The organism is Saccharopolyspora spinosa NRRL 18395 (genome assembly GCF_000194155.1).
Taxonomy (GTDB): domain Bacteria; phylum Actinomycetota; class Actinomycetes; order Mycobacteriales; family Pseudonocardiaceae; genus Saccharopolyspora; species Saccharopolyspora spinosa.
Map to the genome: position 1 here is coordinate 322,975 of NZ_GL877880.1, position 57,671 is coordinate 380,645.

Here is a 57,671-nt window from a genome sequence, read left to right on the forward strand (position 1 = left end):
ACTGCTGGAGCTGTTCGGCGTCGGCCCCGAAACCGCCGGCCAGCTGCTGACCTCCGCCGGGGACAACCCCGAACGCATGCGCTCCGAAGCAGCGTTCGCGCACCTGACCGCGGCCGCACCGATCCCCGCGTCCTCCGGCCGCACCCACCGCCACCGCCTCAACCGCGGCGGCGACCGCGCCGCCAACAACGCCCTGCACACCATCGTCCTGGTCCGCATGCGCCACGACGAACGCACCCGCGCCTACGTCCAACGCCGCACCAAGGAAGGACTCTCGAAGAAAGAGATCATGCGCTGCCTCAAACGATTCGTCGCCCGCGAGGTCTACCCCGCCCTGGCCCCCACACAAGTCACCCAAAACGACCTTGCACCCGCCGCTTGACATCTATAGGAGCATCCGTTCGCGCCTTCTACCAACGTGAACAGGCCGTTCGCCGCACACCAACAACCCACGGCCAACGTCAGGAGAATGAAGCGAACGGACCGTTCGCGCCTTCAACCGACGTGAACAGGCCGTTCGCCGCACACCGATCGGCGCGGAAGCAGACCGCTCCCGCCCGCTGGGGCCGCCACGGGGAACCGCCCGGCAGAACGAGTTCCCAAACAGCCTCTACCGCGCCGAAAATTGCTCATTAAGCCTCCTCGTGGATCCCGGCTGGCGTGGAACAGACCAGTGCGCAAGAGCGTCCCCTGCGGACGACCTGACGGCGCGCCTCCCAAGGCGGCACGATCCGGCAGAGGCTGGTAATGGGCGTCGGCGACCGGTTACCGTTGGGTGAACACCGTTTACTGACTGTCGCCGACGTGGCGAATTCGGCCTCGCTCGCCCGATGGAAACAGAGCGGCTGGATGGGCCACAATCACGGGCGGCCGATCGGGGAGGCAGGGTCGTCCACGGAAACACTGGAGTGGCACATGACCGAGGTGACTCGGCGCGAGCGGCTTCGCGCGGCCACCGAACTGGAGATCCGCCAGCATGCGCGGGCGCTGCTCGTCGGGCATGGGCGCGACGCGGTGACGCTGCGGGCGATCGCGCGGGAACTGGGCATCACCGCGCCCGCGCTGTACCGGTACTACGAGTCCCGCGAAGACCTGCTCCGCCAGCTCTGCGACGACATCTGCGCCGACCTGGCGACCGAGCTGCACACGGCGCTGGAACCGGCGGGCGGCGAGTTCCTGGAAAAGATCTTCGCGGTCTGCCACCGGTTCCGGCGCTGGGCGCTGGCGCACCCGGAGGAGTTCGCGCTGGTATTCGCCACCCCGCAGGGCGAGGAGGGGAAGCGTCAGCAGGACCAGTTCGCCGGGGTCTTCCTGGGCATCGTCGGGCCGTTCCTGGTCGAAGGCGCGATGAAGATCAACTCCGAACCGGCGCTGCCGTTCGAGTTGCCGGACCTGTCGGAGCAGCAGGAAGCGCTGGCGGCGGCCTTGTCCACCGAGGGCATCGAGGTCCCGCCGGGAGCCCTGCGCCCTGACGCGGTGTACTTCCTGCTGCGCTGGTGGGTCCGCCTGTACGGCTACGTGGCGCTGGAGGTCTTCGGCCGCTTCCCGTTCAACCTGAAGTACGCCGACCGGCTGTTCGACTCGATGCTCAACGAGCTGACCCACGAGCTCGGCCTCGCCTGAACCTGGCTTCCGGACGGCGCATCCACCTGAGTCCGATCAGAGCAAAGTCGATCTGTTCGCGCAGTCCCGATCAACCCGGGGTGCTTTCGGGTCGCGGACGGATCATCGTGTCGGGGCCCAGCGCCCCGTTCGGCGTCGTGGGTTCCGCGATCGGGTCGAATCCGCGCAGGTTGACGTTGCAGTTCGCCGTCCGGGAACCGGTCCCGCATCCGGTGCGCCCAGTGCACCGCGAGCGTCGACTTGCCGCCGGCGGTGCCATCGATGGTCGACAACAAGACCACGCCGTCGCCCGCGCCTCGCGCCGAGCCAGGCCTAACCCGGCGGTCTGGCATGCTCGTCCGAGCTAGCTCGGGGCTTCGCCCGCCTGGAACTCAGCCCGTACAACAGCTTTTTCATGCTGGCCGCGTTTGTGCACGCCACCGGCCTGGCCCGTTCGCTGCCGCTGACCAACCGCGATCGGCAAACGCACTGCCAGGGGCGGGAAAGTCCGAGGTGTCATCAACTCGCAGTAGCGCGTCGTCGACGTGACCGAAGTGCGGCGCGCGACGCCGCTGAACGCCCAGGCCGTCACTTTGCCCGGCTGCGGCGGAAACCCGGGGAGCAGAAACGGCGGCTCGTCTGAGACAGTCCACCGTTTCGCTGGCCCGGGATCAGAAACCGGTGATGGCGGAGATGTTGCCCTTGTGCAGGTTCTCGATCACGTTGCGGGCGTCGCGGTACTTGTAGGAGCCCGACTCGAACAGCAGGTAGGCGTCGCCCTTGTACTCAGTGATGCCCTCGGCCATGCTCGGCGCGCGGAAGCACTTGGTGGACGGCTTGTCGATGTCGGTCGCGCCCTTGTCCACCACGAAGATGTTGCTGCGCTTGTCGCGGCCGTAGGACGTGCTGAAGATGAACTTGTCCTTCGTGACCATCAGGCCCTGAGTCTTGGTGGGCACCTCGTAGCCGTGCTCAGTGGTCAGCGAGCCGTTCGCGTTGATCTTGTATGAGAACATCTTGCCGCGGCCGCCGTCGTTGAACTTGCCCGCGTACAGGGTGTCGCCGTAGCTGGAGATGAACGACGCCGCATACACCCGGCGCGCCTCGCCGTCCTGCTTGACGTACGGGACGCCGCCCTTCTTCATCGCGGCCCGGAGGTCGGCCAGCTTGTACTTGCGGATCGTGTCCCATTTGCCGGAGTCGCGGCCCTGCACGAACGCCCAGCCCCGGCTAACCGTGATGCCACCGACGTGCGCCTCGGCGATGGCGACCGTGCCGGCGTGCTTGCCGGTCTTCGGGTCGATGCCGACGATGTGCGCGTCCTGGCCCTTCTCCCCGTACTCCGTCACGAGCAGCAGGTCGTTGTTGGGGCCGTCCCAGTTGTACCAGGGCGAAATGCCCTGCGGCGTCAGCTTGTCGAGACCCGGGACCGCCGGCCCCTTGGCGAAGGCCTTGTCGTAGACGTGCGACGCGGACGGGCCGCTGTAGAACGGGCCGTCGCCGCTGGCGTCCGACTCGCACTTGATGCCCTGGTCGGTGACGCCTTCTTCGGGCGCAGCGACACCCGTCGCCGCGGTACCGACGAAGAACGCACCGCTGAGAACGGTGATCGCAGCTTTCCGGAGCAGGCTGTTCATCGTGCCTCTCAACATCTCGGCATCAGGTCGTACACCGGTGAGACGCACCTCGGCCGCATCGGTTCCAACCGAGATCCACTTATCGTTCACCGTCTGGTCACGCAGTCACGGACGCCGGTCGAGGACTTCGGTCGAACACCCCAACGCCGCATAGGCCATCCCGTGCAAGGCGCATATCCGCCAGTTCTGCGGGGCGAAATATGGTGGACTGCGGACATGACGATCCCTCAGCAGGACAAGGCAAAGACTTTCCACTCACTGCACGCCGAACGGGCGCCGCTGGTCCTGCCCAACGCCTGGGACTCGGCCAGCGCACGGCTCATCGAGGACGCCGGGGCGACGGCGGTGGCGACCACGAGCGCGGGCGTCGCGTGGAGCCTCGGTGCCGCCGACGGCAACGCGCTCGACCGACGGCTCGCCATCGAGCTGATCGCACGCGTCGCCGCCACCGTCGACCTGCCGGTCACCGCCGACATCGAGAGCGGTTTCGCCGAAGACCCCGCCGGTGTCGGGGAAACCATCCGCCTGGTGCTGGACGCCGGCGCGATCGGCGTCAACATCGAAGACGGTGTCGGACCGTCGCTTCGCCCGGTCGAAGAGCAGGTCGCGCGCATCGCAGCTGCTCGCGCGGCGGCCGACGCCGCGCAAATCCCGCTGTTCATCAACGCACGCACCGATCCCTTCCTCCGTCCCGTGCACGACGATCCGGCAGAGCGGTTGCGCGATGCCATCGCCCGCGCGGCCGCCTATGCGGAGGCCGGCGCGGACGGGATCTTCGTTCCCGGAACGACCGATGTCGCGGTGATCTCCGAGCTGGCGACGAACATCGAACGGCCGTTGAACGTCCTGGCCAGTCCTGGCGCGCCCACCGTCGCGGAACTGGCCGAGGCCGGAGCCGCTCGCATCAGCCTCGGCGCAGCAGTCGCGCAGGCCGCATATGCCGTGGCGCGCCGGGGGATTCGGGAAGCGCTGGAGCACGGCAGCTACGACACGATCGCCGACACCGTGGACTTCTCGGACTTCAACGCCCTGTTTCGCAATTGACCTGTCCGGGCAGGGCACTGGCACGTTCGACGCAAACCTACCGCCGACGCGAATTTTCGCGCGGTTCGAGTGAACCTAGGCCGCCGACAGGCGTCCAATGAACAAGCGGACGTTGCACTAGTGTCCTGCGCTGGAAGTTCGTTGGTTAGTTTGATATGGTCCGTGAATGGCGGATTCTGATGTCGAGTTCGTTTTGAGTGATGACGAGCGTGATCCGAGATCCTCAACTCCCTGCACAAATATATCTCACGAATTTCTGGCGCAGGACACTAGGAGGTCAAGTCGTGTTGCACAGGTCGGTGCGAGTGCTCGGTTCGGCGGTGGCGATCGGCGCCGCGCTGCTGCTTTCGGCTTGCGGTCAGCAACCACCGCCGCCGAACCTGGCCCAAACCGGTGACATCGGCCACCGTCCCATCGTGATGGACAGCCCGCCCCCGTCCGCCATCGCGTCCACAGTGGAGCCATCCGCACCGGAAACCAAGATCGCGACCACGACGAAGACCACCGAAAGACAACCGGCGCCCCAGCAGCCGGCACCTGAGAAGCAGTTCTACGCGGCCACGTACGTTGACGGCACCAACCAGAAGCTGGTGCAGCAGCCGAGTGAATTCATCCACCCCAACGTCACCGGCGAGCACGCCAGCGAAGTGAAGCTGATGAACCTCGACTGGTCGAAGTGGGGCGAGAACGGCGCCGTGGGCTACGGCAGCGCGTACATCACCGGCGGTGGCGGCCCACCCGAAACCGTGAACGGCGTGCAGTTGATCCTGGACAACCCGAAGATGCACAACGGGAAGATGCAGTACACGCACTACCTGGTCGTCTGGCCGCAACAAGACGCCCCTGACGAAGGCCAACTCCACACCCTCTGAGCCCGTTGCACGACAGGTGGAGGGCGCCTCCGAGCGAGTTGCTCGAAGGCGCCCTCCATCCAGTTCGAACCGCCGGGGCGGTCACGATGTTTCGTGGGCATGCTGGGCATGCTGGGCTTCCTGCCGACGGGCCTCGGCGCCGGTGGCGATCGGGGCTGTGAGCCACTGGCGGGGCAGGCCGAAGGCCGTCACCAGGTCCACCGCGTGCGGGCGGAGCTGGCCGCACAGCGCGTTGATCGCCTCGGTGATCGCCTTCGAGCGACGCGGCGTGATCCGCTCGTGCTCCAGGAACCAGCCGCTATCAGCCTCGATGTTGGACAGCACGTACAGGTCGCACAACTTGTTCAGCAACGCAGCGGTGCGCCGGTCGCGGCAACGTTCGATCGCCGCTACGAACGCCTCCAGCACGATGCGGTCCACGTGCACGCGGGCCGCGCGCAGCACGTGGTCCTGCGCGTTGTTGAAGACCTCGAAGGCGTTTTCGCGGTTGGCCTTCCGCAGCCGGCGGCCGAGCCCGTCGAGGACGTGCCGCTCGCGGTCGTCGAACAGCTTCAGCTGCCAGCCGCGGTCGAGGATGTCGTCCTTGCCCGAGCCGTCGATGATCCGCTGCACCAGGGAACGCGTCGCGGTCCGCTCGATCACCGCACCGACGAACTGGTCGGCGACGAACTTCGCCATGCCCAGCGTGCCAAGGTCGTCAAACTGGTCCTTGTAATTCGTCAGCAGGCCCTTGGCGACCAGCTGCAGCAGCACCGTGTTGTCGCCCTCGAACGTGGTGAAGACGTCGGTGTCGGCTTTGAGCTGGGCCAGCTGGTTCTCCGCTAGGTAACCCGCGCCGCCGCAGGCCTCGCGGCAGGTCTGGATGGTCTGCGTCGCGTGCCAGGTCGACATCGCCTTCAGGCCCGCGGCGCGGGATTCCAGCTCGCGCTGCTCCCGCTCGCCGCCCGGCGCATCGTGCAAAGTGGACACCAGCTCTTCCTGCGCGAAGTGCAGGGCGAAGGTCTTCGCCAGCGCGGGCAGGAGCTTCCGCTGGTGCGCCAGGTAATCCAGTACCACGGTCTCCCGGCCGGTGCCGGGGCGCTCGAACTGGCGGCGGGCGTCGCCGTAGCGCAGGGCAATCTCCAGCGCCAGCTTCGTCGCGCTGCCGGCGGTGCCGGCGACCGAGATCCGGCCGCGGATCAGGGTGCCGAGCATGGTGAAGAACCGTTTGCTCTGGCTGGCGATCGGGCTGCGGTAGGTGCCGTCCGGATCGACGTCGGCGTAGCGGTTGAGCAGCGCCTCGCGCGGGATCCGCACCTGGTCGAAGGTGAGCCGGCCGTTGTCGACGCCGTTGAGCCCGGCCTTGCGCCCGCAGTCCTCGATCCGCACGCCCGGCAGGGCCTGCCCGGCCTCGTCGCGGATCGGCACCAGCAGCGCGTGCACGCCGTGGCTCTTGTCGCCGGTGATCAGCTGGGCGAACACGACCGCCAGCCGGCCGTCCCGGGCGGCGTTGCCGATGTACTCCTTGCGGGCCGCTTCGTGCGGCGTATGCACCACGAACTCCTGCGTCGCCGCGTCGTACGTCGCGGTGGTGCGCAGGTGCTGGACGTCGGAGCCGTGGCCGGTCTCGGTCATCGCGAAGCAGCCCGGCAGGTCCAGGCTGATGATGTCGCGCAGGTAGCGCTCGTGGTGGCGCTCGGTGCCCAGCGCGACGACCGCGCCGCCGAACAGTCCCCATTGGACGCCGGCCTTGACCATCAGGGACAGGTTGCCAGCCAGCATCTCCAGCGAGACCACCGCACCGCCGGTGTCGCCGCGGCCGCCGTAGGCGACCGGGAAGCCGAGGTCGGTGATGCCGGACTTGGCCAGCAGGCGCAGCTGTTCGAGGGTCTGCGCGCGGTGGCTCTCGGTGTCGAGGTCGTCGCCCGGCTGGAGCGGGACACCATCGAGTGCGTCGCGGACTTGCTTGCGGATGCCGGCCCAGCGGCCGTCCAGCAGGGTAGCGAGCTCGCCTGCGTCGAATCCGGTGGTTCCCATCGCGGCCTCCACTCGTCGGTACCGGCCACTCCGAGCTTAGTTACCGACGAGTAACACCGCCATGTGACCTACCTCGCCGGGCCCCGTCATACGGCTCTTGCCGTCCTGGTCATGCACCGGACACACCTGGCGACGCTGATCGGCGCGGCCCGGCCCGAGCTCGACGCGGAGTACCTGGCCAACGCGCTGCTTGCGGCCACCGGCGTCAAGCTCGTCGTCCACCAGCTGCGAGACCTCAGTATGGCTCGCGACCGAATCCTGGCGGGCATCGACACCCTCGTCACCGGCCTCGGCCTCTGACCCCGCAAGCTCCCCCTCGAAACGAGCGAGGCGTGACCTCGGCCGAAATGCCCGGTCAGGGGCGCCACCACGCGCTCGACCTGCTGAAGAGCGAAGGGCGCCGCTGACCGGCTATGCCGGGTCAGCGGCGCCCTTCGCCCGAAACTCGCCAGGGTCAGGCGACGACGTTGACCAGGCGACCCGGGACGACGATGACCTTGCGCGGGTCCTTGCCGTCCAGCGCCGCGACGATCTTCTCGTCCGCCAGCGCCGCCGCCTTCACCGCGTCCTGGTCCGCCGAGGCCGACACCACGACCCGGGACCGCACCTTGCCGTTGACCTGGATCGGGTACTCCGCGGTGTCCTCGACCAGGTACTCCTCCTCGGCCTCCGGGAACGGGCCGTGCGCCAGGCTCCCGCCGTGGCCCAGCCGGGCCCACAGCTCCTCGGCCAGATGCGGCGTCAGCGGCGCGACCATCAGCACCAGCTGCTCCACCAGCGACCGCGGAGTGCCCGCCGCCGAAGAATAGGTCTTGGTCAGCCGGTTGTTGAACTCGATCAGCTTCGCCACCGCGGTGTTGAACCGCAGCTCCGCGTAGTCCTCCCGAACCCCGGCGATGGTCTTGTGCAGCGCCCGCAGCGCCTCGACGTCCGGCTGTTCATCGGTTACCCGCAGCTCACCGGTGTTCTCGTCGACGACGTTGCGCCACAGCCGCTGCAGGAACCGGTGCGAGCCCACGACGTCCTTGGTCGACCACGGACGCGAAGCCTCCAGCGGCCCCATCGACATCTCGTACAGCCGCAAGGTGTCCGCGCCGTAGGCGTCTGCCATCTCGTCCGGGGAAACGGAGTTCTTCAGGCTCTTGCCCATCTTCCCGTACTCGCGGTTGACCTCCTGGCCCTGGAAGTAGAACTTCCCCTCCCGCTCCTCCACTTCCTCGGCGGGGACGTAGACCCCGCGCGAGTCGGTGAAGGCATAGGCCTGGATGTAGCCCTGGTTGAACAGCCGCCGGTACGGCTCCTCCGACTCCAGGTAGCCCAAATCGTGCAGCACCTTGTGCCAGAACCGGGAGTACAGCAGGTGCAGCACCGCGTGCTCCACGCCGCCGACGTACAGGTCCACGCCGCCCGGGTCGTTCGCGCCGTGCAGCTCCGGGTGCTTGCCCATCCAGTAGCGCTCGTTGGCCGGGTCGACGAACCGCTCGGAGTTGTCCGGGTCGATGTAGCGCAGCTGGTACCAGCAGGAACCGGCCCACTGCGGCATCACGTTGGTGTCGCGCTTGTAGTGCTTCAGCCCGTCGCCCAGGTCCAGCTCCACCTCGGCCCAGTCGGTGGCCTTGGCCAGCGGCGGCTCGGGCTTGCTGTCGGCGTCCTCCGGCTCGAAGGTGCGCGGCGAGTAGTCCTCCACCTCGGGAAGCTCGACCGGCAGCTGGTCCTCCGGCAGCCCCAGCGGTACGCCGTCCTCGCCGTAGACGATCGGGAACGGTTCGCCCCAGTAACGCTGCCGCGCGAACAGCCAGTCGCGCAGCTTGTACTGGACGGTGCCGCGGCCGTGGCCGTGCTCCTCCACCCAGACGATGATGGTCTTCTTCGCGTCGTCTAGGCCCAGCCCGTTCAGGTCCAGGCCGACGTCCGGGTTCGCGGAGTTGATCCGCGGCCCCTCACCGGTGTAGGCGCCGCCCTCGAAGTCCTCCGACGGCTGCACGGTGCGGACGACCGGCAGGCCGAAGACCTCCGCGAACTCGTGGTCGCGGGTGTCCTCACCGGGCACCGCCATGATCGCGCCGGTGCCGTAGCCCATCAGCACGTAGTCCGCGATGAACACCGGGATCTGCTTGCCGTTGACCGGGTTGGTCGCCCAGGCACCGGTGAAGACGCCGGTCTTCTCCTTGTTCTCCTGGCGGTCCAGGTCGGACTTCATCGACGCGGCCCGCCGGTACTGCGCGACCGCCTCCGCCGGGGTCGCCGCGCCGCCGGTCCAGCGGTCGTCGACCTCGGCCAGCCACGCGGCCGCGGTCAGCTCGTCGACCAGCGGGTGCTCCGGGGCCAGCACCATGTAGGTAACGCCGAACAGGGTGTCCGGGCGGGTGGTGAAGACCTCGATGTGGTGTGCCGAACCGTCCAGCGGGAACACCACGTTCGCGCCTTGCGAACGGCCGATCCAGTTCCGCTGCATGGTCTTGACCTGGTCCGACCAGTCCAGCCGGTCCAGGTCGTTTACCAGGCGGTCGGCGTACGCGGTGATCCGCATCATCCACTGCTTCAGGTTGCGGCGGAACACCGGGAAGTTGCCGCGCTCGGTCAGCCCGTCGGCGGTGACCTCCTCGTTCGCGACCACGGTGCCCAGGCCGGGCGCCCAGTTCACCGGCGCCTCCGACAGGTAGGCCAACCGGTAGGAGTCGATGGTCTTGCGCTGCTCGGCGGGGGTCAGCTCGGCCCACGGGCGGCCGTCCGGCGTGGCGCGCTCACCGGTGGCGAACTGCTCTTCCAGCTCGCTGATCGGCCGGGCGCGGCCCTTGCCGCCGTTGGCATCGGTGTCGTACCAGGCGTTGAAGATCTGCAGGAAGATCCACTGCGTCCACCGGTAGAACTCGATGTCGGTGGTGGCGACCCGGCGGCGCTCGTCGTGGCCCAGGCCCAGCCGGCGGATCTGGCCCAGATAGCGCTCGATGTTGGCTTCGGTGGTGGTCCGCGGGTGGGTCCCGGTCTGCACCGCGTACTGCTCGGCGGGCAGGCCGAACGCGTCGAAGCCCATCGTGTGCAGCACGTTGCGGCCCAGCATCCGGTGGTAGCGGGCGTAGACGTCGGTGCCGATGAAGCCCAGCGGGTGGCCGACGTGCAGTCCGGCACCGGACGGGTACGGGAACATGTCCTGGACGAACAGCTTGTCCGCCGGAACGTCGCCCTGGAGTGGGCCGGCCGGGTTCGGCGCGTGGAACGTGCCGTGCTCGTCCCAGAGGCGCTGCCACCGCTGCTCGATCGCGGTCGCCGTGTCCGCCGTGTAGCGGAACTGCGGGACCTCTTCGGAAACCCCGGTCGTCGAGCCCTCTGCCTGGCCACTCATCGTGTTGCGTCCTTCCCTGCCTTCTCGCCCGAACCGCGCGGGTCGTGCCGCCTAAGTGTGCCGCCTGCGGAAAATGGAAAACCCCCCAGGCCCTACCGGGCATGAGGGGTCGCCGCGTTGACGCCTGCTAACGGACGGTCAACGCGGCCTCTCAAGAAGCAGCCTCGCACTCACGGACTCCAGGGTAGCCGAGATCACCTCACGGCCGACGTGATTTTGTCCGCGACGGGTGCTGGCCACCGAAGGATGTTCACAGAGTCAAGCGCGCAGCACACTGCGCGCCTGACTCTTGGGATGCTTGATGATCTACTGGTGAAGCACGGCAACTCTCGGCCGATGATTTCAGGGCACCGCGAACCGCGGAAATGGAAAGCCCCGGGCGGCATGCGCACTAGCGCAGAGGCGGACCCGGGGCGTACGTGTCCGAGGCTAACACATACCGACCGCTACACCTGGGGGAAACGATGTCGGGCGACTCCGCCGAATGGGTGCTCAAAACGCTGTCGCCCGCTCGGATGGCGCCGTATCTCGCAGCGACCGCCAACGACGTGGAAGCGGCGTTCCGCCTGTACCAGTGGAACCTGGCAGCCTGTGCCGCCTTCTACAGTCCACTGCACTGGCTTGAGGTCGCGCTTCGCAACGCCATGCACGAAACGCTGCGGGACCACTTCGGCCGCGAATGCTGGTGGGAAGTCGCCTCTCTCGACCGCAATGGACATGCGAAGATCCAGGAGGCCGAAGCCAAGCTCAAGAAACGGCTCGACCTGGCGGGCCGTGCCACGACGGCGGATGACATCGTGGCGTCGTTGACCTTCGGCTTCTGGGTTTCCCTGGTCAGCCGTGGCGCCGGTTACGACCGCAAGCTGTGGGTGCCCGCGCTGCACCGCGCATTTCCGGACTTCTCCGACCGGCGCAGGAAGTTGCACGACGAACTGAACCCGGTGCGGCACTTCCGGAACCGGATCATGCACTACGAGCCGATCTTCAACAGGCGCCTCACGGACTACCACAGCCACATCTACCGGCTGCTCGGCTACCTGTCGATCACGCTCAAGGTGGAGACCAGGCAATTCGACCGCGTTCCGCAGGTGCTCGCCCAGCGGCCCGATATCGGTGGTGCGCAATGACCGATCGGCTGTCCGCCAGCGAAATCGCCCGCGCCGCAGGGGTCGGGCGCGCCGCCGTGAGCAACTGGCGCGAACGCAACTCCGACTTCCCAGCGGCGCAGGGCGGGAGCTTCTCCACGACGGAAGTCGCCACCTGGCTCGACAAGCGCCGCATCCCGCGCAATGCGCTGCGAAAGGACGAGCCGGGAGGCACCAGCTACGGCGATCGCTTCCGCCGTGCGCTGGGTCTTGCAGACCGCGAGTCGGCACCTACACGCCGCCGCGAGCAGGCTCGACACGGTCTCACCGCAAAGGCGTGGCAGCTGATCGGCGAAGGACTTCGAGATCAACGCGGCGCCGCTACGACCGCCAACTACCAAGAACTCATCCTCGCCTTGCTGTATGCGCGGGAAAGCGGTGCATGGCAGTCGATTCACGAGGAAGCCGAACCCGCTGATCACAAAGCGCTGCCAGCGCTACTCGACAAGCTCTCGAATACCGATCCGCTGCTCGCCGGGCTCCGCTTCAGCCGCGAAGTCAATCCTCTCTTCCTAATCGGGCTAGTCGACGGCCTGAACGAACTCGGCGGCCATGAGCAGTCGGCTGGCAACCGAAGAGCTGCGGGGCTACTCGACGACTTGCTCAACGAGTTCTCGTCGTTTCGGATGACGAGCGAGTTCCACACACCACGGTCCATCGTCGAAGTCGCCGTCGAGATCCTCGATCCGGCCAGCACTGACACCGTCTACGACCCGTGCTGCGGCAATGGGGCACTGCTGGTAGGCGCTGTTGAACATGCCATTCGGCGAAACCCGAACGAACCGCTCACGGAAATCACCGGACGCGCCCTTTCCCCGGTTTCCTGGCGGCTCGCGAGCATGAACCTCGCCCTGCGCGGGATGGAGCCCGACCTGGGCGATGGTGCTCGTGACGTGCTCCGGCAGGACGTGGATCGTGACCGAACGTTCGACGTGATCATGACCAACCCGCCTTTCGCCATGCGGGACTGGACGGATCAGCCGCACGATCCGCGCTGGCGTTACGGCACACCACCGCGTAGCAGCGCCAACTTCGCGTGGATCCAGCACGTTCTCGACAAGCTGGCGCCGGGCGGTCGGGCAGCCGTGGTGATGCCACCTGCCGCGACCTTTGCTGGCGGAGCGGAAGCCAAGATCCGACGGCAGCTGATCGACGCACGAACGGTAGCGGCGGTGATCGAGCTACCCTCGGGTCTCTTTCGCGCCACCGGGATCCCCGTGCACCTGTGGCTGCTGCGCGCTGCGGGCGAATCCGATGATCGTGTGCTCCTCGTCAGCGCCAAGGATCGTGGCCACGCCAAAAGCAGAAACCTGCAGGAGTTGGCAAACGCGGACATCGACGAAATCGTCGCGGTCCACCAGCAGCACTTCCAGGGGGAGAACGTTCTCAAACCGGGGTTCGCCCGCTCCGTCAACATCGCGGAGATCGGTTATCAGGACTACCAGCTGCAGCCGGGGACCTATCTGGCCAGCCCGCAGGCCCGGTTCCAGCCGCCGAAGCTCGCTGCCGCCGTTTCTGAACAACAGCAGCAGCTCTCGACCTTGACACACCGCGCGGCAGCGCTGAAGGACCTGGTCACTCGCCAGCTCGAGCGCGTCGACCTCGCGAGCCTGGCATCGAGAAACAGCCATCCGACTTTGCCAACGGTGTCGCTCGGCGAGATCTGCGACGTGTTGGCCGGGCCGAGCGGCATGCTCCGCGAAATCCCCGCGCATGAGCACGGGGTACCAGTGCTGACTCCCCGCAGCCTGCGCAGGAACCGGCTGGTCCCCGGCGGGTCGGAGCGTGTCGACCCGGTTGCGCGTGAGAAGTTGGCCCGCTATCTACTCAAGGCCGACGACGTGCTGTGCGTGCGCACCGGCACCATCGGCCGGACCGCACTCGTCACCGCCGAGCACGAGGGGTCGCTGTTCGGTCCCGGGTTCCTCCGGCTGCGGCCCCGTTCGCCGGAATTGAGCAATCGCTACCTGCTCCACTACCTCGCGACGGAAGGGGTGCAGGACTGGCTGAGCCAGCACTGCGCGAGAACCACCGTCCCGAGCTTGAGTGCCAAGACCATGCGGCAATTGCCGGTCTGGCTGCCTCCGCTGGATCAACAGGAGTCGATCATCGAAATCATGTCCAGCCTCGACGAACAGCTGGCGCTTCAGGACGAAGTAACCGACACCACAGAACGGCTCAAGCACTACCTCGGGCAGCTCATCGGCACCGGCTACTTCCCCCTACGCGACTGAACCCAGGCCTACTTCACGGCCAGCGTGATTACCTGCGTGGTCTGGTTCGGGGCGAAGTTGTCGTCGCTGACCAGCACCAAGCTTCGCCGACCGCCCGGCAGGCGCGGGCCCCAGGCCATGCCCTCGACGTTGTCGATCTTGCTCAGGCCGACGTTGGCGAGGTCCACCAGCAGCTCCTTGCGCACCGGCTGCACCGAGGCGTCCCGCAGCGACGGGACGTGCTGCACGTCGGTCGCGTGCTTCGTGGTGATCCGGTAGATCCGGATCGAGTTGCCGACGCCGGCCACGAACGCGCGCTCCATCACCAGGAACCCGTCGCGGTCGGCCAGCACGGCGGTCACCCCGTTGTTGGCCGAGCCGCCGGTCGGCGACTTCGCGAACACCGGGTCCAGCGGGTAGGCGTACTGCGCGAGCACTCGGCCGGACCGGGACTGCACGGTGATCCGGGACAGCGCCCCGTGCTCGGCGGTCGGCGACTCGCCGTCCTGGAGCAGCGGGCCTTCCATCGCCGTGACGACCTGGGAGCCGCCCGCGGCGAAGGTGAGGCCTTCCAGCACCTCGTTCCGCTTCGGTCCGGTCTCCGGCAGCATCCGCAGGTTCTCCGGCAGCGGCAGCTCCTCGGCGAATGCGCCGTCGCGCGTCGACCGGTTGATCGCCGGGTCGATCAGCTGCTCAGCCCGGTCGCCCTCGCTGACCCACCAGATGTCGCCGGTTCGTGGATCCCAGCGCACGTCCTCCGGGTCCACCTCGCCCTTCGGGTACGTCGAGCCGTCCGGGCGCAGCAGCGGCGCGGTGCCGGTCAGCCGCACCTCGTTCGGGGTCAGCCGGGCCGTGTAGATCCGCGCCGGTGCCCGCTCCGACCGGTCGTCGCTGATCAGCACCCACTCGCCGGTCCGCGGGTCGTAGTCCAATCCGGACAGCCCGCCGACCGTGGTGCCGCCGAAAGGCAGGCCGTGCGGCAGCGTCGCTGCACCGACCAGCTGCACGTCCCCGCCGGGCGCCGCAACGGCGGGCGCGGCCGGTAGGACCACCGCGAGCGCGGCCGCCAGCAGTCCGGTTGAGACAGGAATCTTTGTCATGGCCGACAGCACACCTGACCTGGGTGTCGGCCAGGTAGCGAGCAGGTGAGGCTTACGCTGTCGGAGTGCTCGCTGTACAGGTGATTCTCTGCGCTGTCCTGGTCCTCGGCGGAGCGGCGCTGCTGTTCCTGGGCTTCCGGGGGCTGCGGGGCCAACTGACCCGCAACCGCTACGTCGGTGTTCGCACCCCCGCCGCCATGCGCAGCGAGGACGCGTTCGAGCTCGCCAACCGGGCCGCGGCACCCGCGATGCTGGCCGGCGGCGGGATCGCGGTGCTCGCCGGTGTCTCGCTGCCGATGCTGGCCGCCACCTCCAGCGTCGTGATGGTCGCGGTGTTCGGGTTGATCGGCGCCTTCGCGTTGATGACCGTCGGCGGAGTGGTCGGCAATCGCGCCGCCGAGTCGATGCCCGCGCCGGCGCCCGCCGCCGGATGCGGTGGCTGCGCCGGCGGCTGCTGCGGCGTGCTCAAGCAGAACTGACCTGCCCGGGGACACGGCCCGGCAATGCGCCGCGCTGTCACACGTTCGTGGCAACGTGGCCGCCATGCTGAGGTGCACCCGCTTCCGCGACGGCCGCCCCGAGGACATCCCGAGCGGCGAGGCGCTCGATGCTCTGCGCACCGTGCCGGACGACGCCTTCGTCTGGCTCGAGGTTCCGCCCGCGCGGCTCGACCTGCTGCACGAAGTGGCGCAGCTGCTGGAGCTGCCCGCGCTGGCCGTCGAAGACGCGGTCCGGGCACACCAGCGCGCCAAGTTCGAGCGCTACCCGGGCTGCGCGTTCATCGTCCTGAAGATGCTCGACTACGCCCAGCACGCGTCGGCGGTCAGCACCTCGGAGCTGATGCTGTTCCTGACCGACCGGGTGCTGGTCACGGTGCGGCATGGCGATCAGGACCCGGCTACCGAGGCCCACCGGCGCGCCGCCGATCGGCCGGACCTCCTGGCCCTCGGGCCGCATGCCGCGGTGTACCTGCTCGCGGACGCCGTGGTCGATTCCTACCTGGCCATCGCGGCGGAACTCGGCAAGGACCTCGTCGCGCTGGAGCGCCGGGTCTTCGCCCCGAACCGGGACGATCCGACCGAGGACCTGTACTCGCTGAAGCGGGAGGTGCTGGAGTTCCGCGACGCCGTCGAGCCGCTGGTGCCGGTCGCGCAGCACTTGATCCTGCCGGGCAACGGCGAGCCCGGACTGCTCGGCCAGCACTTCCGCGATGTTGCCGACCACCTGCTCCGGGTGGGGCGCGAGGTCCGGTCCTACGACGAGCTGCTCAACTCGGTGCTCGCCGCTCAGTTCTCGCGGGCCGGGCTGTGGCAGAACGAGGACATGCGCAAGATCTCCGCATGGGCGGCGATCGCGCTGGTACCGACCATCGTCGGCGCGATCTACGGGATGAACTTCGAGAACATGCCGGAGCTGCACTGGTCCTTCGGCTACCCGGCGACACTGTTGCTGATCATCGCCCTCTGCTGCGCCATCTACGCGGGCTTCCGCCGCAACGGCTGGCTCTGACCTGTCCACATGAACCTGTCCACAACTTTGTGGATAACTCCCAGATCTGGGGATAACTAACCCGCCCATCCACAGAGCCCGCAGCACCGCGCCCTTTGAACAGGCCGAACAAGCAGGCAAACGGCGCCGGTTTCTCCTTCCACCACCCTCGCAACTTGAACCGCCTCGACTCCTCAAGGCATGCATGAGTCGGGGATCCGGGCCGAGAAGGCGTCCGAGGTTCCGCTACCCGCACCGCTTCGCAAACCGAGCCGAGTGGCTCATCAGTTGAGCTTCACGTCGCCCGGGTGGGTCGCGAGGAATGCCAGTGGGGGGCCTTGGCGGCGCAGGACCCGCCCCCAGAGCTCGGCGCCCGGGTCGGCGATGACGTCGTCCGGCAGGGCCGGGACGACGATCCAGTCGCCGCGTTCGATCTCGTCGGCGAGCTGGCCCGGCTCCCAGCCGGCGTAGCCCGCGAAGAAGCGGAGGCCGCGGGCCCGGGGGACCAGATCGTTGGGGTCGCCGTCGAGGTCGACCAGGCCGACCGGGCCGCGGACCCCGACCATGCCCGCGATCGCGCCGACGCTCTCACCCGCGCGCAGCGTCGCCAGGCAGATCGCCGTGCGCTGTTCCACCGGCCCGCCGACGAACAGCGACTGCGGTTCGCTCGCGTGCTGGCCCCACTTCGGCAGCACGTCGTGCACCGCCACCTCGCTCGGCCGGCGGTTCAGCACGACGCCCAGGGTGCCCTCGGCGCGGTGGTGGATCACGTAGACCACCGTCCGCCGGAAGTTCCGGTCCAGCAGCTGTGGGGCAGCGACGAGCAGCGTCCCCGGTTCCACGTCCGCATCTGATCCCACCATCGCATGATCTCACTGGTTGCCCGGGCACGAACCACCCTGAGCGAAACCGCGTCCGGCAGCGCCCGGCCGGACCGAGGAGCAGTATCAACGACTGCTCACCACCAGAGGATCACAGCAGGAAATACTATTCAATATTATTAGAACCTTCTGACCTGGGGTGGAATAACTCACAACTGAAGCGAGCCAGCACCGGCGCAAGGGCTCAGGGCACGTCGATGCCCTGTTCGCGGGCCCAGCGGAAGAGCTCCTCGACGGCCTCGTCGTGGGACATCGGGCCGCGGTCCAGGCGTAGCTCTTTCAGGTGCTTCCAGGCCCGGCCCACGACCGGGCCCGGCTCGACGCCGAGCAGCCGAATGATCTCGTTGCCGTCCAGATCGGGCCGGACCTTCGCCAGGTCCTCCGCCTCGGCGATCCGCGCGATGCGCTCTTCGAGCTCGTCGTACGCCCGTTGCAGGGCCGTCGCCTTGCGCTTGTTGCGGGTCGTGCAGTCCGCGCGCACCAGCTTGTGCAGCCGGGGCAGCAGCGGGCCCGCGTCGTTGACGTAGCGGCGGACCGCCGAGTCGGTCCACTGGCCGTCGCTGTAGCCGTGGAAGCGCAGGTGCAGGAACACCAGGTCGGCGACGTCCTTGATGACGTCCTTCGGGTACCGCAGCGCGCGCAGCCGCTTGCGGACCATCTTCGCGCCGACGACCTCGTGGTGATGGAAGCTCACCCCGCCGCCCGACTCGAACCGGCGGGTGGCCGGTTTGCCGATGTCGTGCAGCAGCGCGGCCAGCCGCAGCACCAGGTCCGGCTCGCCCGCCGGATCGGCCGACCGTTCCAGGCCTATCGCCTGGTCCAGGACCGTCAGCGAGTGCCGGTAGACGTCCTTGTGCTGGTGGTGCTCGTCGATCTCCAGCTTCATGGCCGGCACCTCGGGCAGCACGTGGTCGGCCAGCCCGGTCTCCACCAGCAGCTCGATGCCGCGCCGCGGGAACTCGCCGCACAGCAGCTTGGACAGCTCGACCTGCACCCTCTCCGGGGTGACCCGGGCGATCTCGGTGGCCATGTCGGTCATCGCCGTCACGACCCGGTCGGCGGCGGTGAAGCCGAGCTGGGAGACGAAGCGGGCGGCGCGCAGCATCCGCAGCGGGTCGTCCGCGAAGGAGTCCTCCGGCGCGGCCGGGGTGTCCAGCCGCCGGTCCACCAGGTCGGCCATCCCGCCGTGCAGGTCGACGAACGAGCGGCCGGGCAGCTCGATGGCCATCGCGTTCACGGTGAAGTCGCGGCGCACCAGGTCGCCCTCGATGGTGTCGCCGAAGGCGACGTCGGGGTTGCGGCCCACGCGGTCGTAGGTGTCCGCGCGGAACGTGGTGATCTCCACCGTCGTGCCGTGCCGGTACGCGCCGAGCGTGCCGAACTGGATCCCGGTGTCCCAGATCGTCTCCGCCCAGCCGGTCAGCAGCTCGCGGACCTGCTCCGGTCGTGCCTCGGTGGTGAAGTCCAGGTCGGTGCCCAACCGGCCCAGCAGGGCGTCGCGCACGCTGCCGCCGACCAGGTACAGCTTGTGGCCCGCAGTGGCGAATCGCTGCGCGAGCTCCTCGGCGACCGGTGCGACCTTCACCAACTCCACGACGGCGTTGCGCTGCGCTTGGCGCTCCCGGGCCTGTAGTTGCTCGGCGGGCGTGGCGGAGTCGTGGTGTGAAGGAGAGGACACGATTTATCAGGATATCGGCCGCTCGGCCCAACGAGTCACCCATATGCGGCCGCAACCCGACCGACGCAGGACGAGGTGTGTTTTCCGGGGCCATCGACGCCCCGGTTTTCCCGGAATCGCGTCCGGCCCCAGGTGGGAGCGGGGATCGGCGACTCCACGGCAGCCACCAGACCGTCGAACCAGCTCCCCCCTGAAACAGCTGATCGCACTACCATCGGCGGCATGCCCCCGTCGCCCGGCCGCTCCGGCGGTGCCCAGCCGGGGCGTCGGAACCGGCGCCGGCGGCGCAGGCTGCGGACCGTCGACGAGACCTCGGCCGGTGGGCTGGTGGTCGACGGCGCCGAAGGTCTCGCTGCGATCATCGGAAGGCTGGACCGCAAGGGGCGACTGCTGTGGTCGCTACCGAAGGGGCACATCGAGGCGGACGAGAGCGCGGAGCAGACCGCGGTGCGCGAGGTCGCCGAGGAGACCGGCATCATCGGCCGGGTGGTCGCCCCGATCGGCACGATCGACTACTGGTTCGTCGCGGGCAACCGGCGCATACACAAGACCGTGCACCACTTCCTGCTGGATGCGGTGGGCGGACAGCTTTCCGACGAGGACGTGGAGGTCACCGAGGTGGCGTGGGTGCCGCTTGGTGAACTGGACGAGATATTGGCCTACGCCGACGAGCGTCGGCTGGTGCGCCGCGCGCTGAGCCTGCGCGACGGCGGAGCGGGTGGCGCGAGTGAACGGCTCGGAGCCCGGCCAGCACGAGGTAGCGGAACGGAGCCGGGGTGAGGTTTCTGCTTGCCGCGCTGGTCGCGGTGCTGTTGTGCGCGATAGTTCCGCTGGTCCCGGCACCGCAGGCGGCTGCGCAGGGCGAGACCCCGACCCAGTTGGATGTGATCAATATCACGCCATCTGCGGTCGGTGTCGGCTCACCCGACGAAATGGTCGTCACCGGCCGGTTGACCAACACCAGCGATCACCAGATCAACAACGTCGAGGCCCGAATCCAGCGCGGCAACGCGACCAGCGCCGAACCGGCCGTCCAGCGCGCGCTGCGCGAGGACCCGGCCACCGTCACGGAGCCCGCGTTCACCGCGATCGCCGCCCGGCTCGCGCCCGGCCAGCAGATCCCGGTCGAGCTCCACATCCCGCTGACCGGCGCGAACTCGCTGCAGATCAGCCAGCCCGGCGTGTACCCGCTGCTGGTCAACGTCAACGGCGCGCCGAGCGGCGGCGGCCGCGCCCGGATCGCGCAGGCCCAGTTCCTGCTGCCGGTGCTCGCCCCGCCGGGCGGTGCGCCAGTGCGGCCCGAGAAACCGACCGAGACCAGCATGCTGGTGCCGCTGGTGGACTACCCGCGGTTGGAGCGGGAGGCCATCGGCGGCATGCGCACGGTGCTGGCGGACGACCAGCTGTCCACCTCGCTGGCGCCCGGCGGTCGGCTCTACGACCTGGTGCAGGCGGTGAGCGACCGCGTGACGCCCGGATCGCCGCTGGGCAGCGCGTTGTGCTTCGCCGTCGACCCGGACCTGCTGATCACCGTCCAGTCGATGCAGCGCGGCTACCTGGTGCGCCAGCCCAACGGCTCGCTGGTCGAGGGCATCGGCGCCGGTGCCGCCGACCTGTGGCTGTCCAAGCTCCGCCAGGCCACGTCGGGGCGCTGCGTGATCGCGCTGCCCTACGCGGACGCGGACATCGTGGCCCTGGGCCGGGCCGGGCTGCCGGACCTGGTGGACGGCGCGCTCGACGGCACCGACCTCGTGCGCAACATCCTGCGCGTCGAACCGCGCAACGTGCTCTGGCCGATCGAGGGCGCGCTGAACGATCCGGCGATCGGCCAGAAGATGCCCCACACCGCGCTGCTGGAGCCCCGGGCGCTGAACCTCCCCGCCGGGTCGCTGTCCCCGGTCCGGGTGCGCAACCGCGACATGACCGCGGTCCCCATCGACCCGCTGCTGACCAGCGCGCTCGACCCGCAGCACGACACGGAGCAGAAGGTCACCGCGCTGTCGCCGCCGCAGAACGGACTGCTGTCCGTCCAGGACGCGCTCGGCGCTCTGGCGTTCCGCGCGACGCAGGGCCAAGTGCCGGGCACCACCTCGGTGCTGGCACCGCCGCGCCGCTGGAACCTCCGCGGTGACGACCTGCGCGCCCTGCTCGACGGCATGCAGCAACTGGCGGACGCGGGGCTCATCCGGCCCACCCCGATGCCCGACCCGTCCCCGAGCGCCCTGCCGGAAGCCGACCTCGACTACCCGGTGGACGCCGGTTCGGCCGAGATCTCGCAGCCGGTGCTCGCCGAGCTCGCCGCGCAGAACTTCAAGGTCGGCGACCTGTACGGGTCCATCCGGGAGGAGCGGTCCAGCACCGTCCGGAAGGGCGACATCACCACGCCGCTGCGCAACGGCCTGCTGCACGGCGCGTCCAGCGCGTGGCGTGGCAGCCCGGACGCCGCCCGCCGGTGGGTGGACCGAACGACCCTCACGATCGACGACGTGCTCTCGCAGGTCCACATCGAGGAGTTCGCCGGCCAGGTCACGCGGATGGACACGGCCACCAGCCCGATCCCTTTGACCGTGGTCAACGACCTGCCGATCACGGTGGTCGTCGTGTTCCGCATCCCGCGGGTGCCCGGCGTCGAGATCAAGCAGGACTTCGACGGCCCGGTCACCATCCCGGCGAACAGCCGACGCGGGTTCCAGCTACCGGCCACGACGCAGCGGGCCGGCAAGTTCACCATCGACGTGACCCTGACCACAGAGGCGGGCACCCAGTTCGGCACCACCAAGCGGATGCAGCTCGAATCCAACAACTTCGGTGCCCTGATCCCGATCCTCACCGTGACCGCAGCCGCGCTGTTGGTGCTGATGTCGGGGCTGCGGATCGCCAAGAGGGCCCTGGCCAGGCGCCGGCGGAAGGCCGCCGGTTCGACCGACCCGGACGACTTGTCGGAGCCGTCGAACCAAACCGAACCGGACGCGGAGGCGGACACCGCCTCGAAGGGCCCGGCGGCCGCGAACGGCACGCAGCAGGACAGCACGCCCGGAACCGCCCAGATCGCCACCACCGACGGTGATCGGAACCTGAACTGAGATCCTGAGCGGGGTCCCACCTTCACTCTTAGGTGTGGACCTCGACTGCAAGACAGGACCGGGCCGTGCACTCGGCGTGCCGACGGGCGAAGGATTTGAGGCAGTGAACCGAGACAGGGATGCCGGGCGGATGAGCGGTAACCCCGGGCCACCCAGGCCCGCGCCACGCCCGGCGCCACGCCCCGAAGCAGCGGGCCCGACCGTGCCGATCCGCCGACCTGACGCTGTGCCCCTGGCGCCGAGCGTGCCGCGCGGCTGGCACGTCGCGGAGACCCAGCCGATCCCGGTGGTGCCGCCGGAACCCGGCATGAGCCAGGCCGCGGAGCAGGCCACCGAGCAGACCCAGGTCATCCGCCCGGTCTCGCCGGGCAAGCCGTCGCTGCTCAAGGCCAGCGGCTCGATGGCCATCGCCACCCTGACCAGCCGGATCACCGGCTTCCTGTGGAAGCTGATGCTGGCCGGGGTGATCGGCTTCGCAGTCGAGAACGACTCGTTCAACGTGGCCAACACGATGCCGAACATGCTCTTCGAGCTGCTCATCGGTGGCGTGTTGACCAGCGTCGTGGTGCCGGTGTTGGTGCGGGCCAAGAAGTCCGACGCCGACGGCGGTGAGCGGTTCGTCCAGAAGCTGATGACGCTGGCCACGGTGGTCCTGGCGCTCGGCACGCTGCTGGCGATGGTCTGCACGCCGATCCTGACCTGGGCGCTGGTCACCGAGTCCGACGCCTCCAACCGGGACCTGGTCAGCGCCTTCGCCTACCTGCTGCTGCCGCAGATCTTCTTCTACGGCATCAGCGCGCTGGTCGGCGCGATCCTGCAGGCGAAGCAGATCTTCAGCCCGCCGGCCTGGGCGCCGGTGGTGAACAACCTCGTCGTGATCGCCACCATCGGCGTCTACGTGCTGCTGCCGGGCAAGATCACCCTCGACCCGGTGTCGATGACCGATACGCACCTGCTCGTGCTGGGCATCGGTGTCACCTTCGGCGTGGTCTGCCAGGCCGCGGTGCAGGTGCCCGCGCTGCGCAAGACCGGGTTCCGCTTCCGCTGGCAGTGGGGCTGGGACTCGCGGTTGTCGGAATTCGGCGGACTCGCGCTGTGGATGCTCGGCTACGTGGCGGTCAGCCAGGTGGGGCTTTGGGCGCTCACCCGGGTGGCCACCGGGGCCGCCGGGGGCGCCCTGTCGACCTATAACTACGTGTGGATGCTGCTCCAGCTGCCCTACGGCGTGATCGGCTTCTCGATCATGACCGCGATCCTGCCGCGGATGAGCGCCGCTGCCGCGGACGGCGACCACGCCAAGGTGATCGACGACCTGTCCCTGGGCAACCGACTATCCACTGTGACCTTGTTGCCGATCAGCGCGGTCATGACCGCGCTCGGCGTCCCGCTGGCGGTGGCCCTGTTCACGACGGTCAAGCCCGAACTGCTCGAGCAGGCCAACACCCTCGGTCTCGGATTGGCCGTCTCCGCGTTCGGCGTGCTGCCCTACGCGCTGACGATGATGCAGATGCGGACGTTCAACTCGTTGAACGACGCCCGCACCCCGACCCTGATCATGGTCGTGATGACCGTCGCGAAGGTGCTGATGGCGTTCGCGTTGCCCGCGGTGTTGGCACCCGAGCAGGTGGTGTTCGGCCTGTGCTTCGTCAACTCGTTCACGTTCGTGGTCGGCTGGTTGGTCGGTGAAGCCTGGCTGCGGCACCGGCTCGGCCCGCTGGGCAGCCGACGTTTCCTTGTCACGCTCGCGAAAACGTTGACGGCTTCGGTGCTGGGTGGACTCCTCGCCTGGGCGGGCACGCTCGGCGTGGACGCGCTGATCCCCGGAACCGCCGGTGCCGGAACGGGTTGGCTGCAGTTGATCATCGGCTGCGTAATCGGGTTGGCCGCGATCTTCGGGCTGATGTCTGTGCTGCGGGTGGCGGAACTGCAACCCGCCATCGGGCGGCTCACCGGTTTGCTGCGTCGTCGCTGACTTCCGCGTCACGTACCCTCGTTGGCGAAGTCTCCTTCCGCGGGGGAATCGGGGTGGCACGCAACCCCTGGCGGACCGGAAGGAGCGGGAGAGGGAAGGTGACCAGCAAACCCACCGAGCAGATCGCTGCGGAACGCGACGAGTCCGGCGACGAGGGTTCGACCGAGCAGGCGCTGACACCTGGCCGGGTACTGGATCACGGCCGGTACCGACTGCTCTCCCAAGTCGGTGCGGACAAACGCTGCAACGTGCAGCTGTGGCGGGCCAAGGACGGTGTGCTCGGCCGAGACGTCGCACTGACGATCCTGGTCGGCGACCGTTCGGACGCCGAGGCGGCGTCGGGCGCGCGCCGGACCCTGGAACGTGCGATGCACGCCAGCACTTTCAACCACGTCGGCGTCGCGCGGGTGCTCGACGTCGTCACGCAATCGTCCAGCGATCCGACCGGCGTGCTCGGCCTCGTGATCGCCGAGTGGACGCACGGAACCGATCTGCTCGACCTGGTCGCCGAGGGCCCGATGCCGCCCGGCACCGCGGCGCGGCTGCTGCAGCCGCTGGCCGCCGCCGTCGAGGCCGCGCATCACGCCGGCCTGGTGCTCGGTGCCGACCACCCGCAGCGGATCCGGGTCACCCCGGACGGCGAGATCCGGATGGCCTTCCCGGGCCCGATGGCGCAGGCCACGTCCAGCGACGACGTGCGCGGCCTCGGCGCCGCGCTGTACCTGCTGCTCACCGGCCGGTGGGCGCTCGGCGACGCGCCCGAGGGCCTGCCCGCCGCGCCGACTGGGCCCGATGGCAACCTGGTCGCGCCGCGCACGCTGCGGCCGACCGTGCCGCTGGAGCTGTCCACGGTCGCGGTGCGCGCGCTGGGCAACCCGGACTCCACCGGCACCACCGGCGGGGTCCGCACCGGCGCGGCGGTGCTCCGCGTGCTGGAGCAGCACGCGACGTTCGAGAACAGCAGCGCGTCGGCGCAGGGCGCGCAGTCGACCGAGAGCAACGAGGTCTGGCGGCGAGAAGACCCCAAGCCGGACAAGCAGAAGCGCAAGAAGCTGATGATCAGCGTCGGCGTACTCGCGGTGGCCACGCTGCTGGTGATCGGCTGGATCGCGGCATCCCTGATCGGCATGTTCACCGAGACCAACAGCGGCCACAACACCGGCCAGGTCATCGGGGAAACCGGCAACCACCCCGGCGGCCAGCAGCCACCCAGCGAACAGCCGCAGGCGCCCGCGACCCCGGTGAAGATCACCGCTGGCACCTCGTTCAACACCAGCGGCGATGCGGACGCCCCGCAGCGCATCCCGAACCTGTTCGACGGCAACCCGGGCACCTGGTGGTCGACGTTCGACTACAAGCAGCAGCTCGGCCCCGGCGGTATCAGCAACGGCACCGGCGCGGTACTGACGCTGGACCACGCCGCCGTGCTGCGGGAAGTGGTGATCAACTCGCAGAGCGCGGGTACCAAGGTGGAGATCCGGCAGGTCAACGGCACGCCGAGCATGGAAGGCAAACTGCTCGGGTCCGCGGTACTCAACGCCGGCGACACCTTGATCCCGATCCAAGCCGACTCGCCGACCCATCAGGTTCTGTTGGTGATCACCCAGCTGGTCCCCAGCAACGGCGGGTTCGCCTCGCAGATCAACGAGGTGAAGGTCAGCGGGAGCGCGGCCTGACGGTCGTGGTGCGGACTCGGGCGGCGCCCGGCTCCCGCCACGACCACTGACCTCGCCAGATCCGCCGCTGGTCAATGTGGCGGGTGTGCCGTTTCACAGGAACAGTAAAGTTCTGTTCCGTGTCTGTCCCCGTCAGCTCGGACGCCGAACTCATAGCGGCGCATACCAACGGAGATCCACATGCGTTCTCCGAGCTCTTCCGCCGACATCGGGATCGGCTGTGGGCAGTGGCGCTGCGAACCATGCGCGACCACGAAGACGCCGCCGATGCGCTTCAGGACGCCATGATCTCGGCCTTCCGCAACGCTTCGTCGTTCCGCGCCGAATCCCAGGTGACCACCTGGCTGCACCGGATCGTGGTGAACGCCTGCCTGGACCGGATACGCCGCCGCCAGGCCCGGCCGACCGTGCCGCTGCCGGAAACCGGCCCGACCGAACCGGCGGTTCTCCGCGACGCCATCGATGAGCAGGACACCAAGATGGCCGTCCAGGAGGCGCTCGCCGAACTCCCCGAAGATCAACGTTCCGCGATCGTGCTGGTGGACGTGGAGGGATACTCCGTGGCCGAGACAGCGACGATCTTGGGGGTTGCGGAGGGAACTATCAAGAGCCGGTGCGCGCGCGGGCGGGCCAAACTCGCCAAACTTCTGGGACACCTGCGGAACCCAAGTGCAGATGCGAACGTCCCAGATGACGCGATGGCCATGCGTCGACGGGAGGGACGATGAGTGGTGAACAACGGCGCACGGGGGCGCCGCAGGGGCCACCGTGGTCCCTGGACCTGCTGGCCGATCTCCACGCCGGAGTGCTGGACCAGCAGACCGCCGATCAACTGCGCGTCCAGGTCCAGGACGACCCGGAGGCCAGAGAGATCTTGGCGGCGTTGGACGCCACTAGCGCAGACCTGGCGGCGCTGCCGCCGCTGACGATTCCCGACGACGTTTCGGCCCGCATCGACGCCGCGTTGGAGAACGAGGTCCGGGCCTGGGCGCAGCAGCAGGCCGCTGCTGCGCCGCCAGCCGAGCTCGTCGCACCGCCCGCCGAGCAGGGCGGGCAGGTGATCGACTTCGCCGCGGCCAAGCAGCGCCGCCGGAGGCGGTTCACGCTGGGCGCCGGACTGGCCGGGGTGGCCGCTGCGGCCGCCGCCGTGGTGTTCTCGGTCCTGCCCAGCAACACGGACACCTCGGGCAGTAACCAGGCGCAGCCGCAGCCGCAGCCGACCGCGACCGGCGGGGCATCGGCGCCGCTGGCGCTGCGGGGGGAGCAGGTCACGCTGAACGGCGAGCAGTTCGGCGAGATCATGAGGTCCGAGCAGTACAGCAGCGCACTGGTGGACCCGCAGCGGCTCATCGGCTGTCTGCAGGCCAACGGCGTCAACAGCGGCAAACCGCTGGGCGCGCGGGAGATAACGCTCAACGGGAAACCCGCCCAGCTGCTCGTCCTGCAAGGCGGCGCCATCGGCAAGTTCCGCCTTTTAGCGGTAGGACCCGAGTGCGGCCCGGGCAACCCGGCCAAGATCTCTGACTCCACCTTCGGCGGCTAGGGCTCGTCCTGTGGTGCGGGTGCGAACCGCACCCGCACCACAGCACCACCGCACCACCGCGCCGCACCGACTCCCGATCCGTGGGACGGGGTCGGCTCCGCTGTGCCCTCCGGCACGGCGTCTCCGTGATCGGGAACAGACCCGAATAGGATCGCGTTGAGCCGGATACGGTCGCGCGCCGAGCGCGGCGGAGACGCTACGACGGAAGGGGCGCGGTGACTGGCGACGTCCGCAACGTGATCATCGTGGGCTCTGGCCCTGCCGGGTACACCGCTGCGGTGTACGCCGCGCGGGCGGAGCTCGAACCACTCGTCTTCGAGGGCACCCAGTTCGGTGGCGCGTTGATGACCACCACCGACGTGGAGAACTTCCCGGGCTTCAAAGACGGGATCATGGGCCCGGATCTGATGGAGCAGATGCGGTCTCAGGCGGAACGCTTCGGTGCCGAGTTGCGAGCCGAGGACGTCGAGCGCCTCGACCTGACCCCGGGGGAACAAACCGCCGGCGTGAAGTCCGTGTTCGCGAACGGCGTGGAGTACCGCGCCAAGGCGGTCATCCTCGCGATGGGCGCCGCCGCCCGCTACCTCGGCGTCCCGGGTGAGGAGCGCCTGCTCGGCCACGGCGTGTCCGCCTGCGCCACCTGCGACGGCTTCTTCTTCCGCGAGCAGGACATCGCCGTGATCGGCGGCGGTGACTCGGCGATGGAGGAGGCCACCTTCCTGACCCGCTTCGCCCGGTCGGTGACGATCATCCACCGCCGCGAGGAGTTCCGCGCCTCCAAGATCATGCTGGAGCGGGCCCGGGCCAACGAGAAGATCAAGTGGCTGACCAACAAGGCGGTCACCGAGGTCGTCGGTGACAACGCCGTCAGCGCCCTGAAGCTGCGCGACACGGTCACCGGCGAGGCCTCCGAGCTGGACGTGACCGGCATGTTCGTCGCCATCGGCCACGACCCGCGCAGCCAGTTGGTGCGCGACCAGGTCACCGTCGACGCCGCGGGCTACGTGCAGGTCCAGCAGCCCACCACGCACACCGGCATCCCCGGCGTGTTCGCCGCGGGCGACCTGGTGGACCACACCTACCGGCAGGCGATCACCGCGGCCGGTTCCGGATGCTCCGCCGCGATGGATGCCGAGCGCTGGCTCGCTGAGCACGACGTGCCCGAGGCCGAGGTGGCCGCCGAGCTCGTCGGTGGCGGCTACGGGCCCGGCTCGGCGAACTGACTCCAGGCAGCACCAAACCGATAGGGAGAAGGAACATGGCCGACACCAACACGGTGGTCGTTGACGAGAAGACGTTCAAGGAAAAGGTCCTGGACAGCGACAAGCCGGTCCTGGTCGACTTCTGGGCCACCTGGTGCGGCCCGTGCAAGATGGTCGCCCCGGTGCTGGAGCAGATCGCCGACGAACACAAGGACAAGATCACCGTCGCGAAGCTGGACATCGACGCCAACCCCAGCCTGCAGCGCGACTACCAGGTGATGTCCGTGCCGACCCTGCTGCTGTTCAAGGACGGCCAGCCGGTCAAGCAGATCGTCGGCGCCAAGCCGAAGGCGGCGCTGGAGTCGGACCTGTCCGAATATCTGTGAAATCGGACTCCATCTGACGCAACCGATTAACGCGGTCCCGCCGTCTCGTCGATAGGACAATGACGGCGGGATCGTGTTTTAGCGCACCGAACAAGATCACCCACCACGGACCGTTGTCGCACGTCCACCCCTGTGGTCGTGGGCCGCAGCGCCGGGTCCCGGTGCACAAGGCACAATGACCCGACGGGTCCGCCTTCCGGACCCGGCACGCAGAACGGGAATCCGGGGCACACCCGGCCATCCTTCGCGTCGGTGCCAGTACCGGCGCCTGAATCGAGCGAGGAGTGCATGCAGCTGCTCCACCGCGGTGACGTCGGTCCGGCCGTTGCCGAGATCAAGAACACTCTTGCGGCGTTGGGTCTGCTTCCGGCCAACACCCGGACGGGACCGTCGATCTTCGACGATGCGGTGGAACAAGCGGTTCGGGTCTTCCAACAGCAACGCGGGTTGATCACCGACGGCGTCGTGGGCCCGGCGACCTACCGGGCGCTGACGGACGCGCGCTGGCGGCTCGGCGACCGGTCGCTGGCCTTCCTGGTGTCCAAACCGATCAGCGGCGACGACGTCTTCGCGCTGCAGGAGCGGCTGCTGGAGCTGGGATTCGACGCGGGCCGCCCGGACGGCATCTTCGGCCGGGAGACCGAGCAGGCGCTGCGCAGCTTCCAGCGCGACTACGGGCTGAACTCCGACGGCATCTGCGGGCCGGGCACGCTGCGGGCGCTCAAGCAGCTCGCGCCGAAGGTCCGCGGCGGGCGGCCGGTGTTCCTGCGCGAGCAGGAGAAGGTGCGGCGCGCGGGGCCCCGGCTGCGCGGCAAGCGGATCGTGATCGACCCGGGCCACGGCGGCGCGGACCGCGGGGTGTACATCGATGACGTGCACGAGGCCGACCTGACCTGGGACCTGGCCCGCCGGCTGGAGGGCCGGATGGTAGCCACCGGGATGGAGGCCCTGATCACCCGCGGGCCCAACGCCAGCCCGCCGGACGCCGACCGGGCCAGCTTCGCCAACGAGGCAGGCGCCGACATGTTCCTGTCGCTGCACATCGACGCCAACCAGTCGCCGCTGGCGGAGGGCGTGGCGAGCTTCCACTTCGGCACCGGCAACGGCACCACGTCGACCGTGGGGGAGGCGCTGGCGGGCTTCCTGCAGCGCGAGATCGTGGCCCGGACGGGGCTGCGCGACTGCCACACCCACCCCAAGACCTGGGACGTGCTGCGGCTGACCCGGATGCCTGCAGTGCGGATGGAGATCGGCTACCTGACCAACGCCCGGGACCGCAGTCGGCTGCTGGATCCGGCGTTCCGGGATGTCGTCGCGGAAGGCCTGCTGGTCGCGGTGAAGCGGCTGTACCTGCTGGGCAAGGACGACCAGCCGACGGGCACGTTCACCTTCGACGACCTGCTGCGCCACGAACTAGCCCGCGCAGAGGGCGCCTGACCGCACTTGGTCCGCCGCGATTTCAATGGAAATCGAAGCTCCAATTTCCATTGAAATCGCGCGGGAGAGTTGTCGACTTGGTGACTTCTCGACTCGGCCGCCTGCCGGGCCGGTCAGGCTCCGCCTACGACCGGTTCGGCCGTCTTGATCGTCACCGAGCTCAGCAGCCGCTCCAGCGCCGCCTCCACGTCTTCCTTCCAGGAGATCGCGGTGCGCAGCTCAAGCCGCATCCTGGGCCACTTGGGGTGCGGGCGGACCGTCTTGAAGCCAACCTGCTGCAGGAAGCCCGCCGGGATCACGCAGCTCTCAGCGGATCCCGCCAGGTCGCCGAAGGCCTCCACGGCCTTCACCCCGCGCCGGGTCAGGTCCTTCGCCACGTTCTGCACCAGGATCCGCCCCAGCCCACCGTGCTCGAACTCCGGCAGCACGCGCAGCGCGGTCAGCAACACCGCGTCCGCGCTCACCGGGGCTGTGGGGAAGGCGCTGGAGCGCGGCACAGCCGCGGGCGGCGCGTACATCGCGTACCCGGCCGGGACACCGTCCACGTAGACGATGCGGCCGCAGGAGCCCCACTCCAGCAGCACGCTGGAGACCCAAGCCTCCTTCTCCAGTTCGGTCTCGCCGAACTCCTCGGCCTGCTCCCGGACGTGCGGCGCCAACTCCCAGAAAACGCATCGGCGACACCGCTGGGGCAGGTGGTCGAGGTTGTCCAGCGTGACGCCGACGACGCGTCGCGACACCTGACCTCCTGGAAAACCCGCACGAACCCGCGCACATGCGGCGGGATGCCGCCAGGATAAGCCGCCGCAGCCCGGCACCGGAACCCACAGCGCACACCATCAGCAACCCGATGGGGTGAGATCGCTTACTGCCGACCAACCGATCACAAGGGAGCTGCCACCACAATCGCCACCGGGACAACCGCCACGGCGACACCTGAACGGGATGCGCTCTCAAAGCTGCCGCAAGCGGCGAAGCCGCTTGGCCCACCTATGCAACCTGCACCCGCTGGTTCTCAGGAGCTATCTCGCGAGGACAGACAGTCCCAACGCGAGTCGGGGATCCCGGAGTCGAGAAAGCCCCTGCGGTTCCGCCACCCGTACCGCCACGCAGAACGAGATCGGAGACCCACTTTGCGAGGTGCTCGTTACATGTCGGGTGGGTTGTGACGATAGGCCCTATAGAATCGCCCGATCGTCCCCACGGGATGAGCAGAGCGCACAACCGAACCCGGAGCGCGATATGTCGGACCACGGAAGCCAGCCGGCCACGCCGGAACAGCCCAGCCCGCCCGAGAAGCCCGCACGCAACCTGGACGCGTACCGGGCGCACTACGCGGAGCGGACCACCGGGATGACTGCCTCCGAGATCCGAGCTCTCTTCGCCGTTGCCAGCCGCCCCGAGGTGGTTTCGCTGGCCGGCGGCATGCCGAACCTCGCCGCGCTGCCGCTGGACTCGCTGGCAGCCGAGGTCGCCCGCCTCATCTCCGTCGACGGCCAGATCGCGCTGCAGTACGGCTCCGCGCACGGGGTGCCGGAGCTGCGCGAGCAGATCTGCGAGGTCATGGCGCTGGAGGGGATCACCGCCCACCCCGACGACGTGATGGTCACCGCGGGCTCCCAGATGGCCCTGGACATGGTCACGCGCATCTTCTGCGACCCGGGCGACGTCATCCTCGCCGAGGGCCCGTCCTACGTCGGCGCGCTCGGCTCGTTCGCCGCGTACCAGGCCGAGGTCGTACACGTCGCGATGGACGAGGACGGCCTGCAGCCCGACGCGCTGCGCCAGGCCATCGCCGACGTGACAGCGCAGGGCAAGCGGATCAAGTTCCTCTACACCATTCCGAACTTCCACAACCCGGGCGGCATCACGCTGGCGCTGCCTCGGCGCTCCGAGATCCTGGAGATCTGCGCCCAGCACGGCATCCTCGTAGTAGAGGACAACCCGTACGGCCTGCTCGGCTTCGACGGCCAGCCGCACCCCGCGCTGCGCAGCATGGATGCGGACAACGTCGTGTACCTCGGCTCGTTCTCCAAGACGTTCGCCTCCGGCCTGCGCGTCGGCTGGGTACTGGCGCCGCACGCGATCCGGGAGAAGCTGGTGCTGACCGCCGAGTCGGCCACGCTGTGCCCGCCCACGCTGAACCAGATGATCGTGTCCCGCTACCTGAGCACGCACGACTGGCAGGGGCAGATCAAGATCTTCCAGGAGCAGTACCGGGAGCGGCGCGACGCGATGCTCAGCGCGCTGGAGCAGTACATGCCGGCGGGTTGCACGTGGACGCGCCCCGACGGCGGCTTCTTCGTCTGGCTCACCGTGCCGGAGGGCGTGGACACCAAGGCGATGCTGCCCCGCGCGGTGACCCAGCGGGTCGCGTACGTGTCGGGCACCGGGTTCTATCGCGACGGGTTCGGCAGCCGGCAGATGCGCTTGTCGTTCTGCTACCCGACGCCGGAGCGGATCCGCGAGGGCGTCCGACGGCTGGCCAACACGCTGACCGAGGAGATGGAGCTGGTCCGCACCTTCGGCACGGTGCCCCAGCGCAGCGTCCCGGGCCCGCAGGCTCCGTCGCCCGACACCGCGTAGAGTTTTTGCCGAATCCTGGCAGGAAAGGGTTCGCTGGCTGGTTTGCGCAGGTGGTCCCGTAGCGGAACCTCAGACGCCGCCTCGACTGCGGGAGCCCCGACTCTTGTGTATGACCAAATACGCGGCATCGGGACTGTCCTCGCGAGGCGACGTCTGAGAACCCGCCGCGGTGCCGGTTGCGTGCGTGACGAAAGGCGGCTTCGCCACCCTGACGTCACAGTGCGGTTGGGCAGGCTCGCGTTCCAGTCCGCGTGGTCTGCAACGAGAAACAGTCCACTGTGCACCGGGCCTCCTCCTGCGCACAGTGGACTACTACTTTCCAGGGGTGTGTTGAGTGTCTGATCGCTGGGTTGCCGTGCTCGCAGGGGGGCTGTCGCACGAGCGCGAGGTGTCGCTGCGCTCCGGGCGCCGATTGTCCGCCGCACTGCGTTCGGTCGGCGTGACCGTGGCGGAGTGGGATGCCGACGCCCGGCTGCTGTCCCGCCTCGAACAGGAGCGCCCCGACGCGGTCGTGGTCGCCCTGCACGGCGGGGAAGGGGAGAACGGCGCCGTGCAAGCCGTGCTGGACATGGTCGGTGTCCCGTACGTCGGCACCGGCCCGCATGCTTGCCGCCGGGCTTGGGACAAGCCGACCGCCAAGGCCGAGCTGGCGCGCTCCGGGCTTGCCACGCCGGACTGGGTTGCGTTGCCGCATGCAACGTTCCGCGAGCTCGGCGCGCAGGCCGTGCTGGACGCGCTCGTGGCCAAGCTCGGGCTGCCGTTGATGCTCAAGCCGGACCAGGGCGGGTCGGCGCTGGGCGCGCACGTGGTGCGCGACGCCGCCGAGCTCCCCGCGGCGATGGTGGGTGCGCTGTCCTACGGCGACGCAGTGCTTGTCGAGCAGCTCGTCGAGGGGACCGAGGTGGCGATCACCGTCATCGACGGGCCGGATGGGCCGGAGGCGTTGCCCGCGGTGCAGATCGAGCCGGCGGACGGCGTTTACGACTACACCGCCCGCTACACCGCCGGGCTCACCAGCTACCACGCACCCGCCGAGGTCCCGGCCGAAGCCGCCGCCGCTGCGGGCGAGCTGGCGATCGCCGCACACCGACTTCTCGGGCTCCGCGACGTCTCGCGGACGGACGCGATCATCGACCGTGACGGCACACCGCACTTCCTGGAAGTCAACGTGTCACCCGGACTGACCGAGACCTCGCTGCTGCCGATGGCGGTCGAGGCCGCCGGACGGTCGTTGGGGGAGGTCTTCGCGACGCTCGTCGAGCGGGCGATCGCGCGATCGCGGTAATCCGCCGTTTCACGTGAAACAAGAGGGCCGGTCTCCGTCGGAGACCGGCCCTCTTCTGTACCGCGACCAGTGGTGACATTTTGCATTTTTCGACTACCGAAAGTAACTGTCACCGTGACGAAAGGTCTCGGTGTCATTGCTCGCGGATCTGTAACGCTTGATTACCCAAGATCAACTCTGCGAGGCGCTCGAGGTCGTCGACAGACCCGAACTCGACGACGATCCGCCCTTTCCGCCGACCACGCTCCACCTTGACCCTGGTGTCGAAGTGGTTCGACAGCCGGTCTGCCAACCGGTCGAAGCCGGGGGCCTGGATCGGCTTCTTCGCCGCCGCCTTCTCCTTTCCCGGGCCCTCCGACTTCCGGAGCGTCACCGCCTCCTCCGTCGCCCGGACCGACATGCCCTCCGCGACGATCCGCTTGGCCAGATCCTCCTGGGCCCCGGCGTCGTCCAGGCCGAGCAGCGCGCGGGCGTGCCCGGCCGAGAGCACCCCGGCCGCGACCCGCCGCTGCACCACCATCGGCAGCCGCAGCAGCCGGATGGTGTTGGTGATGACCGGGCGGCTGCGGCCGATCCGGTCGGCCAGCTCGTCGTGCGTCACGCCGAACTCCTCCAGCAGCTGCTGGTAAGCCGACGCCTCTTCGAGCGGGTTGAGCTGAACCCGGTGGATGTTCTCCAGCAGCGCGTCCCGGAGCAGCTCGTCGTCCTGCGTCTTGCGGACGATCGCCGGGATGAACTCCAGCCCGGCCAGCTGGGAAGCGCGCCACCGGCGCTCGCCCATGATCAGCTCGAACTGGTCGGTCTCCAGCTCGCGCACCACGATGGGCTGCATCAGGCCGAACTCGCGGATGGAGTGCTGCAGCTCCTGCAGCGCCTCCTCGTCGAAGACCTGACGCGGCTGCTTGGGGTTCGGCGTGATCGAGGAGATGGCGATCTCGCGGTAGACCGCGCCGGCCACGGTCCCGCTGGTTTCACGTGAAACCGGCTCCGCCGCGGGTTCGGCGGGCTTCGGTCCGCGCGGCACCGGGTTGCGCAGAGCAGCGCCGTCGGCGCCCGCTGGGGGAGCGCCCGCTGGGGGAGCGCCTGCCGGGGGACCGCTGGGGATCAGCGCGGCGATGCCGCGGCCAAGACCACCTCGACGCTCGGTCATGCTGTCTTCCTCTCGGCACCCCGCTCGGCGATCTCCCGAGCGGCGTCCAGGTAGCTCATCGACCCGCGCGAGCCCGGGTCGTACGTCAGGACTGTCTGGCCGAAGCCGGGCGCCTCGGAGATCTTCACGCTCCGCGGAATTACCGTCCGCAGCGCCAGCTCCCCGAAGTGGCCGCGAACCTCGGCGGCCACCTGGTCCGCCAGCTTGGTGCGCCCGTCGTACATGGTCAACAGGATCGTCGACACCCAGAGCGCGGGGTTGAGGTGCGCCTGCACCAGCTCGATGTTGCGCAGCAGCTGCCCCAGCCCCTCCAGCGCGTAGTACTCGCACTGGATCGGGATCAGCACCTCGTGCGCGGCGACCAACGCGTTCACCGTGAGCAGCCCCAGCGACGGCGGGCAGTCGATGAAGACGTAGTCAGGCGCGAGCTGGTCCACCGCCTCGGAGTTCAGCGCCTCCTTCAGCCGGCCCTCGCGCGCCACCATAGTGACGAGCTCGATCTCCGAGCCCGCCAGGTCGATCGTCGCCGGCACGCACCACAGGTTCTTCGACTGGGTGCTTTGCGCCGCCGCGTCGGCGATGCTGATCTCACCTAGCAGCACCTCGTACACCGACGGGACGCCGGAGCGGTGCTCGACGCCCAGCGCGGTGCTCGCGTTGCCCTGCGGGTCGAGGTCGATGACCAACACGTTGAGCCCGTGCAGCGCCAGCCCGGCCGCGAGGTTCACCGTGCTCGTCGTCTTGCCGACGCCGCCCTTCTGGTTGGCCACGGTGATGATCCGCCGATGGGTGGGGCGGGGGAGTTCCAGGGCCTCCGGGTGCAGCACCCGGGTCGCCCGCTGGGCCTCCTCCATGATCGGGGTCCAGCCGATGTCGTCCTTGCCGAAGTTGCTCATCGACGACTCGCCTGCCGGCGCGGAGGGGAACCGAAGCCCGCCCACTGCACGCCCCTTCGTTTCACGTGAAACACGACCCGCTCCGTTTGAATCCGGATTCACCGTCCACGATCCTTTCTCGTTCGACGTGCACCGTCACGACGCCGACCGGACGCATTCCGGGTCGCCGCGACCCGCTCAACCACGACGACGGTCGTCGGCACCTCGATCACACCGACACCACACGAAACCACTTCGCCGCGACCGCCGCCGACCGCAGCGATCGCCGCCGCATCCCGTTCGAGTTCCTCCGCCGCACTCTCGCCCTTCATAGCGAGCAGTCGGCCCCCGGACCGAAGCAGCGGGAGGCACCACTTCGCGAGCCGTTCCATCGGCGCCACGGCACGCGCGGTCACGACGTCCTGATCGGCCAGCCGTTCGCGCACCGGGCCCTCCTCGGCACGTCCACGCATCACCTCGACGGTGAGCGCCAACTCGGTGATGACTTCCTGCAACCACGTCACCCGTCGAGCCATCGGCTCCAACAGGGTCAGATTCAGATCCGGGCGGGCAATCGCCAACGGGATGCCCGGCAACCCCGCCCCAGAGCCTACGTCCAACACCCGGCAATTCGGTGGCAGCAACTCCGCAATCACCGCAGAGTTCAACAAATGTCTTTCCCAGAGCCGGTCCAGTTCGCGCGGACCGATCAGACCGCGGCGGATTCCGTGCTCCTGGAGCAACTCGACGAAGCGTTCCGCCAACGCCAACCGCTCGCCGAATACGACCCGCGCCGCAGATGGCGCACCTCCGGTCAAAGCATTCACCCCGTGTCGAAGTTTCACGTGGAACCAGTTGTGTTCACCTAAGCCTGCCGGATCGCAATCCGCAGTCACACGGCAACCCGCGTTTCACGTGAAACTTCCTTGGGGGAATCGACTCAACTCGCGTCGCGATGCGGGTGGCGGAACCTCAGGCGCCGCCCGGACTCCAGATCCCCGATTCGCGCAATTACAACTCAGCGTGAGGCCTTCCTCGCGACGCCTGAGAACCCTCGACAGCGCAGGCGCTACTTCAAAGAAGCGCTCGAGGTCTCGTCCAAGCTCCGCGTTTCACGTGAAACACGGGCCCGAATACGACGGTGCCCCCGCCGGATCCCAGTCCTGCGCGGTACGCACGTGAACACCCACCTGCGCGGCAGCAGCACGCCGCGACACACCCGAGGCACGAAGCCGCTCGTAGGCCGCACGCCCCGGGTGCCTGGCAGGACCGGCCTTTCCCCGCCCTCGGATACCAGCCTTGGGCGCCCACCCATAAGCCGTGTTCCGGTTCACTCCCACCACACGGGCAGCGGCCAGAACACTGCCCGACTCCCGGTCGAGCGCCTCGAAGAACCGAGCCCTCAACTCCCCAGAAACCACGATCCTCGCAACTCCCTGAAATCCAGGGTGTTGCGAGGATCGCTAGAACCCGCCAATCGTCGGGGGCACCGGTGGGGGAGGGGTCAGCTCTTGAAGACGACAACCTTGCGGTTGGGCTCTTCTCCTTCGCTCTCGCTGTGCACGCCGTCGACGGCCGCAACAGCGTCGTGGATGATCTTCCGCTCGAACGGCGTCATCGGGCGCAGCCGGGTCTCTTTGCCGGTCTCCAGCACGGTCTCCGCGGTCGACCGCCCGAGCTCGGTCAGCTCCTGCCGGCGGCCCGCCCGCCAGCCCGCGACGTCCAGCATCAGCCGGCTGCGGACGCCGGTCTCCTGCTGCACCGCCAGCCGGGTCAGCTCCTGCAGCGCCTCCAGCACCTGGCCGCGTACGCCGACCAGCTTCTCCAGATCGTCGCCGCCGTCGATGCTCACCACCGCGCGACCCGCCTCGACGTCCAGGTCGATGTCCCCGTCGTAGTCCAGCAGGTCGAGCAGCCGCTCCAGGTAGTCACCCGCGATGTCGCCCTCCTGCACCAGGAGAGCTTCGGTGTTCGACACCTCGGGCTTGGCGGTCTCGTTGTTCTCGGTGCTGTCGGTCTGGAGCTCGGCCGGGGACGGGCTCGACTCCTGCACGGTTTCGGACACTGGGTGTCTCCTCTCCAGGGTTCGCGACGGACTCAGCGGGACTCGCCCGGCTTGTCCGCGTCGCGAGAACGGTCTTCGATCACCCCGGGGATCTCACCGGGTTGGTCCTTGGCCGCCGGGTCCGCGGCCCGCGTGGTGTCCGTCTCCACCGCAGTGGATTCGACGACCACGGGCGCGCCGGCCAGCGCAGCCTCCTCGCGGTCGATCCGGCGGTACACCACGCGCTGCTGACCCAGCGTCCAGAAGTTGTTGGCCAGCCAGTAGATGAGGATGGCCAGCGGCAGGAACGGACCACCGATGATCGCGAACATCGGGAAGATCCACAGCGTCATCCGGTTCATGATCGCCGTCTGCGGGTTGGCCGCCGCGTCGGCGGTCTGCCGCTGCACCGAGTGGCGCGCGGTGAAGTGCGTGGCGATCGCGGCGGCGATCATCAACGGCACACCGACCAGCATCATTTCCACGCGGTCGGTGCCGAACGTCGCGAGCACCTCGGGGGCCTGGCTAATGGTGTTCGACAGCTTCGCGCCGAACAGATCGGCCGCCACGAACGAGGCCACGTCGTCTGCGTTGAAGATGTAGTTCGACGGTGCGCCCGGCTTGAACCCGTTGAGCACGTGGAAGAGCCCGATGAACACCGGGATCTGCACCAGCATCGGCAGGCAGCCGCTGAGCGGGTTGAAGCCCTGCTCGGCCTGCATCTTCTGCATCTCGGCGGCCAGCTTCTGCCGGTCGTCGCCGTACTTGGCTTGCAGCTCTCGGATCTGCGGCGCGAATTCCTGCATCTTCTTCATCGACCGCACCTGGTGCACGAACGGCTTGAACAACAGCGCGCGCAGCGTGAAAACGAGGAAGATCACCGCAAGCGCCCAGGCGTAGCCGCTGGCCGGATCCAACACGAAGCCGAACACCTTGTGCCAGAACCAGAGGATGGCCGACACCGGGTAGTAGATGAAGTCCAGCACGCGGGCTACTCCTCGGCAGGTTTCTCGGGTACGCGGCCACCAACGGGGTCGCCCGCCGCGGACCGCTCACGGGGCGGTGGAACCGGGTCCAGGCCTCCAGGGTGCCAGGGGCCGCAGCGCAGCAACCTGCGCAGGGTCAACCAGCCACCGCGGAACAGACCGTGGACGGTGAGGGCCTCGACCGCGTAGGTGCTGCAACTCGGGTAGAACCGGCACGACGGCGGCAGCAGTGGGGAGATCACCTTGCGGTAGACGTGCACCGGACCGAGCAGCACCCAGGCGAGCGGGCTCGGGCGCCGAGCAGGGGCGCGGAGCCTGTCGTCGTGGCGCTCGTCCGAAGCCATCACCTGGAACCCGTCGCCGGAACATCGGGGGAGAGGACGCGGAGCTTGCGCAGCACCACGTCGAGGTCCGCACCGAGTTCGCGGCTGGACGCACCTGCTGCGGGAGGCAAAGCACGGACCACCACCAGTGTGCCAGCGGGCAACGCCGGCAGGAGGTCGCGCATCAGGTGCCGGAGACGGCGGGTGACCCGGTGCCGGACCACGGCCGTCCCCACGGCCTTGCTCACGACAAAACCCACCCGGGTCGTGACATCCGAATTCCGGGTGGGTGCCGTTTTCGCCTCGGCTTCCGGCAAGGCCTCGCCGGTGTGGTGCGGGCCGAGGTCCCGAGCCTGGTCCGGACGCAGCACGTGGACCACCAGGCGGGACCGGCCGACCCGGCGACCACGACGGACCACCAGGCGGAACTCCTGATTCTTGGTCAGCCTGGCTGCCGCGGGAAGCACGGCCGGACGCGATCAGGCAGTCAGCTGCGCGCGACCCCGGCGACGGCGCGAGGCCACGATGGCCCGGCCGGCCCGAGTGCGCATGCGCAGCCGGAACCCGTGCTTCCTGGCACGGCGGCGGTTGTTCGGCTGGAAAGTACGCTTGCCCTTGCTCACGGTCGGATCTCCCGGTTACTACAGGCACCGATGGCCACGGTGAACCACGGTTCGGTCAAGGTGTCCCTGTTTCGCAAGCCGCAGTCGCTGGCCGTGCGGCGATCGGCGAACACCGAGCGGTGCACGGCGCCGGAATCTCGGCGCAGCGACATGCCCGCTCAGGAAGCGGGGGACTGTACGAGGGTACGCAGTGGCAGCTGAGGACGCTGAACCGGGGTCGCCATCCGGCGACGATCACCGGGCACAACCGCCGCACCGGCGGCGACCAGGCTGTCACATCCCGATCTCCGCGGCATCCGGGGAGTCGCTTGTGACGCGGGCGCGACCTTGTTAGCGTGCCCCCCTGCGATGCGCGGGCCGGTGTGTGGGAGCACTGGTCTTCGGTGGGCACCTGACCTCGATCGCAGCGGTACAGCCGCCCCAGGGGGGATCACCGGAGCGGCCTGCCGTACCTTCATACACAAGTTGTGGACAACTCTGTGGACACCTGCTCGAACAGGTGTCCACTTGAGTCTGGCCCCACCGTCCCGTGACACCGCCCGCGCCCGAGCACCGTGGGAGCCTGGCCCGGGACCGCACCGGGGGCTGCGCGAGCGAGGGGAGGGGAGCAAGGCGGTGTCCGACCACCAAGCCGATCTCGTTCGAGTTTGGGATGAGGTGGTGCAGGAGCTGTCCTCGGGCACGCTCTCGCCTCAGCAACGCGCCTGGATGCGGGTGACCCGACCGATCGGGCTGCTGGACGGTACCGCGCTGCTCGCCGCGCCGAGCGACTTCGCCAAGGAAGCCATCGAGCGCGCGCTGCGCGATCCGATCACCGACGCGCTTTCCCGCCGGCTCGGCCGCGCCGTGTCGCTGGCCGTGAAGGTGGACACCGCCGTTCCCGCGCCCACCCGCCCGGTCGCGGCGCCCGCGGCGGCCGATTCCTGGTCCGGCCGCGGTACCGGTACTCCGACCGGTGCCGATCATTCCGGGCCTCCGTTCGTCTCCGCGCCTGGCTTCGGGCGGGGGCCTGAAGCTTTCGGGAACACCGCGCACACCGGTTCGATCAGCGGGTCCGTCACAGGTCCGGTGCCTGGTTCGGTGCCCGACCCCGGAGGGCGGCACGCGGCACCGGACAAGCGCTCCGAGATCGACTTCCCGACGGCCGAGTTCAAATGGCCCAACGGCGAGGTTCCGTCGTCGTTGGAGGCCGACGGCGAAACCGACGAGCCGGAGACCGCGGCGACGGAGCCGGAAGCCGACGAGTCCGCCAACGAGATCTGGCCGACCTTCGGCCGCGCCGGACAACCGGGCGAGCCGCACCAGGGCCAGCCGTTCACCGCGCCGAAGCACGCGCCGCCGACGTCGCAGACCCGGCTGAACGCGAAGTACACCTTCGACACGTTCGTCATCGGCTCCTCGAACCGCTTCGCGCACGCCGCCGCGGTCGCCGCGGCGGAAGCACCGGCCCGCGCGTACAACCCACTGTTCATCTGGGGCGAGTCCGGGCTCGGCAAGACGCACCTGCTGCACGCGGTCGGCCATTACACCCAGCGGCTCTTCCCCGGGATGCGCGTCCGCTACGTGTCCACCGAGGAATTCACCAACGACTTCATCAACTCGCTGCGCGACGACCGGCAGGTGGCGTTCCAGCGCCGGTACCGCGACGTCGACGTGCTGCTGGTTGACGACATCCAGTTCTTGGAGGGCAAGGAAGGAACCCAGGAGGAGTTCTTCCACACCTTCAACACGCTGCACAACTCGAACAAGCAGATCGTGGTGTCCTCGGACCGTCCGCCGAAGGGGCTGCGCACCCTGGAGGACCGGCTGCGCACCCGGTTCGAGTGGGGCCTGATCACCGACATCCAGCCGCCGGAGCTGGAGACGCGGATCGCGATCCTGCGCAAGAAGGCCGCCCAGGACCGGATGAACGCGCCGGCCGACGTGCTGGAGTTCATCGCGTCCCGGATCGAACGCAACATCCGCGAGCTGGAGGGGGCGCTGATCCGGGTCACCGCGTTCGCGTCGCTGAACCGGCAGCCGGTCGACCTGCAGCTCGCCGAGATCGTGCTGCGCGACCTGATCCCGGACTCGCAGACCCCGGAGATCACCCCGCCGACGATCATGGCGGTGACTGCGGACTACTTCAGCGTGACCATCGACGACCTGTGCGGCCCGGGCAAGACGAAGGCGCTGGCGCAGGCCCGGCAGATCGCGATGTACCTGTGCCGGGAGCTGACCGACTCGTCGCTGCCGAAGATCGGCCAGTACTTCGGCGGCCGCGACCACACGACGGTGATGTACGCGGACAAGAAGATCCGCAAGGAGATGGCCGAGCGGCGCCGCGTCTACGAGCACGTCCAAGAGCTCACGGCACGCATCAAGCAGCAGTCCCGCTGACCTTTTCCCGGATTCCCGGGCCGATCGCCCGTTTCGCGCTCACGACACCTGCGCACGCGCCTCCTTGCCTGGAAAACATGCTCGTCAGAAGGCTCAACCCGCTCAGATGGCCGCTACGGGGCTATTTCGGGGGCCTCGGTGTGATTCCCTTCGCCTCTCCCGGCGAATCTTTCTGCTGACCCAGCCCGGCGCGAGCCACCCCCTTCAACAGAAAGCTCTCCCGTCGCGGCCCGTGGGGAATCAGTCCGGTGGCGAGCCGTCAGGCCCGGAGCGGGGCTCCGTCTGATCGTTGATCGCTGCGCGCTTCGTGGCGCGCGCCGGACGTCTCGGGGTCCGCCGGGGACGTCGAGATGTTTCTGTTGGGCCACCCGGCTCGGATCCGACCGCTCCGACAGAAAACTTCGGGCCGCTTCGCGGGCCGCCGGAGCCCGGGATGCGCGCGCATCGAGCCCTTCGAGCCGGCCGCAGGGCACGCGCCCGGACAGCAAACCACCACGTTCCGAGGTTGATCAAGCGCGCTCCGCAGTCGCGAAGCGAGTCGGCGCGCCGAACTTTTCTGAGGACTGGGGTGGCCTTCGCCTCACCCCCTCGGCAAAAAAGTCCGCCAAGGCTCGAGCTGTCCACAGATTATTCATCCCCAGGCCTGACCTGGAGTTTTCCCCAATTCATCCACAAGCTGTGCACAAGCTGGAGCGGGCTGCCCACAGAGAGGAGCCGGTTGACCACAACGCTCTCACAGCTTTGCCCACAACCTGATCGGTGGAGGTGCCAAAAACCAACAGGGGTGGGTACAACCGAGCCGACAACTGTGGATGGAACTGTGGACAACTCGGGATGGTTGTGGATTAACCGCGATGGGCCAGAAGTTGTCCACCACCCGGACGTCGTAGTCCCCGGTTACATCCCGTGTTCATCCACAACCGACCACGCCACGCGACCAGCCCAAACGACACTTGTCCCCACAACTCACAGCCCTTACTACTACTACGGTCATTTCTTCTCTTTGAAGAAAAAAGAAAAAGAGAAGAAGGCTCGGTGGATAAGTGGACAACTCGGCCTGGACCGCCAGGACGGCAGCGCGAACAGCTCGGACCCGGATGCGGAGATCGCGGCGCACGCTCTACGGTGGAACTCCTGCGGAGGCCGCTGGCGTGAACTCCCGGCGAGCTCGGGTCGAACTTCGCGTGCACGGCGCTCGTAGGGATCGCTTCGTCCTCGTTGCGAGGGGCGCGGAGCACACCGACTACACCGACCCGACGAGCTGCTCTCCAGCTCTACACAGTTCTCCGGCAGCCGAGCCACGGCTGGAACCGAAAGGACACCCATGAAGATCCGCGTGGAACGTGACGGTCTCGCCGACGCCGTCGCCTGGGTCGCGCGCAGCCTGCCGTCACGGCCACCGGTTCCGGTGCTGGGCGGAGTGCTGCTCGACGCGAGCTCAGGGGAGGCGCTGACCATCTCCGGGTTCGACTACGAGGTCTCGGCCCAGGTCACCATCGACGCCTCGATCGACGCCAGCGGACGCACCCTCGTTTCCGGGCGGTTGCTGGCGGACATCACCAAGGCGCTCCCGGCCCGTCCGGTCGAGATCACGGTCGATGGCTCTCGCGTCACCATCACCTGCGGCAGCTCGCGGTTCAGCCTGCCGACCATGCCGGTCGAGGACTACCCGGAACTGCCCGCGATGCCCGAGCACGCCGGTTCGGTTCCCGGCGATCTGTTCAGCGAGGCCGTCGGCCAGGTCGCGGTGGCGGCCGGCAAGGACGACACGCTGCCGATGCTCACCGGCATCCGGATGGAGATCAACAACGACAAGCTGACAATGGTCGCCACCGACCGGTTCCGCTTGGCGATGCGCGAGATCACCTGGGAGCCGGGCACCTCGATGGAGGACACCGCGGTGCTCGTCCCGGCCAAGACCCTCGCCGATTCGGCGAAGACGCTGGGCACCGGCGGCAGCAAGGTGGAGATCTCGCTGGCCTCCGGCGACGGCCTGCTCGGACTTTCCGGGACGGCGCGCCGCAACACCACGCGGTTGCTGGACGCGGAGTTCCCGAAGTACCGCCAGCTGCTGCCCGCCGAGAGTGCCGTGACCGCCAACGTCGACGTCGCCCCGTTCGTCGAGGCGATCAAGCGCGTCTCGCTGGTCGCCGAGCGCGGCACCCAGGTGCGACTGGAGTTCTCCGATCGGCTGCTGCGGCTGACCGCCGGCGGCGACGACGAGGGCAGCGCCGAGGAAGAGCTCGCGGTCGAGTTGGTCGGCGAGCCGCTGACCATCGCGTTCAATCCGGCCTACCTGCTCGACGGGCTCGGCGCGATGAAGACCGAGCGCGCCCAGCTGCAGTTCACCACCGCCAACCGCCCGGCCCTCGTCAAGCCGGTCGGGGAGGATGGCGAAGTGGCGGAGGGTTACCTCTACCTCCTGATGCCGGTCCGCCTCCCGGGCTGACCTCGGTCACATCCGGGGCACTGTCCGACCGGAGCCGCGAACGCCGATGGCTAGGCTCCGGTCGGATCGATTCAGCTGGTGAGGTCCTCACCCCGCGGCCGGCCATCCGCGCCGACCAACCAGTCGATACACAGCTCGCAGAGGGAGATCCGGTGCAACTCGGACTTGTCGGTCTCGGCCGAATGGGTTTCAACATGCGTGAGCGGCTGCGGGCCGCCGGTCACGACGTCGTCGGTTACGACCGCAACCCGGACGTCAGCGATGTCGCTTCCATCGCGGAGCTGGTGCAGAAGCTGGCCGGCTCGCGGATCGTCTGGATCATGGTGCCGCACGGCGACCCGACCCGGCAGACCGTCGAGGAGCTGGGCGGGCTGCTGTCGACCGGCGACCTGGTGATCGAGGGCGGCAACTCGAAGTTCACCGATGACCAGGCCAACGCGGCCCTGCTCGCCGAGCGCGGGATCAAGTACGTCGACGTCGGGGTTTCCGGCGGCGTGTGGGGTGCCAAGAACGGTTACGGCCTGATGGCCGGTGGCGACGCCGAGGACATCGAGCGCGCCATGCCGATCTTCGACGCACTGCGCCCGGAAGGCCCGCGCGAGGAGGGCTTCGCGCACTCTGGTCCGGTCGGTGCCGGGCACTACGCGAAGATGGTGCACAACGGCATCGAGTACGGCCTGATGCAGGCCTACGCCGAGGGCTTCGAGCTGCTGTCGGCGTCGGACGTGGTCACCAACGTGCCGGAGACGATCAAGGCGTGGAGCCGCGGCACGGTGGTCCGCTCCTGGCTGCTGGACCTGCTGGTCCGCGCGTTGGAGGAGGACCCGGACCTGACCGAACTGCGCGGCTACGTCAACGACTCCGGCGAGGGGCGGTGGACCGTCGAGGAATCGATCAACAACGCCGTGCCCACGCCGGTGATCACCGCGTCGCTGTTCGCGCGGTTCGCCTCGCGCCAGGAGGACTCCCCGGCCATGAAGGCGGTCGCGGCGCTGCGCAACCAATTCGGCGGCCACGCCGTGCAGAAAACCGAGGACTGACCGAGACCTGGAAGTGGTGTTGATTTGTCGACAAATCAACACCGCCGACCGCCCTCGCTGTTTCCGCAGGTCGGGTGTCTTGAGTACGTTGAGGTACTGGAGCGCCTCAACGCACGAGGCAGCTACCAGGGAAAACCCCGCCCCAGGGAGCACCGCCGTCCGCAACCCTGGCGATTTGTGGCTCTTGTGATCGATTAGTGGGCGTGTGGCCTGGGGTTGGGTCCGGAAGATGAAGGCACGCCGTCGCTTTGGGCTAGGTTGTTGGTTGCGAGATCAACAAGCTGATCAGGGAGCGAACGACGTGCCGGATGTCAGTGTATGGCGCGCGATGGCGGGTCTGGACGACAGGACCGTGATCGAGCGTGTGGCTTTCGAAGAAGGCCGTCCTGGCCGCAGTCGGAGAAGCCCTGGATACGACGGCGGGAGGCGCCGTGAGTGGCGGAGTGTGGATTGCGGGCTGACGCAGATGTGGCTGGCAGCCGACGCGCCCAGGGTGCGCTGTGCCGAGCACGGGGTGACTGTGGCTCGGGTGCCCTGGGCTCGGCATGGTGCCGGGCACACGCTTGTCTTTGACGCCCAGGTGGCGTGGCTGGCGGTGCGAACCTCGAAGTCAACCGTGCGGGAGTTGCTGCGAATCGCATGGAAAACGGTCGGGTCGGTCATCGACCGGGTCTGGGCCGACATCTCCGCTGAGATCGACCTGCTCGACGGGGTCCGCAAGATCGGGATCGACGAGGTTTCCTATAAGAAGAACCATCGCTATCTGACGATCGTGGTCGACCACGACACCGGTCGGGTCATCTGGGCCGCGCCGGGCCTGGGCGCCGCCACGTTGAGCACGTTCTTCGACGAACTCGGACCCGAACGCACCGCGGCCTTGACCCACGTCAGCGCTGACGCGGCGCACTGGATCGCCTCGACGGTCACACAACGCGCCCCGCAAGCGATCTTGTGCGCCGACCCGTTTCACATCGTGGCCTGGGCCACCGACGCCATCGATACCGTCCGCCGCCAGGAATGGCGTGCCCTCAAAGCACTCGCCGACACCGAACGCGCAGAACAGGACCGTCGTGTCGGCCGCCCCACTGCCGATGATCCGAAGCCGGAAACCCCACGGCAGGACCTGGCCAGGGAGTTCAAAAACGCCCGCTACTCCCTGCTGAAAAATCCCGACAACCTCACCCAGGACCAAAGCCTCACCCTGAAGTGGATCACGGCTTCCAGCCCCCGCCTCCACGAGGCCTACGCGTTCAAAGAGAAACTCCGCATCGTCTTCCAAGCCAGGGGTAAGCAGGGCAAACGCATCCTCGACGCCTGGATCAAAGAGGCCGGGCGCAGCACCCTGGAACCCATCCAGAAGCTCTGCAAGTCCGTGGTCCGCATCCGCGCGTCCATCGAGGCCAGCCTGGAGCACGGGCTGTCTCAGGGCCTGATCGAGTCCACTAACACCAAGATCAGACTCTTCACCCGCATGGCCTTCGGGTTCCACACGCCCCAGGCCCTGATCGCCCTCGTCATGCTCAACCTCGGCGGCCCGACACTCACCCTCCCCGGGCGCACTTAACCCACACATACGTCAGGAGAGCCCGATTTGTCGACAAATCGCCAGGATGACGAAGGCGTCGAATCCGCGAATTCGGCGACCGGGCGGACGACCTAACAAAGCTGCGAATAAGTTGGATCGCCGTGTACGTCCGTCATCTGCAAGTGACCGACTTCCGGTCGTGGCCGCACGCCGACCTGGCCCTGGAGCCGGGCGTCACCGTGCTGGTCGGGGCCAACGGGCAGGGCAAGACGAACCTCGTCGAGGCGATCGGTTACGCCGCGACCCTCGGTTCGCACCGCGTCTCCACCGATGCCCCGCTGGTCCGCGACGGCGCGCCGCGCGCGGTCGTGCGGACCGCCGTGGTCAACAGCGGGCGCGAGCTGCTGGTCGAGCTGGAGATCACGCCAGGCAAGGCAAACCGGGCGCGGATCAACCGCGGTGCCGTCGCCAGGCCTCGCGACGTGCTCGGCATCCTGCGCACCGTGCTGTTCGCACCGGAGGACCTCGCGATCGTGCGCGGTGATCCGGGTGAGCGCCGCCGGTTCCTCGACGACCTGCTGGTCGCGCGGTCACCCCGGTACGCGGGTATCCGCTCGGACTACGACCGGGTGCTCAAACAGCGCAGCGCACTGCTCAAGTCCGCAGGCGCGGCGCGCAAGGGCGGCGGCTCGGCGGACCTGCGCACGCTGGAGGCGTGGGACGGCCACCTGGCCCGCTTCGGCGCCGAGCTGCTGGCGGGTCGGCTCGACCTGGTCGCCGCCATCGCACCCCACGTGGCCAGCGCATATGCCAACGTCGCGGCGACCGATGAGGCGACCGCGCCGTCCGGTCGGGTGGCCGACGTCCGCTACCGCAGCAGCCTCGGCGAGTCGCTGCCCGAGGGCTACGGCGTGCCGCTGGGCAAGGCAGCCGACCCGGCCGAACTCGAAGCGGCCTTGCTCGCCGAGCTGGAGCGGGTCCGGCCGCAGGAGATCGACCGCGGCGTGTCGCTGGTCGGGCCGCACCGCGACGACCTGGAACTGCTGCTCGGCGACCTGCCTGCGAAGGGCTACGCGAGCCACGGCGAATCTTGGTCGTTCGTGCTGGCGTTGCGGCTGGCTTCCTACCACCTGCTCACCGAGGATGGCGCCGAGCCGGTGTTGATCCTGGACGACGTCTTCGCCGAACTCGACCGCCGCCGTCGGTCCCGGCTAGCCGACCTGGTGGTCGGGGCCGAGCAGGTGCTGGTGACCGCGGCGGTGCCGGAGGACGTTCCGCCGGAGCTCACCGGTGTCCGATTCGAAGTCCGGGAAGGCGAGGTGCGACGTGCCGTATAACCGTTCGCAGTCGTCAAGTAAACGCAGAGTGATCGCCGGGGCGGGGAAGACCGCGGATTTGCCCACATCTGGGGATAACTCTGTGGATGGTGTGGATAACTCGGCGCCATCAACAGGACCATCAACAGCCGTCCCGGTCGATACCGGGACGTCGCCGGTCGGGTCCGACGGGGCCACGCTGTCCGGTCCCGACCTCGCCCGGGCCGCCCTGCAGGCCGCCCGGGAGCAGTCCGCGGCCCGTCGGCGCGACGGCAAGAAGAAGGGTGGCGCGGTCCGGACACGCCGCCGCCGTGGCTGGTCCGGGCCCCGCCCGGACGACCGCGATCCGCAGCCGCTGGGTCGGCTGGCCGCCCGGATCGCCAGCGAGCGCGGCTGGACCGAACACCTCTCCGGCGGCCAGGTCTTCGCGAAGTGGGCGTCCCTGGTCGGCGGCGATGTGGCCGAACACACCAAGCCGGTGGCGCTGAAGGACGGCGAGCTCACCGTTCAGGCCCAGTCCACCGCGTGGGCCACGCAGCTGCGCTTGCTCCAGCGCCAGATTCTGAAGCGGATCAGCGATGGCGTCGGCCGCGACGTGGTGCGCCGCATCAAGGTGCAGGGCCCGGCCGCGCCGAGCTGGCGGCACGGCCCCAGGCATATTCCCGGGCGCGGCCCGCGCGACACCTACGGCTAGTAGCCTGCCGATACGCGCTCATCCGTCGGCCCGCGCGGGCCACGGCCCGCAGGCGAGGTGGGGCGAATGGCCGCGTCGCGCCGGGGAGCAGACCCGCCGGCTGGCCCGCCGCCGGGGTGGCAACCGGCCGATCGCCACCGAGATCCCCCGGCGACCTCTCGAGGCTCTCGGATGGTGGATTGATTCGAGTTCTCCGCTCTGTGAGGAAGTCAGGGGTGTCCTTGCCCTACTTCTGTCGCGGGGGGCCAGTAGAATCAGTGCAGGGTGTGGCCGACGCCTTCGACCGATGTGATCGTCGAGGCGCTGGGCGACGGCGCGCATCAGGGTGCGGCGCCGACAGACAAGTCGCCCCGAAGTGGTCTGCGGTGCGGGAAGGGCGTGTTTTCGAACCGGCACCGGCCAACCTGACAGCACAGTCGGCTCAAGGAGAAATCGAGGCCCGTGGCACCGAAGAAGAGCGAATACAACGCTTCATCCATCACCGTTCTTGAGGGCCTTGAGGCCGTCCGCAAGCGTCCCGGCATGTACATCGGTTCGACCGGCGAACGCGGCCTGCACCACCTGGTGCAGGAGGTCGTGGACAACTCGGTCGACGAGGCAATGGCCGGCTACGCCTCCAGGGTCGAGGTCACCCTGCTCGCCGACGGCGGCGTGCGCGTGGTCGACGACGGCCGCGGCATCCCCGTCGGCATCCACCCGGTGGAGAAGAAGCCGACCCTCGAAGTCGTGCTCACCGTGCTGCACGCGGGCGGCAAGTTCGACAGCGACTCCTACGCGGTCTCCGGCGGTCTGCACGGCGTGGGTGTGTCGGTGGTCAACGCGCTGTCCACGGCGCTGGAGGCGGAGATCCACCTAGACGGCTACGTGTGGCGGCAGCGCTACGAGGACTCCAAGCCCGTCGCCGACGTCGAGCGTGGCGAGCGCACCGACAAGACCGGCACCACCATCACCTTCTGGGCCGATCCGACGATCTTCGAAACCACCAGGTACAACGCCGAAACCATCTCGCGTCGCCTGCAGGAGATGGCGTTCCTGAACAAGGGCCTGACCATCGTCCTGCGCGACGAGCGGGCCGCCGAAGAGGACGAGGCCGGCGAGGACGCCAGCGGCACCACCGCCCGCGCCACCGAGCGCACCTTCCACTACCCGGGCGGCCTGGAAGACTTCGTCCGCCACATCAACGCCACCAAGGAACCCATCCACAAGAAGGTGGTGTCCTTCAACGCCTCCAGCAAGGACTACGAGCTGGAGATCGCGATGCAGTGGAACTCCGGCTACAACCAGTCGGTCTACACCTTCGCGAACACCATCAACACGCACGAGGGCGGCACCCACGAGGAAGGCTTCCGGTCGGCGCTGACCCGCGTGGTCAACAGCTACGCCAAGGACAAGAAGCTGCTCAAGGAGAAGGACGGCAGCCTCACCGGCGACGACGTCCGCGAGGGCTTGGCCGCGATCGTGTCCGTGAAGGTCCGCGAGCCCCAGTTCGAGGGCCAGACCAAGACCAAGCTGGGCAACACCGAGGTCAAGTCGTTTGTGCAGACCACCGCCTTCGAGTGGCTCACCGACTGGTTCGAGCGCAACCCCGCCGAGGCCAAGGTGATCGTCAACAAGGCGGTGTCCTCGGCGCAGGCGCGGATGGCTGCGCGCAAGGCCAAGGAGCTGGTGCGCCGCAAGAGCGCGATGGACATCGGCGGCCTGCCGGGCAAGCTGAAGGACTGCCAGTCCAACAACCCGGAGGAGTGCGAGCTCTACGTCGTGGAGGGCGACTCCGCGGGCGGCTCCGCGAAGGAAGGCCGCGAGTCGCGGTTCCAGGCGATCCTGCCGCTGCGCGGCAAGATCATCAACGTGGAGAAGTCGCGGATCGACAAGGTCCTCAAGAACAACGAGGTCCAGGCGATCATCACCGCGCTGGGCACCGGCATCCACGACGAATTCGACCTGTCCAAGCTGCGCTACCACAAGATCGTGCTGATGGCCGACGCCGACGTCGACGGCCAGCACATCCGCACCCTGCTGCTGACCCTGCTGTTCCGGTTCATGCGGCCGCTGATCGAGAACGGCCACGTGTTCCTCGCGCAGCCACCGCTGTACAAGATCAAGTGGCCGCGGTCGGAGCCGGAGTACGCCTACAGCGACAAGGAACGCGACGCGCTGCTGGCGCAGGGCGCGGCAGCCGGCCGCAAGCTGCCCAAGGACGACGGCATCCAGCGCTACAAGGGTCTCGGCGAGATGAACGCCGACGAGCTGTGGGACACCACCATGAACCCGGAGACCCGGCTGCTGCTGCAGGTCTCGCTGGACGACGCGGCGACCGCGGACGAGCTGTTCAGCGTGCTGATGGGCGAGGACGTCGAAGCCCGGCGCTCGTTCATCACCCGCAACGCCAAGGACGTCCGCTTCCTCGACGTGTGACGCACCGCGCCGCTAAGCCCCCGAACTTCCCGGAAAGCGAAGGACGAGCATGACGGAAATCCTGCCGCCGGAACACGGCCGGATCGAGCCGGTCGACATCCAGCAGGAGATGCAACGCTCATACATCGACTACGCGATGAGCGTGATCGTGGCCCGTGCGCTGCCAGACGTGCGTGACGGCCTCAAGCCGGTGCACCGGCGCGTGCTGTACGCGATGTACGACTCCGGCTTCCGCCCGGACCGTGGGTACGTGAAGTGCTCCCGCGTCGTCGGCGACGTGATGGGCAACTACCACCCGCACGGCGACTCGGCGATCTACGACACCCTGGTCCGCCTGGCCCAGCCGTGGTCGATGCGCCACCCCCTGATCGACGGCCAGGGCAACTTCGGTTCGCCCGGCAACGACCCGGCCGCGGCGATGCGGTACACCGAGTCACGGCTGGCCCCGTTGGCGATGCACATGCTCGCCGACATCGAAGAGGACACCGTCGACTTCGCCGACAACTACGACGGGCGCACCCAGGAACCCACGGTGCTGCCGTCGCGATTCCCGAACCTCCTGGTCAACGGCGGTGGCGGGATCGCGGTCGGAATGGCCACCAACATCCCGTCGCACAACCTGCGCGAGGTTTCCGACGGGGTCGTCTGGGCGTTGGAGAACCCGGAGGCCACCGACGAAGAGCTGCTCGACGCGCTCATGGCGCGGATCAAGGGCCCGGACTTCCCGACCCACGGCCTCATCCTCGGTACCAATGCGATCGCGGACGCCTACCGCACCGGCCGCGGCTCCATCAAGATGCGGGCCGTCGTCACGATCGAAGAGGACACCAAGGGCCGCACCACACTGGTCGTCACCGAGCTGCCCTACCAGGTCAACCCGGACAACCTGATCGAGAACATCGCCGCGATGCACCGGGAGGGCAAACTCACCGGCATCTCGGATATCGCGGACGAGTCCAACAGCCGACGCGGCATGCGGATCGTGGTCACGCTGAAGCGCGACTCGATCCCCAAGGTGGTGCTGAACAACCTCTACAAGCACACCCAGCTGCAGACCACCTTCGGCGTCAACATGCTGGCGCTGGTCGACGGGGTGCCGCGCACCCTGCGGCTGGACCAGGTGATCCGGTACTACGTCAAGCACCAGATCGAGGTCATCGTCCGGCGCACCAAGTTCCGGTTGCGGAAGGCCGAGGAACGCGCCCACATCCTGCGCGGTCTGGTCAAGGCGCTGGACATGCTCGACGAGGTGATCGCGCTGATCCGCCGGTCGCCCACGGTGGACGACGCGCGCACCGGGCTGATCGAGCTGCTCGACGTCGACGAGATCCAGGCCAACGCGATCCTGGAGATGCAGCTGCGCCGCCTGGCCGCCCTGGAGCGGCAGAAGATCATCGACCAGTTGGCCGAGATCGAGCGGGAGATCGAGGACCTCAAGGACATCCTCGCCAAGCCGGAGCGGCAGCGGCAGATCATCCGCGACGAGCTGATGGAGATCGTCGACAAGTACGGCCAGGACCGGCGCACGAAGATCGTCCCGTTCGAGGGCGAGGTCTCGATGGAGGACCTCATCGCGGACGAGGACGTGGTCGTCACGATCACCCGCACCGGCTACGCCAAGCGGACGCGCACCGACCTGTACCGGGCGCAGAAGCGCGGCGGCAAGGGCGTGCAGGGCGCGCAGCTGAAGCAGGACGACATCGTGTCGCACTTCTTCGTGTGCTCCACGCACGACTGGATCCTGTTCTTCACCAACAAGGGGCGCGTCTACCGGGCGAAGGCCTACGAGCTGCCGGAGGCCAACCGCACCGCGCGCGGCCAGCACGTGGCGAACCTGCTGGCGTTCCAGCCGGACGAGCAGATCGCCCAGGTCATGCAGATCAAGGACTACACCGCAGCGCCGTACCTGGTGCTGGCCACCCGCAACGGGTTGGTCAAGAAGTCCCGCCTGACCGACTTCGATTCCAACCGATCGGGTGGTCTCATCGGGATCAACCTGAAGGACGAGGACGAGCTGGTCGGCGCGGTGCTGTGCTCCGCCGATGACGACCTGCTGCTGGTGTCCGCGGAGGGCCAGTCGATCCGGTTCCACGCCACCGACGACGCGCTGCGGCCGATGGGCCGGGCCACCTCGGGCGTGCTGGGCATGCGGTTCAACAACGGCGATGAGCTGCTGGCGATGGGTGTCGTCCGCGCCGACCGGTACGTGCTGGTGGCCACCGACGGCGGTTATGCGAAGCGCACCCCGATCGACGACTACCCGGTGCAGGGCCGCGGCGGCAAGGGCGTGCTGACTCTCCAGTACGACAACAAGCGTGGCAGGCTGGTGGGGGCGCTCATCGTCGAGATCGACGACGAGCTCTACGCGATCACCTCGACCGGTGGGGTCATCCGGACCACCGCCAAGGAGGTACGCAAGGCCGGCAGGCAGACGAAGGGGGTTCGTCTGATGAACCTGGACGAGGGGTCCGCGCTGGTGGCGATCGCGCGCAACGCCGACGAAGCCGCCGACCCGGACGCTGCGAGGCCGGAACAGCAGCAGTAAAACCGTGGGAGACCACGTCGCACACCGCCGCCGACGATCAACGAAGGATCGCTCGTGACACCTTCCGAGAAGCCGGAGCAGTCGGACCCGCAGCAGGATGCGGACCGGGCTTCGGTCAGCACCCAGACAGCCGACGACAGTGCCGCCCACGACGGCACGGAATCCGGCTCGGCTCCCGCCCAGCCGACCGCCGGAGGCAGTGGGGAAGACCTGCACGGCACCGAGACGCCGCCCCCGTGGCAACGCGCCTCGGCGACCGCGTCCGGCTCGTCCGACACACCGGTGGCCGCGGCAGCCGCCTCCGGTCCGGATGTCGCTGACACGCAGCACATCCCGAAGCAGGTGCAGGACCAGGAAACGGTGCGCACCAAACTGCCGCCGTCCACGCGGACGACCGTGTCGTTCACCGGCGGCGCTGCCGGTGTGGGCGGGACGACCCGCGGCACGACGGCGACCTCGGCGCGGCGGCCGAGCCGAGGCCCGCGGCGGGCCAGCCTGCAGGTGAAGCGGCTGGACCCGTGGTCGGTGCTGAAGCTCGCCCTGGTGCTCAGCGTCGCGTTGTTCTTCGTGTGGATGATCGCCGTCGCGGTGCTCTACGGGGTGCTCGACGGCATGGGCGTGTGGGACCAGCTCAACGGCACCTTCACCGAGCTGACCCAGCCCGACAACGCGGCCAGCGAACCGCTGATCAGCGCGGGACGCGTGTTCGGGGTCGCCTCGATCATCGGCGCGATCAACATCGTGCTGGTGACCGCACTGGCGACGGTGGCCGCGTTCATCTACAACGTGGCGGCCGACTTCGCCGGCGGCATCGAGGTCACCCTCTCCGAGCGGGAATGAACCGCTGACGTGGCGATTCCGGTCCAGCACCGGGATCGCCACGTCCCGGGAGATCCGCAACGCCGACCCCTGTTTCGAGCCCCGGAAGGCGTCCTGTAGGGTTTGAACCACACCAAGGGCCTATAGCTCAGGCGGTTAGAGCGCTTCGCTGATAACGAAGAGGTCGAAGGTTCAAGTCCTTCTAGGCCCACTGGTAATCTTTCGTAAATCCGAGGACTTCTCGGGCTGCACGCCATGCTAGGAGGCGACCGGAAGTGAAGAAGCTGCTCGCACTTGCCGCAGTTGCTGGGGTCGTTCTGTTCGTCATCCGGCGCAACCGGGCCGCGAAGGCCGAGGCCGACCTGTGGCGCGAGGCCACTGCCGAGGCCTGATCGATCCTCACCGCTCTTGATCCGGCTCGCGGAGTCGGCAGCCATCGTGAGCGTCACCGGTCAGCGGACCTGAGTGGGGCTGGCGGTAGCCGGGGACGTAGCTCAATTGGCAGAGCACCGCCTTTGCAAGGCGGGGGTTAGGGGTTCGATTCCCCTCGTCTCCACCGTAAAAGACCAGGTTAAAGTGCCTGGTCTTTTTGCGTGATCATGTACGGGCCACACCCCGTCGAGGTAGTCGGGTAGGAAACCGGCGAAATCATCCGCTCCAGCATCCGGCCCGAGGAACGCGGGCAACCCGGTCGCGACAACATCCCCGACAGCGCCCTCGCCCAGCATCGCCCCGGCATCTCCCGCACCCGCATCCCCCGACCCAGCTGAACCCGCCTCTGACAGCTCAAGCCACGCACCGAGATCGAAGTCGGCCGACCAACGTGTGTTTAAACTTTCTCTACTTCATCAAGGGCGGCCCCTGCGGGGCCGCCTGCCTGCTGTATGCAAGCCATGACGAGGCCGCCGACCTTGCTGTATGCGAGCCCGGTCAAGCCGCCGATGGCCGGCCGGGCGTGCGGCTCGCTGCGCTCACCGGTCCCGGCCGGCCATCGGCGGCGACCGGGCGCGAGCGGAAAGGTCGGCGGCCTCGTCATGGCGCGAGCGGAAGGCAGGCGTCCCCGCAGGAGCCGCCGAGATGGAGATCCGAACCTCGGATGTCCTGACTCCACTGGTCGCCTGGGCGAGCCATTGAGAAACGGTGCTGGGCACGCTGCAAGGGTGGTCGCCTTGGCCGCTCCAGCTGACACCGAACCTGTCCCGCTGCGTGCGTGGTCGCCCGCTTGTGGTTACGCGCGAAGAGTGAGGCAGTCAGTCCATCTGCAAGTCGAGCAGCGCAATGTGCCCCGGACGCGCATGGAGCACATCCGGGGCACACGAGGACCAACACCAACGAAGAACAACCGCAACTGACCGAAACCACGCGGCACGTCGACCAGCGAAGTTCGATCAGCGGCCGAGGTAGACGAGGCCCCTTGATCGCCTTTGCAAGGCGGGGGTTAGGGGTTCGATTCCCCTCGTCTCCACACATCAGGTCGGCGGAGTGTGCCCACGGAAAGCGTGGCCATTACTGCCGCGCCATTATTTTGCCGGGGGCCGAGCTCCCGCAAACCCCCACTGTGTGGGGGTTTCTTTTTTGCCCGATCCTTGGTCTTCGTAGCATTCCCAGCCTGCTCTCTGACCAGCTCTCCGGGGGTTCTTGAGCTCCAGCCTTCCGCTGTCGGAGCATTCCGGGCCTCGTCGTCCACAGAGGTTCCGGGGCAGCGTTTGTCGTGCCTTCGTTCGTGGTGGGCCCTCCCCCTGGGGCACTTTGTCGGCCTTCGGCCGTGTTTTGCCTGGTGGCGGCCTTCGACCGTGCCTGTGGGGGTTGTCAGCCTTCGGCTGTCCGTGTTGGCGGGTGCAGCCTTCGGCGGTCGGCGGGTTTCTGGGGGCTCTGTTCCAACCGCTCGGGTTGCTGCGTCGGGGGGTGGTTTTGGCTGCTGTGTTGTTATTCGGGGTGGGGGTTGCTCCGGTTTGGGCTTGGTCGGGCTCGTCCTCTTTGGATATTTGGTTTCGTTGGCTTCGGTTTCGTTGCGGGTTAGGTTTTGGTTTCGGCGTGCTTGGGGGTGTGGTTTGCGTTTGGCCTTGCGGTGACGTTTTTGGTTCTCGGTCGGTGCTTTGCCGTGTTGGGGTTTCGTCCAGTGGAAGGGGCCTCTTGGGCGGGCTCTTCAACGGGCAGCATGCCCGCACTCCGGTTCTGCGACGGTGCCGTGGACGTGGCATGTCTGAGCAGGTTGCGGCCGGGCGGGCCAAATGAGTTCTGCCCTGTGTTGGACCGCCGTGCTCTTGGACGTTCGACCTCGTGGTGCTCTGGCGGCGTG

General features: G+C 68.3%; 44 protein-coding genes, 3 tRNA genes and 1 pseudogene. 33 read left to right on the forward strand and 15 right to left on the reverse strand.

Annotation, left to right across the window (positions count from 1 at the left end; all coding sequences use genetic code 11):
- The coding region (locus SSPN_RS0132190; protein ID WP_148272073.1) for a transposase at window positions 1-382 on the forward strand (382 nt) is incomplete at its 5' end.
- A 533-nt stretch (window positions 383-915) separates the two neighbouring features.
- Window positions 916-1,623, forward strand: a complete 708-nt coding sequence (locus tag SSPN_RS0132195; protein WP_029535939.1) for a TetR/AcrR family transcriptional regulator — start codon at window positions 916-918, stop codon at window positions 1,621-1,623.
- Window positions 1,624-2,273: 650 nt separating this feature from the next.
- On the opposite strand, the gene SSPN_RS0132200 is transcribed toward SSPN_RS0132195, so the two are convergent.
- Window positions 2,274-3,239, reverse strand: a complete 966-nt coding sequence (locus SSPN_RS0132200) for a hypothetical protein (RefSeq protein ID WP_010313146.1) — start codon at window positions 3,237-3,239, stop codon at window positions 2,274-2,276.
- A 216-nt stretch (window positions 3,240-3,455) separates the two neighbouring features.
- Here SSPN_RS0132200 and SSPN_RS0132205 point away from each other — a divergent pair, with 216 nt between their 5' ends.
- Both SSPN_RS0132205 and SSPN_RS0132210 read left to right on the forward strand, forming a co-directional pair.
- The gene (locus SSPN_RS0132205) at window positions 3,456-4,283 is read left to right on the forward strand and encodes an isocitrate lyase/PEP mutase family protein (RefSeq protein WP_010313147.1); all 828 of its coding nucleotides are present in this window, start codon (window positions 3,456-3,458) and stop codon (window positions 4,281-4,283) included.
- Window positions 4,284-4,567: 284 nt separating this feature from the next.
- On the forward strand, window positions 4,568-5,155 hold the full coding sequence (locus tag SSPN_RS0132210; protein WP_010313148.1) for a hypothetical protein: 588 nt from the start codon (window positions 4,568-4,570) through the stop codon (window positions 5,153-5,155).
- 81 nt (window positions 5,156-5,236) lie between these two features.
- On the opposite strand, the gene SSPN_RS0132215 is transcribed toward SSPN_RS0132210, so the two are convergent.
- Window positions 5,237-7,171 (reverse strand): acyl-CoA dehydrogenase family protein, encoded by a 1,935-nt coding sequence (locus SSPN_RS0132215; protein WP_010313150.1) that lies wholly within the window; start codon window positions 7,169-7,171, stop codon window positions 5,237-5,239.
- Window positions 7,172-7,234: 63 nt separating this feature from the next.
- Between SSPN_RS0132215 and SSPN_RS46900 the strand changes: the two genes are divergently transcribed.
- Window positions 7,235-7,471: a hypothetical protein gene (locus SSPN_RS46900; protein ID WP_010313152.1), complete on the forward strand. Its 237-nt coding sequence runs from the start codon at window positions 7,235-7,237 to the stop codon at window positions 7,469-7,471.
- A gap of 154 nt (window positions 7,472-7,625) precedes the next feature.
- Here the strand turns inward: SSPN_RS46900 and leuS are convergent, their stop codons facing one another.
- Complete coding sequence (gene leuS, locus SSPN_RS0132225) at window positions 7,626-10,514, reverse strand: leucine--tRNA ligase (protein ID WP_010313154.1); 2,889 nt, start codon at window positions 10,512-10,514, stop codon at window positions 7,626-7,628.
- A gap of 464 nt (window positions 10,515-10,978) precedes the next feature.
- On the opposite strand from leuS, the gene SSPN_RS0132230 reads away from it, so the two are divergent.
- Entirely contained in the window at window positions 10,979-11,641 is a 663-nt protein-coding gene (locus SSPN_RS0132230) for a hypothetical protein (protein ID WP_010313156.1), read from the forward strand.
- The gene (locus SSPN_RS0132235; protein ID WP_010313158.1) at window positions 11,638-13,893 is read left to right on the forward strand and encodes an N-6 DNA methylase; all 2,256 of its coding nucleotides are present in this window, start codon (window positions 11,638-11,640) and stop codon (window positions 13,891-13,893) included. Before SSPN_RS0132230 ends, SSPN_RS0132235 begins: the two co-directional genes overlap by 4 nt.
- Window positions 13,894-13,901: 8 nt before the next feature.
- Here the strand turns inward: SSPN_RS0132235 and SSPN_RS0132240 are convergent, their stop codons facing one another.
- Window positions 13,902-14,972: an esterase-like activity of phytase family protein gene (locus SSPN_RS0132240; RefSeq protein ID WP_101376322.1), complete on the reverse strand. Its 1,071-nt coding sequence runs from the start codon at window positions 14,970-14,972 to the stop codon at window positions 13,902-13,904.
- 65 nt (window positions 14,973-15,037) lie between these two features.
- Here SSPN_RS0132240 and SSPN_RS0132245 point away from each other — a divergent pair, with 65 nt between their 5' ends.
- Window positions 15,038-15,451, forward strand: coding sequence for an SdpI family protein (locus SSPN_RS0132245; protein ID WP_010313162.1), 414 nt, complete (start codon window positions 15,038-15,040; stop codon window positions 15,449-15,451).
- Window positions 15,452-15,515: 64 nt separating this feature from the next.
- Entirely contained in the window at window positions 15,516-16,481 is a 966-nt protein-coding gene (locus SSPN_RS0132250; protein ID WP_010313164.1) for a magnesium and cobalt transport protein CorA, read from the forward strand.
- A gap of 263 nt (window positions 16,482-16,744) precedes the next feature.
- Here the strand turns inward: SSPN_RS0132250 and SSPN_RS0132255 are convergent, their stop codons facing one another.
- Both SSPN_RS0132255 and SSPN_RS0132260 read right to left on the reverse strand, forming a co-directional pair.
- Window positions 16,745-17,323, reverse strand: a complete 579-nt coding sequence (locus SSPN_RS0132255; RefSeq protein ID WP_010313166.1) for a YqgE/AlgH family protein — start codon at window positions 17,321-17,323, stop codon at window positions 16,745-16,747.
- A gap of 202 nt (window positions 17,324-17,525) precedes the next feature.
- On the reverse strand, window positions 17,526-19,019 hold the full coding sequence (locus SSPN_RS0132260) for a CCA tRNA nucleotidyltransferase (RefSeq protein ID WP_010313167.1): 1,494 nt from the start codon (window positions 19,017-19,019) through the stop codon (window positions 17,526-17,528).
- Between the two features lie 222 nt (window positions 19,020-19,241).
- Between SSPN_RS0132260 and SSPN_RS0132265 the strand changes: the two genes are divergently transcribed.
- The 9 genes from SSPN_RS0132265 to SSPN_RS0132305 all read left to right on the forward strand — a co-directional run bounded on the left by SSPN_RS0132265 (window position 19,242) and on the right by SSPN_RS0132305 (window position 30,318).
- Complete coding sequence (locus tag SSPN_RS0132265) at window positions 19,242-19,799, forward strand: NUDIX hydrolase (RefSeq protein WP_010313168.1); 558 nt, start codon at window positions 19,242-19,244, stop codon at window positions 19,797-19,799.
- A complete protein-coding gene (locus SSPN_RS0132270) occupies window positions 19,796-22,102 on the forward strand; it encodes a DUF6049 family protein (protein WP_010313169.1) in 2,307 nt (768 codons plus the stop codon). The genes SSPN_RS0132265 and SSPN_RS0132270 overlap by 4 nt, the downstream gene beginning before the upstream one ends.
- 226 nt (window positions 22,103-22,328) lie before the next feature.
- The gene (murJ, locus tag SSPN_RS0132275) at window positions 22,329-24,074 is read left to right on the forward strand and encodes a murein biosynthesis integral membrane protein MurJ (RefSeq protein ID WP_010313170.1); all 1,746 of its coding nucleotides are present in this window, start codon (window positions 22,329-22,331) and stop codon (window positions 24,072-24,074) included.
- 98 nt (window positions 24,075-24,172) lie between these two features.
- Window positions 24,173-25,750, forward strand: a complete 1,578-nt coding sequence (locus SSPN_RS0132280) for a protein kinase family protein (RefSeq protein WP_010313171.1) — start codon at window positions 24,173-24,175, stop codon at window positions 25,748-25,750.
- A gap of 119 nt (window positions 25,751-25,869) precedes the next feature.
- Window positions 25,870-26,478 carry an RNA polymerase sigma factor SigM gene (gene sigM, locus SSPN_RS0132285; RefSeq protein ID WP_029535943.1) on the forward strand — a complete coding sequence of 203 codons (609 nt, stop codon included), beginning with the start codon at window positions 25,870-25,872 and terminating at the stop codon, window positions 26,476-26,478.
- Window positions 26,475-27,293, forward strand: a complete 819-nt coding sequence (locus tag SSPN_RS0132290) for an anti-sigma factor (RefSeq protein ID WP_010313175.1) — start codon at window positions 26,475-26,477, stop codon at window positions 27,291-27,293. Before sigM ends, SSPN_RS0132290 begins: the two co-directional genes overlap by 4 nt.
- Before the next feature lie 215 nt (window positions 27,294-27,508).
- Window positions 27,509-28,516, forward strand: a complete 1,008-nt coding sequence (gene trxB / locus SSPN_RS0132295) for a thioredoxin-disulfide reductase (protein ID WP_010313178.1) — start codon at window positions 27,509-27,511, stop codon at window positions 28,514-28,516.
- A 35-nt stretch (window positions 28,517-28,551) separates the two neighbouring features.
- A complete protein-coding gene (gene trxA / locus SSPN_RS0132300) occupies window positions 28,552-28,881 on the forward strand; it encodes a thioredoxin (protein ID WP_010313180.1) in 330 nt (109 codons plus the stop codon).
- A 288-nt stretch (window positions 28,882-29,169) separates the two neighbouring features.
- Window positions 29,170-30,318 (forward strand): N-acetylmuramoyl-L-alanine amidase, encoded by a 1,149-nt coding sequence (locus tag SSPN_RS0132305; RefSeq protein ID WP_010313182.1) that lies wholly within the window; start codon window positions 29,170-29,172, stop codon window positions 30,316-30,318.
- Window positions 30,319-30,431: 113 nt separating this feature from the next.
- On the opposite strand, the gene SSPN_RS0132310 is transcribed toward SSPN_RS0132305, so the two are convergent.
- A complete protein-coding gene (locus SSPN_RS0132310; RefSeq protein ID WP_010313184.1) occupies window positions 30,432-31,058 on the reverse strand; it encodes a GNAT family N-acetyltransferase in 627 nt (208 codons plus the stop codon).
- A 502-nt stretch (window positions 31,059-31,560) separates the two neighbouring features.
- Here SSPN_RS0132310 and SSPN_RS0132315 point away from each other — a divergent pair.
- On the forward strand, window positions 31,561-32,904 hold the full coding sequence (locus SSPN_RS0132315; protein ID WP_010313186.1) for an aminotransferase-like domain-containing protein: 1,344 nt from the start codon (window positions 31,561-31,563) through the stop codon (window positions 32,902-32,904).
- A 334-nt stretch (window positions 32,905-33,238) separates the two neighbouring features.
- Entirely contained in the window at window positions 33,239-34,189 is a 951-nt protein-coding gene (locus SSPN_RS0132320) for a D-alanine--D-alanine ligase family protein (protein ID WP_029535944.1), read from the forward strand.
- A gap of 133 nt (window positions 34,190-34,322) precedes the next feature.
- Here SSPN_RS0132320 and SSPN_RS0132325 read toward each other — a convergent pair whose 3' ends face one another.
- From SSPN_RS0132325 to rpmH, 8 genes are all read right to left on the reverse strand, one after another.
- Window positions 34,323-35,339, reverse strand: a complete 1,017-nt coding sequence (locus SSPN_RS0132325; RefSeq protein ID WP_010313189.1) for a ParB/RepB/Spo0J family partition protein — start codon at window positions 35,337-35,339, stop codon at window positions 34,323-34,325.
- Window positions 35,336-36,235: a ParA family protein gene (locus SSPN_RS0132330; protein WP_029535945.1), complete on the reverse strand. Its 900-nt coding sequence runs from the start codon at window positions 36,233-36,235 to the stop codon at window positions 35,336-35,338. The genes SSPN_RS0132325 and SSPN_RS0132330 overlap by 4 nt, the downstream gene beginning before the upstream one ends.
- Window positions 36,236-36,333: 98 nt before the next feature.
- Window positions 36,334-37,032 (reverse strand): 16S rRNA (guanine(527)-N(7))-methyltransferase RsmG, encoded by a 699-nt coding sequence (gene rsmG / locus SSPN_RS0132335; RefSeq protein ID WP_010313193.1) that lies wholly within the window; start codon window positions 37,030-37,032, stop codon window positions 36,334-36,336.
- A 686-nt stretch (window positions 37,033-37,718) separates the two neighbouring features.
- Window positions 37,719-38,279: a Jag family protein gene (locus tag SSPN_RS0132340; RefSeq protein WP_010313195.1), complete on the reverse strand. Its 561-nt coding sequence runs from the start codon at window positions 38,277-38,279 to the stop codon at window positions 37,719-37,721.
- Window positions 38,280-38,311: 32 nt separating this feature from the next.
- Window positions 38,312-39,244 (reverse strand): membrane protein insertase YidC, encoded by a 933-nt coding sequence (yidC, locus tag SSPN_RS0132345; protein ID WP_010313198.1) that lies wholly within the window; start codon window positions 39,242-39,244, stop codon window positions 38,312-38,314.
- Between the two features lie 5 nt (window positions 39,245-39,249).
- Window positions 39,250-39,588, reverse strand: coding sequence for a membrane protein insertion efficiency factor YidD (yidD, locus tag SSPN_RS0132350; RefSeq protein WP_010313200.1), 339 nt, complete (start codon window positions 39,586-39,588; stop codon window positions 39,250-39,252).
- Window positions 39,588-40,034, reverse strand: coding sequence for a ribonuclease P protein component (rnpA, locus tag SSPN_RS0132355; RefSeq protein ID WP_010313202.1), 447 nt, complete (start codon window positions 40,032-40,034; stop codon window positions 39,588-39,590). The genes yidD and rnpA overlap by 1 nt, the downstream gene beginning before the upstream one ends.
- A 12-nt stretch (window positions 40,035-40,046) precedes the next feature.
- On the reverse strand, window positions 40,047-40,190 hold the full coding sequence (gene rpmH / locus SSPN_RS52475; protein ID WP_083822226.1) for a 50S ribosomal protein L34: 144 nt from the start codon (window positions 40,188-40,190) through the stop codon (window positions 40,047-40,049).
- Window positions 40,191-40,805: 615 nt separating this feature from the next.
- Here rpmH and dnaA point away from each other — a divergent pair.
- From dnaA to SSPN_RS55725, 13 genes and pseudogenes are all read left to right on the forward strand, one after another.
- Window positions 40,806-42,569, forward strand: a complete 1,764-nt coding sequence (gene dnaA, locus SSPN_RS0132365) for a chromosomal replication initiator protein DnaA (protein WP_010313206.1) — start codon at window positions 40,806-40,808, stop codon at window positions 42,567-42,569.
- 1,324 nt (window positions 42,570-43,893) lie between these two features.
- Entirely contained in the window at window positions 43,894-45,018 is a 1,125-nt protein-coding gene (gene dnaN / locus SSPN_RS0132370; protein WP_010313208.1) for a DNA polymerase III subunit beta, read from the forward strand.
- A 152-nt stretch (window positions 45,019-45,170) separates the two neighbouring features.
- Entirely contained in the window at window positions 45,171-46,058 is an 888-nt protein-coding gene (gene gnd / locus SSPN_RS0132375) for a phosphogluconate dehydrogenase (NAD(+)-dependent, decarboxylating) (protein WP_010313211.1), read from the forward strand.
- A gap of 301 nt (window positions 46,059-46,359) precedes the next feature.
- On the forward strand, window positions 46,360-47,622 hold the full coding sequence (locus SSPN_RS0132380) for an ISL3 family transposase (RefSeq protein ID WP_029535946.1): 1,263 nt from the start codon (window positions 46,360-46,362) through the stop codon (window positions 47,620-47,622).
- A gap of 122 nt (window positions 47,623-47,744) precedes the next feature.
- Entirely contained in the window at window positions 47,745-48,920 is a 1,176-nt protein-coding gene (recF, locus tag SSPN_RS0132385) for a DNA replication/repair protein RecF (RefSeq protein ID WP_010313213.1), read from the forward strand.
- A 91-nt stretch (window positions 48,921-49,011) separates the two neighbouring features.
- The gene (locus tag SSPN_RS0132390) at window positions 49,012-49,593 is read left to right on the forward strand and encodes a DciA family protein (RefSeq protein ID WP_010313214.1); all 582 of its coding nucleotides are present in this window, start codon (window positions 49,012-49,014) and stop codon (window positions 49,591-49,593) included.
- Window positions 49,594-50,034: 441 nt separating this feature from the next.
- Complete coding sequence (gyrB, locus tag SSPN_RS0132395) at window positions 50,035-52,008, forward strand: DNA topoisomerase (ATP-hydrolyzing) subunit B (RefSeq protein WP_010313215.1); 1,974 nt, start codon at window positions 50,035-50,037, stop codon at window positions 52,006-52,008.
- A 49-nt stretch (window positions 52,009-52,057) separates the two neighbouring features.
- The gene (gyrA, locus tag SSPN_RS0132400; RefSeq protein WP_010313216.1) at window positions 52,058-54,553 is read left to right on the forward strand and encodes a DNA gyrase subunit A; all 2,496 of its coding nucleotides are present in this window, start codon (window positions 52,058-52,060) and stop codon (window positions 54,551-54,553) included.
- A 54-nt stretch (window positions 54,554-54,607) separates the two neighbouring features.
- Window positions 54,608-55,393 carry a DUF3566 domain-containing protein gene (locus SSPN_RS0132405; RefSeq protein WP_010313218.1) on the forward strand — a complete coding sequence of 262 codons (786 nt, stop codon included), beginning with the start codon at window positions 54,608-54,610 and terminating at the stop codon, window positions 55,391-55,393.
- Window positions 55,394-55,509: 116 nt separating this feature from the next.
- Window positions 55,510-55,583 (forward strand) — tRNA-Ile (locus SSPN_RS0132410).
- 64 nt (window positions 55,584-55,647) lie between these two features.
- Window positions 55,648-55,755 (forward strand): annotated as a pseudogene (locus SSPN_RS60705) (DLW-39 family protein); the annotation flags it as partial.
- 100 nt (window positions 55,756-55,855) lie between these two features.
- Window positions 55,856-55,928 (forward strand) — tRNA-Ala (locus SSPN_RS0132420).
- An 844-nt stretch (window positions 55,929-56,772) separates the two neighbouring features.
- Window positions 56,773-56,837, forward strand: a tRNA-Ser gene (locus SSPN_RS55725).
- The last annotated feature ends 834 nt before the right edge of the window (window positions 56,838-57,671 follow it).

Coding starts and splice junctions, on each gene's coding strand:
- SSPN_RS0132195 (WP_029535939.1), top strand. CDS start 916: ATGACCGAGGTGACTCGGCGCGAGCGGCTTCGCGCGGCCACCGAACTG.
- SSPN_RS0132200 (WP_010313146.1), bottom strand. CDS start 3,239: ATGAACAGCCTGCTCCGGAAAGCTGCGATCACCGTTCTCAGCGGTGCG.
- SSPN_RS0132205 (WP_010313147.1), top strand. CDS start 3,456: ATGACGATCCCTCAGCAGGACAAGGCAAAGACTTTCCACTCACTGCAC.
- SSPN_RS0132215 (WP_010313150.1), bottom strand. CDS start 7,171: ATGGGAACCACCGGATTCGACGCAGGCGAGCTCGCTACCCTGCTGGAC.
- leuS (WP_010313154.1), bottom strand. CDS start 10,514: ATGAGTGGCCAGGCAGAGGGCTCGACGACCGGGGTTTCCGAAGAGGTC.
- SSPN_RS0132230 (WP_010313156.1), top strand. CDS start 10,979: ATGTCGGGCGACTCCGCCGAATGGGTGCTCAAAACGCTGTCGCCCGCT.
- SSPN_RS0132235 (WP_010313158.1), top strand. CDS start 11,638: ATGACCGATCGGCTGTCCGCCAGCGAAATCGCCCGCGCCGCAGGGGTC.
- SSPN_RS0132240 (WP_101376322.1), bottom strand. CDS start 14,972: ATGACAAAGATTCCTGTCTCAACCGGACTGCTGGCGGCCGCGCTCGCG.
- SSPN_RS0132250 (WP_010313164.1), top strand. CDS start 15,516: ATGCTGAGGTGCACCCGCTTCCGCGACGGCCGCCCCGAGGACATCCCG.
- SSPN_RS0132255 (WP_010313166.1), bottom strand. CDS start 17,323: ATGGTGGGATCAGATGCGGACGTGGAACCGGGGACGCTGCTCGTCGCT.
- SSPN_RS0132265 (WP_010313168.1), top strand. CDS start 19,242: ATGCCCCCGTCGCCCGGCCGCTCCGGCGGTGCCCAGCCGGGGCGTCGG.
- SSPN_RS0132290 (WP_010313175.1), top strand. CDS start 26,475: ATGAGTGGTGAACAACGGCGCACGGGGGCGCCGCAGGGGCCACCGTGG.
- trxA (WP_010313180.1), top strand. CDS start 28,552: ATGGCCGACACCAACACGGTGGTCGTTGACGAGAAGACGTTCAAGGAA.
- SSPN_RS0132305 (WP_010313182.1), top strand. CDS start 29,170: ATGCAGCTGCTCCACCGCGGTGACGTCGGTCCGGCCGTTGCCGAGATC.
- SSPN_RS0132315 (WP_010313186.1), top strand. CDS start 31,561: ATGTCGGACCACGGAAGCCAGCCGGCCACGCCGGAACAGCCCAGCCCG.
- SSPN_RS0132325 (WP_010313189.1), bottom strand. CDS start 35,339: ATGACCGAGCGTCGAGGTGGTCTTGGCCGCGGCATCGCCGCGCTGATC.
- SSPN_RS0132330 (WP_029535945.1), bottom strand. CDS start 36,235: ATGAGCAACTTCGGCAAGGACGACATCGGCTGGACCCCGATCATGGAG.
- yidD (WP_010313200.1), bottom strand. CDS start 39,588: ATGGCTTCGGACGAGCGCCACGACGACAGGCTCCGCGCCCCTGCTCGG.
- dnaN (WP_010313208.1), top strand. CDS start 43,894: ATGAAGATCCGCGTGGAACGTGACGGTCTCGCCGACGCCGTCGCCTGG.
- gyrA (WP_010313216.1), top strand. CDS start 52,058: ATGACGGAAATCCTGCCGCCGGAACACGGCCGGATCGAGCCGGTCGAC.